Consider the following 57671-nt stretch of genomic DNA (forward strand, 5'->3'; position numbering starts at 1 on the left):
CAGTTTTCAAAGAACTTGTCCGCCGCTTCAGAAGCGACTTCATCATATTAACATCTTCATTTTTCGATGTCAACTATGTTTTAAAATTTCTTTTTCGTCGTTTTCTGCATTTCCGCATCAGCGACGTTTATTAATATACCATCATGGTTTTTAAATAACAAGTGTTTTTTATAAAAAATCACAAAAAAATATCTATCCTACTTTCTTCTATATAGATACACCTCATCCCCTCTATAGAAAACAGCTATTTAAATTGTATACCAATACACTCTACTTAACCAAACCGCATTTCATAACCCCTCCCTAGATTTTCATTCTCTTCTATAGTAACGCTCATAATCATTTACTTCTCTATAGACTAACAATAAAAAGGAAATAAATTTACCTCTTCCCCCTCCAATCAGTATTTTCACTTCCTAATAAAGCGAACATGCTGATTTTTGGCTTTGTTCCTCCACACAAATTATTAGTTGAACGAATCGGGTGTTTACAGGCAACTCGACTCCAACCGAATTTTGAGGTGAGAGTCTTATCGTCCGGCGAATAGCGAGATAAATAACGAAATTCCTACAAAACATTAACTTAAGATTATTGTTAGAATTTTTTTACATTTAATTAATGAAAAATATCCATTTTTTGTTATATAGTTAAGAAAGGACGTACTCAACTATAAATAAACCAATGGAGGAATTACTTTATGGATAGGTTAACAAAGTTTTCATTAAAAAATCGCGCCGCTGTTATCATCATGGTTTTTCTCGTTTCCATACTCGGCGTTTATTCCGGCTCTAAATTACCTATGGAATTTTTACCAAGCATCGATAATCCAGCAGTCACTGTCACCACCTTATCTCAAGGACTCGACGCTGAAGCGATGACGAAAGAAGTAACTGATCCTCTCGAAAAACAATTTCGCAATTTAGAACATATCGATAGCATCACCTCTTCTACGCACGAGGGATTATCACGCATCGATATCGCGTATACATCCAAAGCAAATATGAAAGACGCAGCACGCGAAGTCGAAAAGGCCATTAATACAATTAAATTACCTAAAGATGCAACGAAACCCGTAGTTAGCCAATTAAATACTTCTATGATTCCACTCGCCCAAATTGCTATCCAGAAGCAAAACGGATTTTCAAAAGCAGATGAAAAACAAATCGAAAAAGAAATCGTACCGCAACTCGAAAGCATTGATGGTGTTGCCAACGTTATGTTTTTCGGAAAATCAGCTTCTGAATTATCTATCGTACTAGACTCAAACCAATTAAAAGATAAAAACGTAACAACAGAGCAAGTATTAAAAGTTTTACAAGGAAAAGAAACTTCCACTCCAGCTGGAGCAATTACCGTTAATAAAGAAGAATATAACCTTCGCGTCATTGGGGATATAAAAAATGTAGATGACATTAAAAACATCACCGTTGCACCTCAAGTAAAGTTGCAAGATGTTGCTCAAATCGAGCTTAAACAACACTACGATACAATCTCGCATATAAATGGAGAAGAAGGAACCGGATTAATCATTATGAAAGAGCCAAGTAAAAATGCGGTTGCAATCGGAAAAGAAATCGATAAAAAAATTAAAGATATAAGTAAACAATATAAAGATCAGTTTTCTATTAAACTTTTAGCCTCAACTCATGAGCAAGTTGAAAATGCTGTTACTAGTATGGGAAAAGAAGTAATACTTGGGGCAATTGCTGCAACTCTAATTATCTTAATCTTTTTGCGTAACTTCCGAACAACACTCATCGCTGTTGTCAGTATCCCATTATCTATTTTATTAACTCTCTTTTTACTCCACCAATCTAACATCACACTTAACACCCTAACGCTTGGTGGTTTAGCTGTTGCAGTTGGACGTCTCGTCGATGATAGCATCGTTGTCATTGAGAATATTTTCCGTCGTTTACAAAAAGAATCTTTCTCTAAAGATATTATTCTCGATGCAACGAAAGAGGTCGCCGTCGCAATTACTTCTTCTACTTTAACAACAGTCGCTGTTTTCTTACCTATCGGCCTCGTATCAGGAGTAATTGGAAAATTAATGTTACCTATGGTATTAGCAGTTGTATATTCCATACTATCATCCTTAATCGTCGCACTAACAGTTGTTCCACTTATGGCTTTTTTACTACTCAAAAAGACAAAACATCGAAAGCCAAATTCTTCACCACGATATGTCGCTACATTAAAGTGGGCTCTTTCGCATAAATTCATTATTCTACTTACTTCTTTTTTATTATTTGCAGGATCGATTGCAGCCTATATATTACTACCGAAAGCGAACATAAAATCTGAAGACGACACAATGTTATCTATTAACATGACATTCCCAGCTGATTACGCTCCTGAAACGCAAAAACAAAAAGCATTCGATTTCGAAAAGAAATTACTTTCTAATTCAGATGTAACGGATGTTATTTTACGAATGGGATCTAGCGCAGAAGATGCACAATGGGGACAAACGACAAAAAATAATCTTGCCAGTATATTTGTAGTCTTCAAGAAAGGCTCTGATATTGATCAATATATTAAAGATTTAAAAAAAGAACATAAAGCTTTTGAGCCCGCTGAACTTGATTACATAAAAACGAGTTATTCAAGCTCTGGTGGCGGCAACAATTTGCAATTTAACGTAACAGCCACTAACGAAACGAATTTAAAAAAGGCTGCTACTATCGTCGAAACAAAACTAAAAGATATGCCTGCTCTCTCTAAAGTAAAAACGAATTTAGAAGACTCTAAGAAAGAATGGCAAATCCATGTTGATCAGACAAAGGCCGAACAACTGGGATTAACACCAGAATTAGCAGCACAACAAGTAGCATTCCTTATGAAGAAATCACCTATTGGTGAAGTTTCAATCAATAATGAAAAAACAACTATTATAATAGAACACAAAAAAGAAAACATTACTAAACAAGAAGACATTTTAAACACTAACATACTATCACCTATCAATGGACCAATTCCTTTAAAAGACATTGCAACCATTTCAGAAAAGCAACTTCAAACAGAAGTCTTCCATAAAGACGGTAAAGAAACGATTCAAATTAATGCCGAGGCCTCAAGTGAAGATTTAAGTAAAGTAAGCACAGAAGTAAACAAAGCGATAACTGATTTAGATTTACCTAGCGGCGCAAAAGTAACTATTGCAGGCGCCACTGAATCTATGCAAGAAAACTTCACGGACCTATTCAAAATTATGGGGATTGCAATCGGGATTGTATATTTAATTATGGTTATCACCTTCGGGCAAGCACGCGCTCCTTTTGCAATTTTGTTCTCCTTGCCATTAGCTGCCGTTGGCGGTATTTTAGGATTAATCATTTCAGGAACACCTGTTGATGTAAATTCCTTGATCGGCGCATTAATGTTAATCGGGATTGTCGTTACAAACGCTATCGTATTAATAGAAAGAGTACAACAAAATCGGGAACACGGAATGGAAACAAGAGAAGCCTTACTAGAAGCTGGATCCACTAGATTACGTCCAATTATTATGACAGCTATAACGACAATCGTCGCTATGCTGCCACTCCTATTTGGCCAATCCCAAGCAGGAAGTATGGTATCAAAAAGTTTGGCAGTCGTTGTCATCGGTGGTTTAGCAGTCTCAACCGTTCTTACATTAGTAGTCGTTCCAGTTATGTATGAACTATTAGATAAAATTGGGAGAAAAAGACGCTCGCGCAGAAAAATAAGCACTTCTACAGAAACACCTGATATTTAAAAAAAAGCGTTATCTTCACGAATGAAGATAACGCTTTTTTCTCTACCTACTCATATAATCCATCATTTTTTCCGCATATTGCTCTAGAGGTTTACTAGAATCCACAATAAGATATTCACTATTTAAAGGTCTTTTACTACCATCTAACCACTTTTTAAAGGCTACTTCCGAATCCACTCTTCCAATCTGACTGACCATACGCTTACGTGTTTGTAGCCTATTATTAATCTCTTCCATATCATTAAGATAACATTCAATATATTTATATTTTACACCGTGTTTATTAGACCGTTTCATTCCTTTTTCAACCATCCCTTCATATAGACATGGACTATCCAATATAACACTATGCTCTTGTTCTAAATAAGAATCAATCAATGACCATTCAACATCGTATGATACTCCGCCAACAATTGTCGATTCAACCCCTTTCATTTCTAATGATTGTAACAATGCCGATTTCAAAACGTCGTGATCTACAATTACAGCACCTGTTAACTTCGCTATATACTTAGAAACTGTCGATTTTCCCGATCCAGGAAAACCTGACATTTGCAGAAAAAACAAATTAACTTCCCCTCTCATCCGTACCTATTCATCTATATAATCAATTACAAATTCAACAATCATTACATCCATTCCTTCTATATTAAAATACAAAAAGAACTCCCTACTTATAAGTAGAGAGTTCCTCTTTATAATTTATGCCGCTTTTACTTTCTTCGTCGTTTTACTTTTTCTTTTCGTTCCTGTAAAACGTTTGTGCAAGATAGATGCTACCAAGCGTGAAATAACGTTGAATAGTAATACCATAATAATTAATACAGCTGCAGATTTTGTCGCAATCAACTTTGCATCCGGAATAACTCCTTCAGAATTTAACTTCCAAATGTGAACCGCTAACGTTTCAGCTGGTCTAAATGGATTTAAAGGATGCGCAGGACTTGAGAAGTCCGCTGCTGAATTTAAAATCGGGGATGTTAAACCCGCTGTATAAATTAACGCTGCCGCTTCACCAAATATACGACCCGCCGCTAAAATAATACCTGTAATAATTTGCGGTAATGACGACGGAATAATAATACGAGCGATTGTTTGCCATTTCGTTGCACCTAATCCAAGACTCGCCTCTTTTACATTATGAGGCACTTCTGAAATCGCATTTTCACAAACACGTGTTAAACCTGGTAAGTTTAAAATCGTTAAAGCAAGGGCACCACCCATTACTGTATATCCCCAACCTGTCATAGTAACGAACACTAGCAAACCGAATAGACCAACAACAATAGATGGTAAAGACGCCATTGTCTCGATACATAAACGAACAAAGTTTAAGAAACGTCCTTGTTTTGCATACTCTGCTAAATATATCCCAGCACCTAATCCAAGAGGAATAGATATAACAAGCGTTATAACAAGCATGTAGAAGGAATTGAATAACTGCGGACCAATCCCACCACCAGCTCTTGTATTACTTGGTTCTCCAAACAAGAAATTAGGATCCCAAAATCCCCATCCCTTTTGCAGAATTTCAAACACTAAGAATACTAGAAGAGCTACAACTAAAGCTGCAACTGCATAAAAGATACCTGTCCAAACTTTATTTACCGTTCTTGCGTTCATTATTATCGCTCACCTCTTTGCCCAATCGCTCGAATTACTAAAATAAACAGGAATGAAATAACAAGTAAAATCATCGCTAAACTCCATAGCGCATTGTTCCAAGCAGTTCCGTTTAATGTATTTGTCATGTCCATTGTCAAAATACCAGTTAACGTTGCTGTCGGACTATATATTCCTTCTGGTAATTTAATTGTGTTTCCAATTACCATTTGAACCGCTAACGCTTCACCAAAAGCACGTGCTAAACCTAAAACAACACCTGTTAAAATCCCTTTTTTCGCAGCAGGAACAATCACTCGGCTAATCGCTTGCCATTTCGTTGATCCTAGACCATAAGAAGCTTCTAAATAATCAAATGGAACAGAGCGTATTGCATCAGAAGCGATACTAGCAATAGTAGGCAAAATCATAATACTTAATACAACGATACCTGCAATTAAACTAAAGCCCACTCCCCCAAACGAATCACGTAATAGCGGCACTAAAATCGTAACCCCTAATAATCCGTATACAACCGAAGGAATACCAACTAATAATTCTAAAACAGGCTTCAATACTTTATTCCCAAACTTCGGCGAAATTAAATTCATGAATATAGCAAGAGCTATAGCAATTGGCGCACTAATAATAACCGCACCTAACGAAACCACTGTTGAACCTACAATGAAAATCAAAGCCCCAAAGGTTCCTTCGTCAGCATTTGGATTCCATTTTGTCGATGTTAACATCTCAGTAAATGAGATACCGCTTTGTGTAAAAGATTGAATACCTTTACCGCAAATAAACGCAATAATAGCTAATGTAATTAAAACAATAAAAATACCACAAAACGTAACAAGCGATCTTCCTATATATTCACTTTTTACGTAATTAATTTGTTTTTTCCCCTTCATCACAGGTCAGACCCCACTTCATAGATTGAAATGAACAGGACTGGCCTTGCAGCCAGCCCCATAAAACTTTCTTATTTATTTAATTTAGACATAGGAATGTAACCCATATCTTCTACTTGCTTTTCAAAATCCTTACCTTTTACATAGTCAATGTAAGCTTTCGTTGCTTCTTTTGCCTCACCTTTTGTTACCATGTACTCGTAAGACCAGAATGGATATTTACCCGACGAAATGTTTTCAACTTTTGGTTCAGCACCATCAATTTTCACTGTTTGTAGCGCACCTTTTTTATCGCCAACCATGTAAGACATCGCTAAATAACTTACTGAACCTGGAGTAGAGTTAATCGCTTGCTCTACTGCACCGTTAGAATCTTGTGTTGTACCAGTTCCATCATTAATTTTCGCTTCTTTCATAACTGTCTTTTCAAACGTAGCACGTGTACCAGATGAAGCCGGACGGTTAATTACGTTGATTTTTTCATCTTTCCCGCCTACCTCTTTCCAGTTTGTTACTTTTCCAGTGAAGATATCTTGTACTTGTTTTACTGTTAAGTTATCAACTTTTACATCTTTATTTACGACAAGTGCGAATGCAATACCCGCTACCTTGTTATCTACTAATTCTTTCGCTTTTTCAGCATCTTTTATTTTATCTCCAGACGGAACATCTGAATTACCAATTTGTACTGCACCCGATGCTACTTGGTTAATCCCAGTTCCACTACCGCCACCTTGAACTTGAATAGAAACTTTCGAATTTTTTTCCATGAATTTCTTTCCAGCTTCCTCCGCAAGAGGTAGAAGAGCCGTAGAACCAGCTGCTGCAATCGTGCCTGATAATTCTTGTTTTGTATTATCGCTTCCTTTAGCACTTTCTTTACTAGCTGTATCTTCCGCTTTCCCACATCCAACCAACGCTCCTGCTACCACTAAAGCCGCTAAAGAAAATTTAATACCTTTTTTCATAACCATGTCTTGTACCCCCATTTGGATTATCACTTTTCGAATTCATTTTCTTTCGAACACAAATTCATTGTAGGACAGCAATATTATGTGAGTGTTAAGCAATCTTTAATTTTAAGTAAATAACGATAATAACCCTTAAAAGCTAGGAATCCCAAGATTTATAGTTAAAGAACCCAACAAAATCCACACTAATTAAGCTGTAATGTAAATTTATTCTTAACAATGTAAACTCAATGTAAATGTTTTTCGCTCTTTTCCCCTTTTAGTTAAAAATACATTTACAAATCCTTTGTATTTTTTAACTTTTACACTCTTACTTCATTTACATTAAATAAAATTTCAGTAATATTTTTTAGTACAACTAAATAAATTGGAACAATTCTAAAAATAAATGAATATTTTTAAAGTACCAATTGACAGCATCATCCAATGTAGTCTACTATATTACTAACAAAAAGTTTACCTAAGGAAACTTTTTAAACTTAAACTAACAATATAGAGATGAGGTAACTTTTATGGTATCGGCTAATACAAAACCACTTTCCGAATTTAAGACAGGAGAGTTTGTACAAATTGAGAAGATACAATTAGAAGGAACTATGAAACGACGTTTATTAGATTTAGGATTTATCCCTGGGGCAACGATTAAAGTATTACAACGCAGTCCACTTGGAGATCCTGTCGCTTATCAAGTAAGCAACACCACTATTGCACTACGCAAGGAAGAAAGTTCCCTTATTTTCGGGGTATTAATAGGAGATGATTTCAGATGAGCAAACATCGCATTGCTTTAGCTGGCAACCCGAATACCGGGAAAAGTACATTATTTAATACTTTAACAGGCTTAAAACAGCATACTGGAAACTGGACGGGAAAAACTGTTTTAAAAGCTGAAGGGGAATATGAACATAACGGAAGTAAATATACATTAATTGATTTACCTGGAACTTACTCACTATATTCAAATTCTGCGGACGAAGAAGTAGCGAGGGATTATATTATATTTGAAAAACCAGAAGTAACTGTAGTTGTTATAGACGCAACTGCTATGGAGAGAAATTTAAATTTAGCACTCCAAGTGATGGAAATGACGAGCAACGTAGTCATTTGTATTAACTTAATTGATGAAGCTGAGAAAAAAGGCATCGTTATTGATGAAAAAAAATTAGCCAAATCACTCGGTGTACCTGTAGTTAAGATTTCTGCTCGTAACCGAGTAGGCATTGGACATTTGCTAAATGTGATCGCTAAAGTAGCAAATAAAAAACTAATTCCAACACCAATTAAAATTTCTTACAGCGAAAAAATCGAAAGCATGATTCAGGAATTAGAACCGCAAATTTATAAAGTGTTCGGTGATGCGTATCCAGCACGTTGGATTGCGTTACGTATATTAGATGGAGATAAAAATTTCTTAACTACACTTCAAAAACACCATAATGAACCACTTGTAAGGGAGGTCGTAATGAATGGAATCTCACTCAGCCAGTAAAGCTCTTCCATTGGACTATATTATTCAACATGCACAAGCACTATCAAAAGACGATATACGAGATGATATTGTCGGAGATATTTATCGAACATCTGCAAGCATATGTAAAGAATCTGTTCAATATACAAATACTGATAAATTGTATCGTTCTGAAAAACTAGATAAAATTTTCACATCTCCAATTTGGGGATTTCCAATTATGCTCGGTATTTTATCTATCATTTTTTATCTTACAATTGCAGGTGCTAACATACCCTCTGATATGATTGCTGAGTTCTTCGGATGGGCCGAAGGGTATTTAACATCTTGGTTCCAGGCAGCACATGCACCCGAATGGTTACATGGCATTTTAATACTCGGCTTATTCCGTGGTATCGGTGCTGTTATTAGCGTTATGTTACCACCTATGGCTATCTTTTTCCCTATGTTCGCACTATTAGAAAACTACGGATACTTACCACGTGTCGCTTTTAATATGGACCGCTTATTCAAACGCTCCGGTGCACACGGCAAACAATCTTTAACAATGGCAATGGGGTTTGGTTGTAATGCAGCCGCTATTATGTCAACACGTATTATTGAATCACCACGTGAACGAATGCTTGCAATTTTAACAAACAACTTCGTTCCTTGTAACGGTCGCTGGCCTATGTTAATTTTAATGGCTTCATTATTTATGGCTGCTGGTTATACAGGTAGTATGCAAACATTAGTTACTGCAGGTGTCGTAGTTGGAATGGTTGTAATTGGTGTTATTATGACATTAACTGTTTCTTGGGTACTATCAAAAACAGCTTTAAAAGGCGTGCCAACTCACTACACTCTTGAGTTACCACCGTACCGTAAGCCAAAGGTTTGGAATACAATTGTGCGTGCAACACTCGATAAATCAGTCTATGTTTTAAAACGAGCTGTTGTTGTAGCTGCACCTGCGGCTGCATTAACTTGGTTACTTGCTAATATTTTCATCGGTGACACGAGCTTACTTATGTATTTTGTAAACTTCCTAGATCCGTTCGCTAAAATGTTAGGACTTGATGGATTTATTTTAGCTGCATTCATTCTTGGACTACCAGCGAATGAAATTGTTATCCCGATTTTATTAATGTCTTACTTATCAACCGGAGCTTTAACTGAAATAGATGATTTTAACCAAATTAAAAATCTATTCTTAGAAAATGGTTGGACTTGGTTAACAGCGTTAAACACAATGTTGTTCTCACTTCTTCATTTCCCATGTGGAACAACACTGGTTAACATATATAAAGAAACAAAAAGTGCAAAATGGACATTCTTATCGTTTGCAATCCCTACCGTTATCGCCATTGTTGTGACATTCCTCTCTACACAATTGGTACATTGGTTAGGGCTTGTATAAAAGCAAAGCATACATAGAAGGTATCCCCCTTCATTTGCTTTGCACGAAAGAAACCTGAATTTATTCAGGTTTCTTTTTTTGTATATCAGTATTCCAAGGTTGTGCTCCATACGTTGTGATTTTTTTATGTATGTAGTATATGGACCCCGGAAGAATTGCCATTAATATTGTGCAACTAATTCCTAATCCAGTAAACACCTTCCATCACCTTACTTTACTCTTTTTGGTAAAGCTGAACCTGAATGCTCAATTGTCGGATGAACATGAACAGTAATCTCAGCATTACTAAAGTAATTTTCACCTTGATCCCAATTCTTATCTATCTTCTTCCATTCTTTATAATTATGCCGCTTATATACTTCCCCTAACTCTAATACATCTACCTTATATTTTTTTTGAACAAGCTTAATCGATTTTTGAATGCGCTTCTCCATTTCCTCCGTGATGTTTTTCTTTAATCGCTTTTCGTTCATAATTTGTTTATGATCACTAAAATGCAACTCAGCCAATGTTCCTTCCAAAAACAAGTGAATATCGAACTTCGGTTTTGTAGCATTTTCTGTAGATACTTTAATCTTTCGACGCATTTTATGAATTTCATATGTAATAAGCTGGTCTTTTTTACGAATGGTAAAGAATCCTCCAATTTTCTTACCTATTATATAATTTATTCCAAATGTTTCTTCTCCATTCAAACTACCTACACACTTATTATCCTTCCCGCGAAACAACGCTGCCCCGTTCATTTGTACCCCTTGCTTTGTTAATTCAAGAATAGGTAATACGAAGCTTCGGTTGGAAATCATCTTTTCCTGAACTTCACCAATTCTTGCAGCCTCAATCATTTGAGCATTTTTCGGAGGATGTTCAGCTAACATATCAATATACTGCGCCGGTAAATTTTCAGGTTTAGCGCTCTGCTTCAAAATAGCTTCTGCATTTTTCTTAGAAACGAACAAACGTATATTTCTTCTCATCTCATGATCACGAATATATACATCTAACGTATTTTGTAAAACATATGGATTCGACAATAAATCTTTAGAGAAAATTATCACTTGTATGTGCGGAAAGAATAGTGAGCGACTAATTTTTTTGGCAATAATTCGTATTTGCTCAAAGACACTATCTGCCTTCGCACTCACATTAATATAATTTTCGCTATCTCCACCACCTTGTCCACCTTGTTGCGACAATTTACTGGGGAGTACCATCTGATACGTCCCTTTCATAATTGGATTCGCTTTCTTTTTTTTCACAATATCATAGGCTGCACCTACTACAAATCCTCTTTCTTCTATTTCTTCTAACTCAGAGCACCCACTTATAGATCCAACTAAAACTATAAGCATTATGATTTTAAGAAGGTGTTTCATTTCTACCATTCCTTCTTTTTATTTTATATACAATAAAAACTAACAAAGGTGCTAACACGACAAAGCCCATATCTATCCAAGCTAAATAAGTTCCGTAATTTGACAAGTCCTTCAAACTACTAGGTATCATATTCAGCATAAAAATAATCGGGGCACTTACGAAAATAAAAATATGTTTCTTCACTTTCGGAAACATAGCACAAAACAATAAAGATGCGACGTCATAATACATTGCTGTCGTGTTATAAATAGTAATAATCCAAGTAGTGAAAAAAATTGCATCAAATCTTTCTAAAAACCCTCCTCCAATTTCAATTTCTTTCCCTAATTCAATTGTTGGATACGTCAATCCACGGGTTGTCATATAAGTAAAAACACTAATACAAGTTACATAAATTAAAATGTATGACAACACGTTTACCATCACCGCTTTTGCAACTGCCATCGGTGCCTTTTTCACTGACTTATCGTTCAACATCACAGCATAAAACAGAGCTACCTCAAATCCGATAAATGTGAAAATAGAGTTTTTAACTCCTACAGCATATTGACTGACGTCCGTTTGAAAAGCTGGTAGTAAATTATTTATCTCCATTAAATTTATATTCAATAAAGAAAGCAGCACTATCGCAATTAAAACTATAGGTAAAAACAAAACGTTTAGCCTTACTAAAGCCGCTCTCGATCCTGCTATTCCATAAATAACAACTAATAGGAAAAAGAAAGACAATAGTTGCACTGGTGTATCACTAAACAAATACGTTTGTGAAATAATTGCAATCATTCGCGATTCATATGCTGTCAAAGCAGCAAACGTTAATACTAAAATGCTACTAATTGTGTATGCAACAGGCTTCGTCAAATGTGCACTCGTATATTGAACAAAGTTTTGTTTTGGGAATAAAATAGCCACCCTCGTTACAAACCACCCTAAAACCGCACAGACTAATCCACCCAAAAGCAAAATAATCCAACCGTCCGAAAATAAAGTTTGCGTAGCAATATCTCGCGGCATAGATAATGCACCTATACCGATAATTGTTGACGATACCGCAAAACCAAGTTCCCGAGATCCAATTTCTTCATCCCCATATTCAAATGGTTTCAATTACTCTCGCTCCTTTGGACGTATTGTAGAATCTTTCGTTTGTAAGTACTCTGGTCTTTCTTTCAACATTGATTTTGGCAAGCGGATCATTTCTTCTTCCCAATCTTTATAAAATGCAGGAGCAATAGGCGTTGTATATGGCACCCCAACACTCTTTAAATTCGTAATATGAATCGCAAGTGCAATAAGAGCTAAAATGATTCCGTACAACCCAAAAGCAGTCGCTGCTAATACAAAGACAAAAAGTAAAATTCGAAACGTAATTGTTATGCTATATACAGGAAGTGAAAATGTAGCAATTGCAGTAACTGCAATAATAATTACTAAAAACGGATTTACAATCCCTGCGTTCACCGCAGCTTCTCCAATTACAAGACCACCTACAATCCCAATTGTTTGCCCCATCGGTTTTGGCAACCTAATTCCCGCTTCTCGTATTAACTCCATCGTTAATGCCATCATTAACGTTTCTATATATGCCGGAAACGGTACCCCTTCTCTCGCTCCCGCAATAGAATAAGCTAGTTTAGATGGAATAAGCCCTTGGTGGTATGAAACTAGCGCTACATACGTCGCTGGTAATAAAACCGCCATAATACCAGAGACCATTCGCAAAATCCTCAATAACGTCCCAATCACCCAGCGCTCGTAATGATCCTCTACAGATTGAAAAATATCAACAAATACTAGCGGAGCTATAAGGGCAAACGGTGATCCGTCCACCAAAATAGCTGCCTTTCCTTTCGCTAACGAGGCCACAATATTATCAGGCCTTTCTGTATTCAAAAACTGCGGAAACGGTGACAAATTATTATCTTGAATTAATTGCTCAATCGTACCCGTCTCAAAAACGACATCTGTCTCTATTGATTGAAGACGCCGATCTAGCTCTTTCACAATATAAGGGTTAATAATATCTTCTATATATACTAAGGTTACTTCTTTCTGCGATCGCTTCCCCATAATATAAGATTGGAACCTCAACTTTGGATCGCGCAAACCACGTCGGATTAACATTTTATTCACATTAATATCTTCATTTAATCCAATCCTCGGTCCACGTATTAAGTCTTCTGTTACTGGCGGTTCTAAACTTCTTTTTTCCCAAGCTCTACTGTTAATCACGATAGCGGTTTGAATATTATCAATTAATATAACTGTATCTCCTGCTAAAATCGCATTTATAATATCCGGAAACGTCGTCTTCTTACCAACTTCTGCAATAGAAATAAAACGATCCAATAACGTTTGAACAACAGCCTCTTCTTTTTGTACTTCTTCATATTGAAGTGTATGAACTACATATTTATAAACATTATCCTTATCTGTTAACCCACATAAAAAAATAACAGCACAGCGTGTAAAACTACCAGCGAGGGCAACTTCCCTAATTGTTAAATCATTAGGCGAACCTAACTCATCCCTAATTTCTTTCATAACTTCAAATAAGTTACCTTTTAACTCTAACAAGTCCCCCACCTAACTTCCTTTTCAACAAGTTTTTAGTTAGATTTCGCTAATAGAAGAAAATATATACAAAAAAAGAGCTATCTCTTTTTAAAGATAGCTCTAGCACACGGATTACTTTTCTACTATTATATTGTCTGCTTTTATAGACACATTTTTCGTAAATCCACTAACGATAAACATCACAATCATATTCATTAACAATGCGACTATTCCTACATTTAAATCTTTTATATATTGAGGGAAATCAGGAAACATCGTAGCTATAGTTGAACCAGACAAAGTAATATATGCGACCACTAACAACCCGATCCCCATTCCTGCAATTGCACCTTGCTTCGTAATAACTTGACGTGGAAACAAACTACATACAAGTGCAGGGAAAAGTTGTGTCACTATACTGTATCCCATTAAAAGAAGAGCTCCTATTGTTTCTCCTCCTTTAAATGTAAACAATACTGCAACAAGTGTTACTACAGGCACAAATAATTTTGCTGCTTTAGCAACTTGTCTATCTGAAGCAGACGGGACCATTGTTCGGTAAATATTTTTCGCTAACAACGTAGATGCCGCCATAACAAGCATGGAACCTGGAACTAATGCTGTTAATACTCCCGCACTACCAATAATACCAATAAACCAAGGATCAAAAGTTTGAAGAGCCAGACGGAATAACGAAAGGTCTACATCCCCTCCCTTTAATCCAGGAACTTGCAGTATAGCTGCAAACCCTGCAAAGAACACGAAAAGTAAAACTAAAGAATACAGTGGCATAATGGCCGCATTTTTACGAAATACTTTTTCATTTTTTGCCGAGAAAGCAGAAGCGAATGTATGGGGCCACATATAGAAACCGAGAGCTGTTAATACAATAGTAGAAACAAACCAAGAAATGCTCATTCCTTCATCAGGTAAAGATAAAAATCCTGGTTTTGCTGCTTCTACAGCTTCAAACATCGGCTGAAATCCTCCGTAATAATGGTACGGTAAATATATACCCAAAAACATAACGATAAACAGTATCATAATATCCTTCAAAGCGGCCGTCCAAGCAGAACCGTGTATACCTGAAACCATTACATATATCGTTATAACAATTGCGCCAATCCACACTGCGATAACTGGTGACACCCTTCCGTACGACGCTTCCGAAACAATAATCCCTAATCCTTTTAACTGTAAAACGAGGTAGGGGATAATCGAAATAACTCCAATGATAGAAACGATAATGCCAAGTGTCTGACTCCTATATTTCTTCACAAAAAAATCTGGCTGCGAAACAAGATTATGCTCTTTCGCATACTTCCAAATTGGCGGCAATAAAAAGTAAGATAAAATATAAGCTAATGCACCATAACCTAAAATATAGAAAGTAGGTGCTCCTTTACTATACGCCCATCCACTTCCACCTAAAAATGTAAACGTCGTATAAATTTCACCTGCCATAAGAAGAAAAACAAAAATAGTGCCAAATCCTCTTCCTCCAACTGACCATTGCTCTAAATTCATATCTTTTCCATGTTGTGCTCGAATTCCTAAAAATAGTGCGAGAAACAAAAATAAAATAATGATAAGTAATGCGGTCATTTTACATCCCCCTTATTAGCAGGATCAAATACGTACACAATCCCCATACAAAGAGACGTAATGAGCACTGATAATAATACCCAAAATAATAAAAATGGCATCCCTAATATGTAAGGAGTAACTGAATTAGCAAATACGGGTCCAACAACTAAACAAAAAACTGGAATAAGCGCTAATACGTGTATTTTCTTCATCTCATTCTCCTTTACTTATGAAATTCATAATCGATGATACAAAGACTTCCACGCCAATCGGTAATGCATCTTCATCAATCGTAAAACGAGGGTGATGGTGAGGATATATAATTCCTTTCTCTTTATTTCCTGCTCCGATAAAAAAGAATGTCCCTGGCGCCTTTTGTAAAAACGCTGAAAAATCTTCTCCAGCCATCGTCGGCTGTAAACGAGTAACTCGTTCCCTTCCATAAAGCTGTAATGCTGTTTGCTCAATAATCTCTGTAACTTCATAATCATTTACTACTGGACGATATCCATATTCATAAGAAAACGTATATTTCGCTCCGTAAGCTTCTGTCACGTGCTTTACAATCTGTTCAATCCTTTTCACTGTTTCTTCTCGCAACTCATGTCTTAAACTCCGCACTGTCCCTTCAATCTCCGCTTGTTCTGGAATCACATTATGGGTTGTCCCAGCATGAAATTGCGTAACAGATACTACAAGGGAGTCCAACGGATTCGTGAGGCGAGATACAATTTGCTGCATTTGTGCAACAACTTGTGTGCCGATTGCAATACTATCAACCGTTTCATGAGGGATTCCAGCATGTCCACCTTTTCCTTCTATCGTAATTTTAAAAACATCTGGGGCAGCCATTGCAGGACCATAAATTACACCTACTTTCCCAACCTCTAACGACGCCCAAAGGTGAGCACCAATAATATAATCCACACCTTCCATTACACCTGCTGCGACCATTTCCTCTGCACCACCAGGAAAGTTTTCTTCAGCATGTTGGAATAGAAAACGAATCTCCCCTTTAATCTTTTCTCTTTCTTCTACTAACTTATGTACAACCCCAAGTAATATCGCTATATGTCCATCATGACCACATGCATGCATCACACCTGGGTATGTAGAAATAAAATCAAACTCATTTTCTTCATGAATAGGAAGAGCATCCATATCAGCTCGAACCGCAACTATTTTACCAGGTTGCTTACCAATCAACCTTGCCATTACACTATATTTAGTAGGTCTTGATACTTCTAAACATGGGATTTTCCGAAGTATATCGAATACAAACTGTGATGTTTTTTCTTCTTGAAAAGATAACTCTGGATATTTATGAAAATGCCTTCTCCACTCAATTAATTGATTTTTCGATAAAACCAGTTCCTTCGCAACATCCATTTCTCTTCTCCCCTTCTTCACCAAGTTAAATGTTATTATAACGTGAATTGTTAACTTTTAAAAGAATCTTCTGAATTTTCCGTTATAATAACTTAAAAATAAAAAGCCATCAAAAAGATGGCTTTTTCATTATTATAAAATAGTAATCGCTTGTTTCCCCATTTGCTCCCACGCCTTCTCAAACTCTGCTCGTGGAACAGCGAAACGTGGATTATTTTTTAGAGGATCATTTACATATACAAAGTTTTGATCGTATCCAACCACTACTACACTATGCTCAAAATATGTAATTTTCACTTCACCAGAACTTGTATTCCATGTTTCAAAACTACTTTCAGCTAGCGGCTTAAACGTTGTATTAATAATAACCCATACTGGAGAACCAGAACTAATTACCTTATATAGATCTTTCACGTCTCTATCTGTTAAATTAATTACTTTTTCAGGAACATATTTTTCTGCTAAATTAAAGATTGGTTTATTGTATACACCATATCCTGGTTCAGCTTTCGTATAAATATTTCCAACGAATCCCTCATAAGGATTTCCACGCAAACCATTTTGTTCAAATGGAACACGATGAATTTCACTAGCAAGTTGCATTTTATCTACTTGCACACCTTTATATTGTAACAACATAGCTAAGCTTGTCACTTCACATCCACGAGGTAATTCTGGTAACTGATTTATAAACGGAACATTTTCAATCATAGCCGCTTCTTTCATTTCAGATAGAAAGTCTAAGCGTAGCACTTGTGCCTTTTGTATAATCTTATCTTTCCCTATAAAAAACGCGGCAGCAAATATAATTCCAAAAACAAAAAGATATTTTAACTTTTTCATTTTAAACAAAACTCCATTAATTATTATTTTACAGACATACCTCCTATCATTGTACCTTTCTTCTTACTAGTTTGCTAGAAAGATTCTGTGAATTATTGTTCACACTTTTATCGTTTTAAAATTCTAATTATTTTTAATAAAAAGAAAAAACAATATACTTTTCTGAATTATTTTGCTAAAATCAAAATAATTAACATGGTGAAGATATTACCTTGTTAATAAACATTCTTAGAGTATTTAGTCATAGTTCGTATTTTTACATACTCCATTCGTTTCATAATAAATAAGCCGAGTATGTGTCACATCCCCCACTAATGATTAAAAACTCGGAATGAAAAGCTGTCTATACATACAAGAAAATAACGGGGTGAGGGCATATGAATCAACAAGTAGAACAAACAGATTTAAAACGAACAATGAAAAGTAGACACCTATTTATGATTGCACTTGGTGGTGTTATCGGAACCGGCCTATTTATGGGCTCTGGTCAAATCGTCCATAACGCTGGTCCTGGTGGTGCTATTCTTGCATTTTTAGTCGGTGGATTTGTTATGTATTTAACGATGTTATGTCTTGGTGAATTATCTGTTGCTATGCCAGAAGCAGGTTCATTCCAAAGCTATGCAAGCAAATTTATTTCACCTGGTTTTGGGTTTGTTGTCGGTTGGATGTATTGGTTAAATTGGGCGGTTACAGTTGGAGTAGAGTTAACAACTGTAAGTATTTTAATGAAACGCTGGTTTCCAGACGTTTCTTCGTGGATTTGGTGTGTTACATTTGCAGCAGCACTCTTCCTTGTAAACGCTTTATCAGCAAAAGCATATGCAGAAGCAGAATTTTGGTTCGCAAGTGTAAAAGTCGCAACTATTGTTGTTTTCATCGTACTCGGTGGTGCAGTTATGTTCGGTCTACTAGACTTTAACGGAAAACCAGCTCCAATGCTTCACAATTTCACTGAAAATGGCGGATTATTTCCAAATGGTGCATTAGCTGTTCTTCTTACGATGATTACAGTAAATTACTCCTTCCAAGGAACAGAATTAATCGGAATTGCTTCGGGAGAAAGTGAAAATCCCGAAAAAACAATCCCTAAAGCAATCAAAAATACCATTTGGCGAACTCTCTTCTTCTTCGTCCTAGCAATATCAGTTGTTGTAGGTTTACTCCCGTGGCAAGAAGCTAATCTAGTCGAAAGTCCATTTGTACTTGTATTTGATGTGGCTGGTGTTCCATATGCAGCAGACATTATGAACTTTGTTATTATTACAGCGGTATTATCCGTAGCCAACTCTGGCCTATATGCAAATTCTCGTATGCTTTGGGCGATGGCAAAACAAGGAATGGCAAGTCCAGCTTTTACGAAGTTAACTAAAAAAGGTGTGCCACTAAACGCATTAATTTTCAGTCTGATCTTTGCAAGTTTGTCTCTATTAACAAGTATATTTGCGGCAGATACTGTCTTTTTAGTTTTAACATCTATTGCAGCTATGGCCGCTGTCGTAGTTTGGATGTCAATCGCAGCTTCGCAGTTTTTCTTCCGTAGAAACTTCTTAAAAAACGGCGGGGACATTAATGATTTAAAATATCGCACACCACTTTATCCAATAGTTCCAATCGTAGCATTCTCACTCAATTTCATTACATTTGTTAGTTTAGCTTTCATTCCAGATCAGAGAATCGCTCTTTATTGCGGTATTCCATTTATGATCATTTGTTACATTTTATATCAAGTTAAATATAAAAAAATTGTCACACTTGAACAACAAATAAATATAAAACAAGAAATAAACTAAATATACAAAATATTCAGCTATCTTCCTTATAATAAGATAGCTTTTTTCTATTTATTGGATATCTTGGTATAACTTTATTTATCTTAAAATTTTCACAATCACGTTTTTCATTGGAAAATAGTTTACAATGTTATCAAGTTACAAATGATATTCACCTTAAAAAGTGTGCATTTGTGTCTATTTTTTAACAATATCGCAAAAACTATTGCCATCTATAAATTAATAGGTTTATATTGTTTTATTGGCATAGTTTCAATCCAAGGAGAAAGGAGATTTTCAATCGTGCAACTAAAGAAAACGTTTTGGAAGCTGGCTTCGCTTCTTCCGTTATCATTACTTCTGTTCCTAGGCGGCTGTGATAAGAAACTCGCAGTATTAAATCCGCAAGGACCTGTTGCAAAAGCACAGTATGATTTAATTGTTTGGTCATTCTTGCTTATGTCATTAATTATCGCAATTGTATTCATCTTGTTTACAGTCATCTTGATTCGTTATCGTGAAAAACCAGAGAATATGGACTACGAGCCACCTGAACAACACGGTAACACATTATTAGAAATTATTTGGACGCTTGTTCCTGTTATTATCGTTATCGCATTATCGATCCCAACAGTAAAAGCAACTTATGCTTCGGAAGAGGTTCCGAAAGAGTCCAAACATATTAAACCAGTTGAAATTTATGTTACATCTGCAAACTGGAAATGGTTATTCAGTTACCCAGAGGAAAAAATTGAAACCGTTAACTATTTAAACATCCCAGCTGGTGTACCAATTCAATTCAAACTGACTTCTGTCGGCCCAATGAATGCTTTCTGGGTACCAGAACTTGGTGGTATGAAGTACACAATGGATGGCATGATTATGGATCTTTATTTACAAGCTGATAAGCCAGGTTCTTACCTAGGCCGTAGCGCGAACTTCTCTGGTGAAGGATTCACTCACATGGAGTTCGAAGTTGAAGCAAAAACTAAAGAGAAATATGACAAGTGGGTTAAAGAAGTACAACAAACTGCTCCTAAACTAACAGAAGATAAGTACAACGAAATTGTTAAACCTGGTGTAGTTGGTCGTATGACATTCTCTAGTCACCACTTAAGTTATGTAGATCCAAAATCACTTGAATATTGTGATTACAACTACTACAAAAACAAAAAAAAATAATAGCTATAATTCCAACAGATTGGAGTGAACACAGTGAAGCTTGATGAATTCTTTGTCACAGGTGACCCGATTATTTACGGTGCAGACGCTTCTATCGTTCTTGTGACATTAGCAATCATTTTCGTACTAACAAAGTATAAAAAATGGAAATGGCTTTGGGACGAATGGTTAACAACTGTTGACCATAAAAAAATCGGCGCCATGTATATTATTTCTGCGGTTATCATGTTATTCCGTGGTGGTATGGATGGTTTAATGATCCGTGCACAGTTAACATTCCCAGAAACAACTTATTTAAACGCTGAACACTATAACGGAATCTTCACAACACATGGTACAGTAATGATTCTTTTCATGGCAATGCCATTCGTTATGGGATTAATGAACCTTGTAGTACCATTACAAATTGGTGCTCGTGACGTTGCATATCCGTTCTTAAATGCTTTAAGTTTCTGGTTATTCTTTGTCGGAGCAATGTTATTCAACATCGCTTTCGTAATCGGTGGTTCTCCAGACGCTGGGTGGACTTCTTACTTCCCAATGGCAGGTACAGAGTTTACTTCTGGTGTAGGAAATAACTACTACGCAATTGCATTACAGATTTCAGGTCTCGGTACGCTAATGACCGGTATTAACTTCCTTGTTACTATCTTAAAAATGCGTACACCTGGTATGACTTTAATGAGAATGCCAATGTTTACTTGGTCAATCTTAATTACAACAGTTATCATTATTTTCGCTTTCCCAGTATTAACAGTTGCTCTTGCATTAATGACATTTGACCGTCTATTCGATGCTCACTTCTTTACGATGGCGAGCGGCGGTATGCCGATGTTATGGGCCAACCTGTTCTGGGTATGGGGTCACCCTGAAGTATATATCGTTATTTTACCGGCATTCGGTATTTTCTCTGAAATCATTAGTACATTCTCACGTAAACGTTTATTCGGTTACAGTGCGATGGTATACTCAATGGTTGCAATTTCTTTACTGAGTTTCGTCGTATGGCTTCACCACTTCTTCACGATGGGTGCAGGTCCAGCGGTTAACTCATTCTTCTCGATTTCGACAATGGCGATTTCGATTCCAACCGGGGTTAAGATCTTTAACTGGTTGTTTACACTGTATAAAGGACGTATTCGTTTTACAGTTCCAATGCTTTGGTCATTGGCATTTATTCCAAACTTCGTAGTCGGTGGGGTTACAGGGGTTATGCTTGGAATGGCAGCAGCTGATTATCAATACCATAACAGCTACTTCCTAATCGCTCACTTCCACTACGTATTAATTGCAGGTACAGTATTCGCTATGCTTGCTGGATTCACATTCTGGTATCCAAAAATGACTGGTCATATGTTAAATGAACGCCTAGGTAAATGGACATTCTGGATCTTTATGAGCGGATTCAACATCTGTTTCTTCCCAATGTACTTCTTAGGTTTAGACGGTATGACTCGTCGTATGTACACTTACTCTGAAAGTCTTGGATGGGGATGGCTAAACCAAATCGCATCTGTTGGTGCGGTAATGATGGGTATTGGCTTCCTACTTCTTTGCTACAACGTAATTTGGAGTGCACGTCACGGTGAACGTGACACAACTGGAGATCCATGGGATGGCCGTACACTTGAATGGGCAACTCAATCTCCTGTACAACATTACAACTTCGCGAAGCTTCCTGAAATTAAAGAAGCTGATGCTTTCTGGTACATGAAAAAACGCGGAGAAACAGTTACACCAGCAGCAGAAGATTTAAAACCAATTCACATGCCAAGTAACTCTGGTGTGCCTATTATTGCGTCTTTATTCTTCGGTCTTGCAGGTTTCGCATTAGTATTTAGCTGGTTCTGGCTTGCAGCAATCGGCGGCGTTGGTATTTTAGCTTGCTTAATCTATCGTTCATTCGATTATGACGATGGTTACTACGTAAGTGTTGATGAAATTAAAGAAACAGAACATATAGCATGAGAGGTGAAATGACATGGCGGCTTTAGATAAAAGCTTACCTTTGGAATATCAATCCGAACAAAGCAGATTGAATATCCTAGGATTCTGGATTTTTCTTGGGGCTGAAATTATGCTGTTCGCAACACTTTTCGCCTCTTATCTAGTCCTTGCTGGTCGTACGGCAGATGGCCCAACTCCAGCGCAACTGTTTGAACTTAAAACGCTTTTAATTCAAACATTACTACTTTTAACAAGTAGTTTCACATGTGGTATCGTAATTCACGAAATGCGTAAGCACAACCAAAAAGCAATGCTTGGATGGTTCATCCTTACATTACTTTTAGGTGCAGGTTTCCTATTCTTTGAAATCGAAGAGTTCATTATGTACATCGGTGAAGGCGCAACAATTCAAACAAGTGCTTTCCTATCTGCATTCTTCGTTCTTCTTGGAACGCACGGAGCCCACGTAACAGGCGGTATCATTTGGGCAACTTGTGTTATTATCCAAATTTTAAAACGAGGTTTAACACCAGTTACAGCTCGTAAAGTATTCATTATCAGCTTATACTGGCATTTCCTTGATCTTGTTTGGGTCTTTATTTACACACTAGTTTACTTGAACGGGATGGTGGCGTAAATGGGTCAAAATAACAACCAAGCAAACGGGCATGCGCATAGCGGATTCCCTTGGTCACACGTTTTCGGATTTATTTTATCGCTTGCACTAACGTTCCTAGCGCTATACGTGGCACTTTACACAAGCCTGCCACTTTCAACGATCTTAACAACTATTATCGTAATGGCTGTTGCGCAAGCGTTGTTACAATTAATCATGTTCATGCACTTAAAAGAAGGAGAAGGAAGAGTTCAAATTCTTACAATGATATACAGTTTCTTCGTTGCAACTGCAACAGTTGGTTTAACTGTATGGATCTTCTTCTCAATGTAATGTACATGAAAAGACTGCTGAGATTCCTCAGCAGTCTTTTTTTATCCCCATTAACGAGCAGTAAGACCCCCACGGATTAAAGTTTCACTTTATCCCCTCCCCTATTACATCCACATTACGGAATTAACAACAGAATCATGAAAAATATACTTATTATGACAAATGTTAAGAAAACTCTTTCTTTATGAAATCGAATCCATATGCGTTGCTTTTCTACCTATTATATGGCTAAATAGTTACTATATTTATTTGAAGGGAGAGAACGCAATGGAACATCACACTTCTGTTCTATCACTTATGGTTGTCGTTGCAATCGCGTTTTTCGTTCCCCTTTTGTTACAACGCTTTAAATTAAAAGCACTTCCTGTCGTTGTTGCAGAAATCATCGCAGGAATCTTTGTAGGTAAAAGTGGATTTAACATCATTGAGCCAGATATGTGGCTTCAAGTCTTATCAACACTAGGATTTATCTTCCTAATGTTCTTAAGTGGTCTAGAAATTGACTTTTCGATCTTTAAACAAAAAGGGAAAAAGAATACGACAAACGAACCAAACACATTCCAAGCAGCAAGCATTATCTTCTTATTTATTTTCATCTTATCTTATGCTCTATCATTACTATTCGTATGGCTAGGATTCGTAGATAATGCAATGTTTATGACTTTAATTATTTCAACTATTTCTTTAGGTGTTGTTGTACCAACATTAAAAGAGAATAACTTAGGAAAAACGGCAATCGGACAAATCATTTTATTAGTTGCTGTTATTGCAGATTTAGTTACAATGATTTTACTCGCTGTATTCGTCGGATTAAATTCCGAAAGCGGCCAAAGCATGTGGCTCCTTCTTCTTCTATTCGGTGCTGGTATTGTTATTTACTTCGTTGCAAAACGCTTTAAAAACATTCCATACTTAGATAGCTTAAAAGCTGGTAGTGTACAAATTGATACACGAGCTGTTTTTGCACTCATCTTAATATTAGTCGGGTTATCTGAATCTGTTGGAGCTGAAAATATTTTAGGTGCCTTCTTAGCGGGTGTACTTGTATCGTTATTATCACCAAATGAAGATATGGTTGAAAAACTGGATTCCATCGGCTACGGTTTCTTCATCCCTATTTTCTTCGTAATGGTTGGTGTAAATTTAGAGGTTTGGTCTATTTTCAAAGAACCTTCTAGTATGCTCATGATCCCAATTTTAATTGTGGGACTCTTTATTTCAAAACTGTTACCATCACTCGTCTTACGAAAATGGTATCCACGTAATATCGTACTGGGAAGTGCCATCTTATTAACATCGACACTCTCTTTAGTTATTGCAGCTGCACAAATTGGTGAAAAACTAGGAATCATCAGTCCAAGTTTATCTGCTTCCCTTATTTTAAGCGCAGTTATTACTTGTATTTTCGCACCTATATTATTTAAAAAGATGTTCCCGAAAGTAGAAACACCAAAACCAAAAGTTTCTATTATTGGTGCGAGCAGAATTACACTTCCATTATCACTTGATTTAAAACGAGAAGATTATGACGTGACACTATATATGATGCGTCAAAATAAAATAAATGATGAGGAAGCGAAATCGCATGACTTCCCTATCGTGAAATTAGATGACATCACAATTGCATCATTAACTGAACAAACAGCGTTTCATGCAGACCGCGTTGTTGTTGCAACAAGCGATGATGAACAAAACTTATTATTAGCAGAACATGCAAAGGAGCTAGGTGTTGAACATGTTATTGCAAGTGTAGAAGATCCACTTCTACAAGAAAAAGCAACGCAAGAACATATCGCCGTATTCTCAACAATTAACTCTACACGTATTCTATTACGTGCACTAATTGATAAACCGAGTCTCGTTCGCTTAATTACAACAGCAAACGAAACAGTCCGTGAAGTGGAACTACGGAGTAATAAATATAACGGCGTTGCACTTCGTCGCCTTCCATTTTTAGGCGATGTACTCGTCATTCAAATTTATCGTGGGAATAAAGCATTAATCCCACATGGTGATACAAGCCTACAGCACGGCGATACATTACTTGTAACTGGCTCAAAAGAACACATCGATACACTTAAAAGCATATTAGAATAGAAAAATGCCCCTCACATAATTGAGGGGCATTTTTTTCCATTTTATATGGTAAAATGTTACTATCATATATTATGAGGATGGATCACATTATGTCTATTGTAACTTTAGCTCTCTTATTATTAGCGGAAGTACTCGTTGCCATTATTCTCATCGGTGTTAGCATTGAAATTTGTAGTTACGGATGGAAAAAATCAAATGGAATAAAATACTCTTGCCTCCTACTTTCACTCCTTCTCGGAACTGCTAGCATACTCGGACTTTTCGCCGCACCTGCCTATTTCTTTATACAACTAACAGAAAAAGCCTTATAGGAAAGGATGTTAATATGATTACTGTGAAAAATATTGATGGATCTGAAACTTACGTATTACGTCAAAAAATTTTACGCCCGAGTCAAACGTTAACAGATTGTAAATACTCTTCCGACTATGAAACAGATACCTTTCACTTAGGCGCATTTATAAACGATGAACTTATTAGTATCGCTTCCTTCTCAAAAGAAATATACCCTGACTTACCAGCAGGTATGCATTATCGTCTACGAGGAATGGCAACATTACCTGAGTTTCGCAATAACCGTGCTGGAAGCTCATTAATTCAGAAGGCGGAACAAATCTTGCAAGAACGTCAAGCAAATATTTTATGGTGTAATGGCCGAGTTACTGTAGCTGACTATTACAAGCGCTTAGGCTTTCAGGAACATGGTGAGATATTTGAAATTGAACCGATTGGCCTTCATAAAGTACTGTATAAAAAGATATAAGAAAAGCTTTCCGCAGTATGGGAAAGCTTTTCTTATATTTCAATCTTCACTTTTTATTTTTTTCATATATATGTATATAAACAAACTAGGAACTAAAAAACAAGCAAACATAATAAGCCCTGTCATACTAATTTCCTTTATCGAAATATCTGGTGTTACAATAATACAAATAGCTAAAATCCCAATAACAATACCTACTGGAATGAATAATAACTTCATAAAATAACTGCGCGATACTCCCCCTGTATGCTCATACACTTCCACTGAATTTTTCAGATTTAAAAAGTTTATAACTATTATCCCGCCCATAAATACCATTAATAAATCCGAAACACTTTCATATCCTGCACCTTGCAAAACGTAGCGATAAAAAACAATACCTAGTATGATAATATTTTGTAAGATAAAAACTAATCTAATATGTTTTAGCCCCTCAATCATTAAACGTTCATCTTTCACGATTTTCATCCCCTCACTCCTTGTCCTCCCAAAACAAATCATTCAATGTTTTATCTACCGCATAACAAATTTTCAAACATAAATCTAAAGACGGGTTGTATTTCCCCTTCTCAATTAAACTAATCGTTTGCCTTGTAACGCCTACTTTTTCTGCTAATTGTTGCTGTGTTAAATCTAACTGAACACGCGCGACTTTTATTTTACTTACAGCCATTCATGTTCCTCCTCTACTCTTAGTGTAACATATATATTCCATTAAGTAATTTATAATTTACGTAATTGATTTAAGTTTCACTTTATTATACACAAAAAAGGAGCCTCTCATAAGAAGCCCCCTCTCCTATATCTATATTATAAGAATAAATGACATCCAAATAAAATTGTAAATAAGTATAGTAACGGATGTACTTCCATCCCTTTCCCTTTCACAATTTTTAAGACTGGATACACTAAAAACCCAATCGCAATTCCATTCGCAATACTAGACGTTAACGGAATACCAACGAAAATTAAAAATGCTGGTAATGCATCTTCAAATTCATTCCAATTAATATCACGAAGACTTTGTGCCATTAAACTACCTACAATAATTAATGAAGGAGCTGTAATAGCGGCTACACTTGATAGAGAAGCAATTACAGGGCTGAAGAATGCCGTTATAATCGTTAGACCGACAACTACAATACCTGTTAATCCTGTTTTACCACCCGCGGCAATACCAGCTGACGATTCAATCGTCGCTGCTGTTGGGCTTGTTCCAAAGATAGAGCCTGTAGTCCCGCCGATTGCATCTGCAATAAACGCTTTACCAAAACGTTTCTCTGTATTATCTGTAATTAAACCTGCTTGTTTAATTAAACCGAGTAATGCACCTGTTGTATCAAATAACAGTACAAGTAAAAATGAGAATACAACGCCATATAATCCGTATTCAATTACATCTGAAAAGGCGTTGATTGGATTTGAAACGATAATACCCTCTGGTAAATGAGGCATCGCAACAATTTTATCCGTGAACTTCAGTTGCCCTGTAAAGAAGGCGATAACTCCTGTCACAATCATACTAATAAATAATGCACCGCTCACACGCAATGCCATTAATACCGCCGCTAATATTAAACCAATTAGAGTTAAAATAACAGCTGGAGAATGGAAGTCACCAATCGTAACTAAGTTAGATGGATGATCAACGATAATTCCAGATAGACGTAATCCAATAAAAGCAATAAATAACCCAATTCCACCTGCAATCGCATGTTTTAAACTGTCAGGAATTGCGACAATTAGCTTTTGCCTAAATGAAGTGAAAGATAATAAAAGAAAAATAATACCTGTTACAAATACTGCTGAAAACGCAATGACATATGTAATCCCCTCTGCCTGTTGAACAACAGAATAAGCAAAATACGCATTCATTCCCATAGCTGGAGCAATAACAATTGGATAGTTAGCTAAAAACGCCATACATAGCGTCCCTACAACCGTCGCAATAATAGTTGCCGTAAAAGCTTGATCAAATGGTACACCTGCATCAGATAATATTTTCGGATTGATGACAAGAATATACGCAAATGTAAAAAAAGTTGTGATGCCAGCTAAAAGCTCTTGCTTCACAGAAGTGTTATATTTTTGTAATTGAAACATGGTTATGTACCCTTCCTACATCTGAATTATTATCACACATTCTTTTCTTACTAGTATGTGAGAAAATATAATACTTAATCTTAACAATCAATAAAAAGAGGAGTCAATATATTCACTAATAGTTCGAATTTTAAGTTTAAGTCTGACAAGTACAGATGTAGTACAGCTCGTCACGATTATTTTTGTAGCATAACAGATAAAAATGTTTTATAATTTGAAATAGTTAAATATTTAGGTAGCTCATTCTACAAGGGGGATTCTTCTTATGCAGCACACAAACAAATCTGGAACTTTAAACCGTGGTTTAAAAGAACGACACATTACTTTAATGTCACTCGGTTCAGCTATTGGCGTTGGACTCTTTTTAGGATCTGCTTCTGCTATTAAGCTAGCTGGCCCTTCTATTCTACTAGGTTATATGATCGCTGGACTCGTTATTTTTTTCATTATGCGAGCACTCGGAGAAATGGCAATTGAACAACCTGTTGCCGGTTCTTTTAGTAAATATGCTTATGATTACCTTGGACCACTAGCTGGCTATATTACCGGTTGGAACTACTGGTTCCTATGGGTTGTTACTTGCATGGCTGAAATTACGGCAGCTGGCATTTACATGCAGTACTGGTTCCCAGATATCCCACGCTGGACTTGGGCTTTACTCGCTCTATTATTAATGAGTGCTTTTAACTTCTTATCCGTAAAAGTATTTGGGGAACTTGAATTTTGGTTCGCTCTCATCAAAATTGTCACAATTATCTGTATGATAATTGTTGGAGCTGGTATTATTTTATTCGGATTCGGAAACGGCGGTATCGCTACCGGCATTTCAAACCTTTGGTCACATGGTGGCTGGTTCCCAAATGGTTTTTCTGGGTTACTGCTCTCTTTACAAATGGTGTTATTCGCTTATTTAGGCGTTGAATTAATCGGTGTTACAGCGGGTGAAGCTCAAAATCCGAAAAAAACACTCGCAAAAGCAATCGATAACGTATTTTGGAGAATATTACTGTTCTACGTTGGGGCTCTATTCGTTATGATGGCAATTTATCCATGGAACGAACTTGGTGAGAAAGGAAGTCCATTTGTATTAACATTCCAGCAAATCGGTATCGCAAAAGCAGCAGGTATTATTAACTTTGTCGTATTAACAGCAGCTCTTTCTTCTTGTAATGGCGGTCTATTTAGTACAGGCCGTATGCTATTTACATTGGCACAGCAAAAGAAAGCACCTGAAAGATTCGGTCGTTTAAATAAAAACGGTATTCCGAGTCAAGGAATTGTAGCAACTGCTATCGTTTTACTCATTGGCGTTATATTAAACTATCTCGTACCTGCAAAGGTATTTACATGGCTTACTAGTATTTCAACTTTCGGGGCAATTTGGACTTGGGGCATCATATTAGTCGCTCAAATTAAATTCCGTAAAGGATTGCAAACTGATAAAAAGGACAAGCTAACATATAAAATGCCTTTACATCCATTAAGTTCATATTTCTCACTCGCTTTCCTTGCACTAGTATTAGGTATAATGGCGTATTCAGAAGATACAAGAATCGCATTGATTGTCGGCCCAATTTGGCTTATTGGTTTAGCTATCGTGTATTACATGAAGGGATTTCATAAAATTGATGAAACACCTAATTCAAAAATTAGTTAAGTCCAAAATCTCTTCCTATTTACTAGGAAGAGATTTTTTCATTATTCTAACAAATATTTTTCAATTAAATTAACGCTATCTTTACACTATTTAATATTTTCTATCTTTCTTTCCACCCAAAAATAGATTACATTATTAAAGCAAATATTTTTATTAGGGGGATTCTTCTATGAAGAATAAAAAATGGATTACATTTTCTTTAGCAACAGCAATTACACTAAGTATAGGAGCCTCGTTCATTCCGTCTACTTATGCCGAAAGCTCAGTAGACCCAGCTCCTGAAATTGCTGCAAAAGTTGTAAATCAAAATAACGGGAAGAAAGTATTATTCGATAATACACACGGTCAAACTGCCGGGACAGCTGACTGGGTTATCGATGGCGGCTTTTCTGACTTCGGAAACGGTATTGCCCAAAACGGATATCATGTAAAAGAACTTCGTAAATCAACACCTATTACGTACGAAGATTTAAAAGACTACAATGTTTTTATCGTTCCAGAAGCTAATATTCCTTACAAGAAATCTGAACAAGATGCAATGTTACAATATGTGAAAAGTGGCGGAAGTATTTTCTTTATTGCCGACCATTATAATGCAGATCGTAATAAAAATCGTTGGGACTCTTCTGAAGTATTTAATGGATATAGACGTGGTGCTTGGGATAATCCAGCAAAAGGAATGTCTAACGAGGAAACAAATTCACAAGCTATGCAAGGAGTAGAAAGCTCTGATTGGCTATCTGACAACTTCGGTATTCGCTTCCGCTATAATGCTATTGGTGATGTTTCAGCTAAAAACATTGTATCACCGGCACAATCATTCGGAATTACAGAAGGGGTTTCATCTGTAGCAATGCATGCTGGTTCTACTCTAGCAATTACAAACCCAAAACTAGCAAAAGGCCTTGTGTATCTTCCAGAAAACCCATCAAAATGGAATAACGCTGTTGATAGCGGTGTTTATAACAGCGGTGGTGTTGCAGAGGGTCCTTATGCCGCTATCTCAAAAGTAGGTCTTGGAAAAGCTGCTTTTATTGGGGACTCTTCTCCTGTTGAAGATGCTACGCCAAAATACGTCCGTGAAGACTCTGGTCAAACAAAGAAAACTTACGATGGCTACAAGGAAGAAAACGATGCTATCTTACTAGAGAATATCGTAAATTGGTTATCGAAAAAAGAGACATTTACAAGTTTAGATCAAGTTAATGGTTTACAACTTGATCTACCTACTGCTTTACAAACATTCGAACAACCAAGCTTATCAACAGAACCACAACCTGAACCTTGGAGCGCGCCAAATGCAGGTTATCAATGGTTTAATACAAATACTTTCAAACCAGGTTCATATGGTTATAACGGTGCGGTAACAGCAAGCGACTACGTAGTTACACACCCTAGCACTCTACCAAACAATGAAGTGTTCCAAATAAAAATTCAAGTAAATAACTTATTACCAAACACAACATACAATAATTACTCTTTAGGTATATTTACTACTGGCGGTACACAAGTAGCAAAGGTTCAAAATACAAATGGTACTTGGCCATCTACTTTTGGATATAGTAGTGCATTCTCTTTCACAACAAACAGCTTAGGTACTGCTGAGAAAATTGTGAACGTACAAATCGATTCAAATACAGCTGGACAAGCAACGCTTCGTCTACGCCAAAATACGACAGCGAAATACAATGAAGCTGTAATAATTAATAAGAAATAATGAAAAAGGCAATCCGGATATGGATTGCCTTCTTTTTACTTCTCTTCTTTTGAGAAAAACATTCTTGAAATAACGATACCTATACTACCTACTATTAAGAATAACACTGCCCTGATCATCATTGAAACTTCTGGTAAGTCTAGAAGGAATAGCTTTCCTATCGTTACGACTAACACGACTAAGCCGGCATACAATATTTCATTCATATTTTTATTCCGTCCAAGCCAAACGGAAAATAATGCATATACCATCCATAATAATGATACCGATACGCTTATTATACTTCCATCTGTAGAAAGCACTTCACCGACTCTAGTAATTACAATAAATACAATAACCATAAACCAATAGAGCGTTATAGAATAAACATATTTTCCAAAACTCATTAACACATCTTTCGCTTGCTTCATGCAGTAATAAAATGTACCTATTAAAATAATATGAGCAACGAACCCAGCTGAAATGAAATGATCAAACGGACTAAAAATAGTTTGTATCATTCCAATCCCGTAAACCGTCGCACTAACATACAATTTTATCTGTTGTTTTACTTTAATAGCAGTCACCATAACGAGGAAACCTTGTAATAATAATACAATCGCTGCATTCACTAGACTATACTCATATAAAATCGCTAAACTAAATGCACCCATTGCGAAACCAAATAAAAGATTTGTAAATGTAGAATGTCTATTCTTCCTATATTCAAGCACGAACATAGTAGCGTGCACGAGTGCACTAATCATTAATCCCCATGTTGTGAATTCAGGTATTTTTGAAATGGCTAATATAAAGAGAACTGCATTCGCACTAAATATCGCCAAGCGTGGCTCTACTATAAAACTTCTCTCCGTAAACATATGCCAAAATAATAGTAAGTGAATTAAACCATAAGCAACTGTTAACTGTATTTGCAAATCCTCTACTAACATTGACATAATAGCAAAGAAGACAAAAAGGACAATAGCAGCAACAGCATAAGAAATCATATATAAATACTGATAACGATTTTTCAACGCATACCATAATAAGCTAAGTGTCAGTATCGTCTCATATCCAAAGAAAATATACGGATTAGGAGTCGTACTATTTAATAAGAAGGGTACGAAGAAAGCTCCTACCGCTACGAAGATAGTAAGATATTCCGATTGATACCTCTTTGCTACATAAATACCTAAAATGACCCATGCAATATTACATACAAACGCGACACTTGCTGGAATAAATCCATATAAATAATGTGCCGCAAATGTCGTTAAAACTATACCTGTAATACTGCCTCCCGCTAATACTAACCCTAACGCTTGCCGCTCTCGTTTAATTTGAATATCCCCTATATAATAAAAACCGATTGATAGGACAATACCAAACACAATTCGTATTGCTGGTGTTAATAATCCAGCATCTACCCCTGCTTTAAATAACCAGATTACTCCAAGTAACATAATGCCGACAAATATGCGCGGTAACCAAGTTTGGCAAAACTTAATAATATTAAATGGTTCTGGTTTAAAAGCAGATATATCCACTTGTTTTACCTCACGTTCTTGCACAGGCTCTTTTATTGTAACTACTTCTTCTTTTTGTTTTTCCTCCATTACCGTTTCAATATATTCTGTCTTTTCCTTACTAACATGTTGCTGAGCATTTTCTACTTCTATTTCTCTTTGTTTTGCTTTCAATTCAAAAAGCGCTTCTTGAATCGTTTCAATTGCCGTTTCAAGCGCTTCTATTTTCTTATTTAAATCCTCCTTCATACGCTCCCCCCTCATCACCTATTCAAAACCTATATATTACCAATTATCTTTATCATACTCTTAGTCTATTCATTTTCAATACTATTTTTCCAAAAAAAGAAAGGTGTTTTCCGAAATAGGAAAACACCTTTTACTTATTTATTCTTATTTAAAACTACACTAATGATAACGCCAATACAAGCACCTATAATAGCTGGAACAATCCACCCAACACCTTCTGTATAAAACGGAATATATTTCAATACTGGCGTCCACTGATTCAAGATTACATTTTTATTGAAAATATCAACTGCACTAAACAACGCTACAATCCCAACAGTTACTGCATATACGTATGCATACTTTCCAATATATTTATGGAATAACCCTAAAATAATTAGTGTTAATGCAACTGGATAAATAAATCCAAGAATCGGTACTGATACTTTTAAAATTTGCGTTAATCCTAAATTAGCTAAAATCATACTAACAAAACTTAATATAAATGCCCAAACTTTATACGCTACTTTCGGAAATGCACTTGCGAAAAATTGGCTACAAGATGTAACAAGTCCGATTGAAACACATAAACATGCGATCGTAAAAATAAGACCTAATAAAACGACTCCGCCTTGTCCAAATAATGTAGTCATCACTTGTGCTAACACGTTCGCCCCATTATCAAATGTCCCTAATGAGCCACTCATTGAACCAACATATCCAAGTATGACATAAATAATAGATAGTAATAGTCCTGCCCCAATTCCAGCAATACTCATATATTTCGCTAAACCTTTATCATCTTCAATGCCTTTTGCACGTAAAGCATTTGCAATAACAATCCCAAAAATTAAAGCTGCTAATGCATCCATCGTTAAATACCCATCTAAAAACCCTTGGAACATAGGAGCTTGTCCATAGCTTCCAGTAGCCTCTTTTACACTACCTACTGATGTAAACATGCTCTTTATAAAAATAAGGGCAATCATCCCTAATAATAACGGTGTTAAAACCTTTCCGAACAACCCCATTAATTTAGACGGTGATAAGCTTAACCAGTACACAATACTAAAGAAAATAACCGTGTAACATAATACAACTACACTTCCCGCTTCTGGGAACAACTGACCTGGCCCCATTTCAAAAGCTAAACTTCCTGCACGTGGTATACCAAGACCTGGTCCAATAAATAAATACACGATACACGGAAAAATAATGGCGAATGAAGAATGAACCCGACCCGCTAGCGTTTGAAAACTTCCTGCTTTCGCAATAGCAATAACTCCCAATATAGGAAGACCTGTTGCTGATATAATAAACCCTACTAATGAAATCCACACATGTTCTCCCGCTTCATACCCAAGGAAAGGTGGGAATATAAGATTCCCCGCTCCAAAGAACATCGAGAATAACATAAGGCTAATCAGTAAAATTTCTTTTTTCTGTAACAATTTCATTTGTTTCTCCTTCTTTAATTTCATCTTTTATGAAATCAATTTCACATATAAAAAAATTGCAATAATCCGCTTCCTAACAAAGAAAACATAGTCCATAGTCTATCACAAAAGAAACACCCATTCTATAGCTATCTCTCTTTTCCAATTTCTTCTGAAAAATCAACCTTTATTGACTTATAATAGTTAATAAGGTAAAATATTAAATGTACAAAATTATTAACTTTGTTTTTGTTTGTGTCAGGAGGAAAATAACATGGAATCAACGATACAACTAGAAAGAGAACAACAAAGAAAAAAGAAACATCCTCCAGGTTTATACTTACTCTTCTTTACAGAAATGTGGGAAAGATTTAGTTACTATGGATTACGAGGATTATTAACATTATATTTAACGACAGCTTTAGTAAGCGGTGGTCTTGGGTTTAGTCCCGCATGGGCACTCTCTATTTACGGATTTTATACTGGAGCCTGTTATTTCACACCAATGATTGGTGGATACTTAACAGACCGTTTTCTAGGTAGACGAAAAGCAATCACAATTGGTGGTATAACAATGGCAATCGGTAACCTTACACTATTTGCCTTGCAAAACCAATTAGGCCTATACCTCGGATTAGCGCTTATTATTATTGGTAATGGATTCTTCAAACCGAACATCTCTACACTGGTTGGAGAATTATACGAAGAGAATGATCCAAAACGTGATAGTGCATTTACCATTTTCTATATGGGTATTAACGTCGGGTCATTTTTAGCTCCACTCGTTTGCGGATTTTTATCAGAAAATTTATTCAAAACAACAGTTGATGGCGTTGTACATTACGGATTCCGTTACGGTTTCTTAGCCGCTTCAATCGGAATGATCATTGGACAAATTTTATTTACAACACTATCAAATCGCTTCCTTGGTGATATTGGTAAAAAACCAACTCGCGATTTGCAAACAGCTGCTGGACAACCATCAGTAGGAGATACACCGTTAACCAAAAAAGAAAAACAACGTACCGCAGTTATCGTCATTTTAACATGCTTCGTTGTCTTCTTCTGGGCTGGCTTTGAACAAGCTGGTAGCTCATTAACATTATATACAAACAAATTTGTAGACCGCTCTGTGTTCGGATGGGAAGTTCCAACATCTTGGTTCCAATCGGTCAATCCATTATTTATTATTTTACTTGCCCCAGTCATTTCAGCATTATGGGCAAAACTTGCAACTCGTAAGCGCGGGGATTTAAAAATCCCAACTAAAATGGGACTTGGTATGATCCTACTCGGTATCGGTTATATCATTCTTGTTATCGCTACATTAAAAACAGGTAGTGATGAACATAACATTACAGAAAAAGCAAACTTACTATTTATCGTCTTTACGTATCTTTTCCATACGTTAGGTGAGCTATTCTTATCACCTGTTGGACTATCAATGGTTAGTTCGCTCGCTCCAGTAAAACTAGCATCTTTACTAATGGGCGTATGGTTAGCAAGTTCAGGTATCGCCAACATTTTAGGTGGACAACTTGCAAGCTTCACAACTTCACTTGGATATGCTGAAGTATTTACAGTTATTGGCGCTGTAGCAATCGTTTTAGGTTGTGTTTTATTACTAATTTCCAAAAAGTTAGTGAAGTGGATGGATTAAAAAAAGATGAGGGATTTCCCTCATCTTTTTTTATGCATTCTTACCTTTTTCTATCGCTTGTTCGTACAGCTCTTTATGTTCTTTATATTCACTTGGAACAAAATTCTTATAGAAGAATGCAAGCCAACTGTCTCCTTTTTTATATCCTTCTTCTCGAATGTCAGCCGCTTTTTTATTCGATTTGAATCCTTCAACAAACCATTTTTTTAACGATTCATTCTTTTCATATTTAGCAGGTACCTTTAAATCATAGTTTTCAAACGCATACTTATAGCCAACCTTTTCTACTGCCTTTTTTGTAGATTTATACCCTTTTTCATAGGCTGTTTCATATGCCTTCACGTATACTTCTTTCTCTCTATTTCCAGGATTCTTTTCAGCTAGTTCTTTCCCGGTCTTTTCCCCTAATTCAGCTTGCTCTTTTTCAATTTTTTCTGTTCTTTCTTTATTCCCTACTTTGAACCCGTCTGCAAAGTTTACCTTAAACTCTGGAGCAACTTGACTATCGTCCATCGTCTCTTGTGCTAAACCTTGTTCTTTTCCTTTTTCAAAATACGTTTTTTTCTGCTCTGCTAAAGACCATGCGGCTGCATAAGTCGCTTTAAACGCTTGTTTATATGCATCAGATTTTCCAGCTACATGCACTTCTGCATCATTTTTTCCTGCTTTAAAATCAGTTTCTCCATTCTTTTGACCTTCAAGTTGACCTTTTTCCATATCAGCTTGGCGCTGCGCTTCCTCTTGCTTACGTGCCTCTTCAGCTTTTCTCTGTTCCTCGGCTACACGTTGTCTCTCTTCTTCAGCTTTACGCTGTGCTTCTGCAGTACGTTGTTTTTCAGCCTCAGCGTTGCGCTGGGCTTCTGCAGCACGTTGTTTTTCAGCCTCAGTATTGCGCTGGGCTTCTGCTTGTCTCTCAGCTTCTACAGTACTATTATTATTCTGGCTAGGAGCTGGGCTCGTTGCACCACTACTAGAAGCTGGTTTATTGTGATAATGATATTCCCCGTACTGTAATCCCCATTTCTCACAATTTGTACGACACGTATGTCCGCCATTAGCATCTGTACGCCCTGGATGCGCATAAGCTGAAATTGGAGCTACCAATAACGCTATACTCGTTGTTAAAAGAAGTTTCTTCACCTGTTGTCTCACTCTTGTTCCTCCCAAAATCTTGAATTATAACTTCATTATACATAAATAGAAAAATACTTGAATACCAACTAAAATATTCTATTATTTCTCAACATTAGTAAAAAAGAAGGTCAACTCTTTAAAGAGTTGACCTTCTTTTTTACTTCTTCGCCTTTGTTCCTACTAAATCACCAGCAACAACATAACGTTTAGAATTATCTTTCACTGATACACATGTAATAAGCGTTATCTCATCTTTCCCATGATCCTCTACAACTTCCCATTTATCAGGAGTTACTTCAGATACACCAGTAACCGCATACTCATATTCATTTTCATTGTCATACAAATAAATTTTATCGCCTTTTTTTAGAGACGCTATGTCACTAAATAAAACACCTTTTTTAGACATGTTATGTCCTGCTAATGCATAGTTCCCTTTTCCCATTACTTGATTTTCTTTTACTGTTGCTGCACCTGATAATAAGTTTTTCTCAGTAGAAGATTTTAAAACAGGAATTTCTAATGAAACACTCGGGATCGAAATACGACCAATTACTTGTTTCTTATCTAATGATGCATTCGCTACTTCTGCCAAGTCTGGCTGATTAATTTTCGAAGCATCTACAAATTCCGTCTCATGTTTTTCATAATCCATCTTTTGAACAGCCTGTACATTTTCAGTCTGTTTCTTTTCAGCCTGATATCCATCATAAAATGGCTTTCCGATTAACACGCCACCTACAACAAATAGCAGAATTGCTACTATACTATAAATTCTTTGCTTATTCATATACAATTCCTTTCCCCTACAAAATCTTACTCTATATAAAATGATAAGATAATATTGCTATATGTACAAGTATTAGCTGAAAAGAAACCTTCTTGCCGGGGCAAGAAGGTTTCTTTTTAAGCTAATTTATTTCTGTATAGTGATACGTGGAATACTGTCACTTGAGTCAAATAAATCAAATATACAACATATAAAGGATACGCTGGAATATACAAATTTGCTACAGGTGTAAATATTAATAATCCTAGTGCACAAGGTAATACAAACCACAATGATACAAATGTTGTTCGACATGCTCTATCTGTAATATCCTTCTCACGTTCATCCTCTTGGGGAAATAATAAAGGATACAATCGCAATGATGATTTTTTATATTTCTTCTTATGCAATCTTTTAAAAAACGCTAATATGATAGCTACAATAAATAGTAATACAACAGGTGTCAAACTCATTGTTATTTTAGATGACAAATTCTCATTTTCAATAATATCAGCAAACTGTATATAAAAATCATAAAACTCTACAAATGCCCAGCATGCCAATACACTGTAAAATAAATTTATGATATATGAAGCAATAATTCTATTCATCCTCTTCCCCCTCCTTATTTAAAACAAACACATCTTCCATCTTTAACTGAAACACATCACAAATCGTAAGTGCTAATAACAACGAAGGAACGTAATCCCCTTTTTCAATTGCTGCAATTGTTTGTCTCGTCACTCCAACCTTTTCTGCTAATACACTTTGCGAAAAATTGAAGCGAGCCCTTAATTCTTTCACTCTATTTAAAATGGTCAATTTTACCACCTCTCAATTTTATTGTATGTTATCCTTAACAAAATGTAAACTCAACTTAACATTATTTTTACAAAAAAATCCAACTTTACATATTGTAAAGTTGGATTACGTTTTAGTTTAAAATTGTAACTTTAACATTTTTTCTGCCCCAATTACTAGATGAAGCTTTATCAGGCATTAAAACATCGATTTTGTGACCTTTAATTGCGCCACCAGTGTCGGCTGCAATTGCTTGTCCATAACCTTCAACATATACAGTAGAACCTAATGGGATAACACTTGGATCTACAGCAATTAATTTCATTCCTGGGTTTGCAGTTAGATTATAGCCTCCCCATGCAGAATAAACTTGTTGTCCTGACGCATAGCCATTTTCAGCTGGATCTGCTGTATAAGCTGTTGCATGTACATAGATTTCTCTTCCACCAGCAGTTGGCTTCGAAGGTTGTGCAGGTTCTACCTTCGAATTATTATTAGCAGCAGGTTCAGCTGGTTTATTAGCTTTCTCTTGCTTTTGTTTTTCAGCAATTTCTGCTTGTGCTTTCACTAAAGCTTCTCGCTCAGCCTTTGCAGCCGCTTCTGCTTTCGCACGCTCTTCTGCTGCAATTCTTGCTGCTTCTTGCTCACGAGCAATCGTTTCTTGTACTGCCTTCATATTTGACTCAATTTTAGCTTTTTCTTCTGCTGCTAAATTAAGTTGGCTTGCAATCTGATTATATTTAGCTTGAACTGTTTGTAAGTTATCTTGACGCTTTTTCAAGTTATCTTGCAACTCAGCTTGTGCTTTTGCTAATTTTTGTTTGTCTACTACTAAAGATGCTTCTTTTTCATCAATTGTTTTCTTATCCTCTTCAATTTGACGAAGATCTTGTTCTTGTAGACGTAAAATTTCTTTATCAGCTTCTAGAATAGTAGAAACTGCGTTCATACGTTGTAAGAAATCTGCAAAGTTTTTTGACTCTACTACAACTTCCACTACTAAACTTGTATTTGAACTGTTTTGAACAGAAACCATACGTTTTCTCATAATATCCTTACGAGCAAGGACTTTATCCTCTAAAACGACAATTTCATTCTTTTTTTGCTCAATCTGCTTATGTGTTTCATCAATTTTACGTTGAATAGCAGCTTGATCCTCTTTATTTTTTGCAATTGTATTATTTAAATTATGTAGTTCGTTTTCGATACCTTGAATTTCTTTACTAACAGCTTGCTTCTCTTGCTCTTTCTTCTGCATATCTGCATCGTTTTGCTGCAATTGCTGTTGCATGTTGTTAAGTTTCTCGTCGTTTGACTCTGCTTTTACAGCGACTGTACTAGAAAGACTGATAATTCCTGCTAATACTAGACTACTGATTCGCTTAAAATAGTTCATAATCCGACTCCCTTCTTATACAGTTATACATGATTTATTTTACAGTTTGTTTACAATACCATTAAATACAGTTTATTTTTCATGACGAAAAAAAGGGAATTATGCATAAAATGTAATAGATTCTTAAATATTTAACAATTCCTATATTTAAAAATTATAAAAGATGCTAAAATCCAAATATAGAGAAAATATAACTTCTAAAGGCGGTTGAAATAAATATATGTTTACTCAAAAGAAATCACTCCAACATAAAATTGATCAATTAGAAAATCGTATACAGGAACTAGAAGCAGAATTAAAACAAAAAGATATTGAAAAACAAGAGATTATTTCTTCTATTCACGACCGTGTGCAAAGCGTCATTCAAGAGCATCAACTTGTAAATAATCAACACCATACACTTCAAAATTTAGTTCAACAATTAAACTCATGTTTCGAAAATGTTTCAACGCGTACTACACATTCCAATGAATTGAATAACGAAATGTTACAAAAAGAACAAAGCTTAATTCAATCTATTGAAGAAATTATTGACTGTTCTAATGAAGGAAAAGAATCTGTTCACCGTCTACTTATTGTAATTAACAAATTAGGTGAACAATCTCAGCGTACGTCTAACAGTATGAATCATTTAAGCGAACGCTCAAAAGAAATCGAGCAAATTGTAGAAGTCATTCAAAACATTGCAGCACAAACAAATTTACTAGCTTTAAATGCAAGTATTGAAGCAGCACGTGCTGGAGAACACGGTAAAGGATTCGCTGTCGTTGCCAATGAAGTAAGAAAACTAGCAGAAAGCACAGCAGAAAGTACAAAAAACATTGGCAACTTAACGAAAAAAATTCAAGAAGAAATTGAAAAAGCATATGATAACACAAAAGATAATTTGCATTTAGTCGATGAAGGTGTAGAAATGAGTGCCGATACAAACGCTAGAATTGAAAATATTTTAATTATGATTCAAACGTTACAAAATGGTGCTACCAATGTTATTAAAGCTATCGAAAATCAAAAATCTTGTAATGATGATATATTACGAGAATTCGCTAATACACAACAAATGTTCCAAAAATTAAATACTACTATTATGAACCATATTCATGATGCTGAAAAAGTCGATGTTCAATTGACTAAAGGTCTTCAAGAAACAGCGGTTTCTCATTAATAATAAAAACCCCTTATAACGCCATAAGGGGTTTTTATTATATTTCGAATTTTTATTTCTTCTCAATATTCATCCATATCTTTGTTATAATGGAAAAGTTGTTTCTTTCGACTAATAAACAAGGAGGATGTTATGGAACAATTTCACTTCATTTTAAAATATTTAATTCTTGGTCTGTTCCAAGGACTAACAGAACCAATTCCAATTTCTTCAAGCGGTCACCTCGTTTTAGCACAACATTTGCTAGGACTAGAAATAGAAGGGTTTAGCTTCGAACTACTTGTTAATTCAGCTTCATTATTAGCTGTATTACTTATTTATAGAAATGATTTAATTCGTCTAACGAAGAATGGTCTATCTTATATATTCACAAGAGCAGAAGACGCAAAATCAGATTTCTTCTTTATTATTTATCTTGTTATTGCGACCATTCCAGCAGGTGTTATTGGTGTTTTATTTAAAGATTACATCGATCAGTACTTAAAAGGTGTGAAGATGGTTGGGATTTCCCTCCTTATTACTGCTGTTGGCCTTTGGATTATTAGAAACTTGCGTGGGCGTAAAAATGATGGCGACCTTTCTATGAAAGATGCAATCATCGTCGGATTAGCACAAGCTTGCGCACTAATCCCTGGAATTAGCCGATCAGGTGCAACAATCGTAGCAGCGATGTTACTTGGTATGAAGCAAGAAACAGCCCTTCGTTTCTCATTCTTACTATATATCCCTGTTAGCTTAGGTGGTTTATTACTAAGTATTACAGACATTGCAAAAGATCCAAATCTAGACACATTATTCGTACCATATGTCGTTGCATTTATCGCAACATTTATTATGACGTATATTTCGTTAAAATGGTTTATGAACATTATGGCAAAGGGAAATTTAAAATATTTCTCTTTCTATTGCATTATCGTAGGTGTACTTACTCTTATTTTCTTATAAAGTGAAACTTACAAAGCGAAAAGCGAGTCATTCTATTAAACTAGGATGACTCGCTTTTTTATATCTTTGCCCCTCTTACCTTTCTATACAGTAAGAGGGGCCCTTTTATGCGTATACTTTCTTTTCTTGACAATACAAACGAATAACATGTTTATCTTGTTGAAATACATCATGCGTTAGGCGGATAATAATAAAATTTCGTTTTGTTTGATCATCATGAACAAAAATCTGTTCTCCCTCTAGAAAACGCCACGCACTTTCAAAAGTTGTAATATGATCCCCACTTACAGAAAAAAGCTCATATCGCATATCTTGTACCCTCTCTCAACTTATAATAATCATAATATCCTTATATTAAATTTAGTATAACTTAATTCCATTGAGATTTGTAATTTTTTCTATTTCGAAATATTTTAATTTTGTTTTCAGGCTCTTTTAACGTTATAATGATAAACGAATTTTCATTGAAAGGAGCTTCATTTTGACTGCATATTTATTTCCAGTAAAAACTGCATTTATTTTATTTCCTATTTTAGCAATGTTTCTCTTAATACCTTTTTTAATATTTAACTACCGAAAGTATGGTTATTTAAATAAATGGCGTTCATTTATTTTATACTCACTATTACTTTACTTATTAAATGCCTATTTTCTTGTGATTTTGCCGTTACCACAAACATATGATACTTGTAGCCTACAACCGGCTAATACGCAGCACATGCAACTATCACCATTTTATTTCATACAAGAAATTAGTAATCACACCTCGGCAATTTTAACGAAACCAGCTACTTATTTCTACCTATTAAAAGAATCTGCGTTTTTACAAGTAGCATTTAACGTTCTATTAACCGTTCCATTTGGTATTTACTTACGTTATTATTTCCGACGTAGTTTCTTACAAACAATTTGTATTTCTTTTTGTCTTTCACTCTTTTTCGAGCTAACACAAGTGACTGGACTATACGGTATATATAATTGTGCCTACCGCTTATTTGATATAGACGATCTGTTTTTAAATACATTAGGCGGCGTAATTGGCTTTATCATTGCACCAATATTTACGTACTTCCTTCCGAAAGCAAACGAATTAGATAGTCATATTGATTTGGAAACGAAACCAGTCGGATTCGTTCGTCGCTTTATCGCGATGCAAATTGATTGGATTTTCTTATCTATCGTTGTACCTGTCATTAAAAACAAAGGAAATTCCTTCTTTGTTTCTAATATTCAATCTTACACGAACATATACGAACTCATTTTCATAACGTGTTCAATCTTTATTTACTTTATTATCATTCCATACTTTACGAACGGAAAGACAATTGGTAAAGCATTGCTTCGTATTTACGTGAAAGGAAAATCAGATCGTATTACGTTGAAGGAACTATTCATCCGTTATGGTATATTCTATTTCGTTTTAGGTGGAATCAATTATATTCTTTCTAGTAGCTCTATCTTAAATCTTAAAGAGCCTTTAGTATTAGTAGTTATATTATTATTCCAACTCGTAATTAACGGTCTATTTATTATTCATGTTTTATTACATGTATTTAGTCGTGATAAGTTACTATTTTACGAGCGAATTAGTCAAACAAGAAATGCGATCATACTAAAAAAAGCTGACAAGTAATACTTTGTCAGCTTTTTTTCATAATCGTAAATAAATTTTCTGTGTAAGGGTTTGAAAACATTTCTGCTTCATCTAATAACTTCCTGACCTTTAGAAACGAATGCAATTCTGGATATATATTTTGTAATTTTTCGTACGTTAACGTATGCATTTTCCCCCAATGCGGGCGTCCCTCATACTTTAGAAAAATTTTCTCCACCTCACCAAAATAAGCAGCATACTTCATACCTTTATACATATGAACAGCAATATACGCTGAATCCCTTCCATACGCTGGACTGAGCCATATATCATCCCTTTTCACATAACGGCATTCAATTGGGAAGTGCACTTTATACTTTTTCTTTTCAATAAGGTTTGAAATTTCTTCTACAACGGTCCGCATATACTTTGAAGGAACGCTATACTCCATTTCATAAAATGGAACCGCACGCGATGTAGCAAATACTTCATAACTCGGGCCGATTATTTTTGTATTCGGTACAGCTTTAGCCGATAATCGACTTACTCCTTTACTTATAGAAGGAAACCATTTACACCCTTTAGATAACAAAGAAAACATCTTATTTTCAAGCAACTCTACCTTTAGTTTATGCCATTTCAAATCACTTTTTTTACCCGTTGTTTCGTTTGTAAATTTCACTTGTACTTCATCTGAATAAGGAAAAACAAAAAACTCAAAATGGCGATTCTTCTTATATTCTTCTAATTTGTTCATTACAGTAGATAGTGACTGTTTTTCACTTTCATACACAAGTGAATACGCCCCGATAACTTTCAATTTTATCTTTACAATGATACCAAGCATCCCAAGCGACAACTGAAAGGCTCTCCAATATTCCACATTCACAGTTTCCGAACAAACTATACTCTCACCTGTAGATAAAACTGCGGTAATCTCTATAACTTGTGTTGATAAACTCCCAAAGGTAACACCCGTCCCATGAGTTCCCGTACTAATCGCTCCTGCAATAGATTGCGAATCAATATCCCCTAAATTTTCTTGTGCATAACCTTTTTCTTCAAGTAACTTCCCTAGGTCATATAGCTTTGTTCCTGCCCACACTTCAACGGTCATCTTCTCCGCATCAATATTCACAATGCCCTTCAATTCATCTAAAGAAACTAAAATTTCTTCCGTTTGCACAAGAGGTGTAAACGAGTGCCCTGAACCAACAACACGAATTTTCTTCCCCTTTTTTCGCGCAAGTCCTACAACTTCTACTACATCTTGTATACTTTCTGGATACATCGTATAATGCGGCGTTCCTTCTACATTACCTGTCCAATTTCTCCATTTTTGTCCCTTTATAGAAAGCATTGGCCATCCCCCCGATATGTTGAATACTTCCCAACAATCTCTCCTTCTTTCACACGATATAAAAAAGGAAACCGCTCACATAATTCTCCAGCTTTACTATGGCGAAACAAGATAGAATCTCCTATCTCTACTCGTTCCTCGCCGTTATAAAAAATCGGTGTTTGTACCTCGCCAGCACCTTCTAAAGCTAATAGTTTGGCACCATTTGGCATCCAAACCTCAGGTTCTTTATCTTTCCCAGTTGCGCCTGAGGCAATATATCCACCACCTAGACAAGTGTAAATAGTTGGGGCTGGTTTACGCACAACTGGTAAAGCAAATCCGACAGCTGGATGAAATTGCACTGCTTTATAATAATCAAACAGCTTCGGGGCATAAAAAGCAGAGCCTATCGTAATCTCTGAAACTGAATGATCTTGCTCAGTTGTTTTTATACTTCCTGTGCCGCCCCCATTTACAAACCTTAGTTCAATACCTAGATTTTGTATTTCTTTTACGATATGGCCTCTTCTTTCTTTAACTTCTAACACTGATTTCTTCTTTAAATATGAAATCACTTTACTTTTCACTCGTTGATTCGGTATGCGATCTCCTACCCCAGCAATTTGGGCTTCATATCCCATTACACCATCTAGTATTAAAAACGATGATTCTTTCACCCTTTTTACTATTTTCAAAGCACCTTGTACATCTTTTACCGGTGATCTTTTGACCCCAAAATGAAACTTTACAAAACGACTACTCATATCAATATCCAAACAAACACGAAAATACCCTTTAGACTTCTCAGCAATTTTTTCTAAATAAACAATATGATCTTCACAATCCACCATACAAGTTATAATGAGCCCTTGCTTTGTTAACAAACTTATTTCATGTAACGCTCTTTCATCATAAGCAGGATATCCGAGCAATAAATCATTGAATCCTTGTTCAATTAAAAACAAAGCCTCCCTAGGTGAAAAACACATAATACCTTGAAATCGATCATTTGCAGCTAAAATCTTTTGCATAACCGGAACAGAACGTAACGATTTACTCGCTATACGAATCTTCTTATTTCCACTTAATTCTATAATCGATTGAATATTTCTATCTAAAGCTACTTCATCCAAAAATGCACACGGTAATGGAACCTCTTTAAAAATTCCTCGATCCACATTTTTTCTCTCCTCTTTTCTATATGTCTTATACATATTGGAAAGAAAGTTTAAATTTCCTCTTACAAAATAAAAAAGTTTCTTCCTATTAAGAAGAAACTTTTTTAGGACTACTTCATAGAAATAGTCGCCTCTACTGGATAATGATCAGAGTAATCATTATATGTATATTTTTTGAGCCATGATGTAACAGTCCACTGCGGAGATTTCGGTTGTAATACTTTATTCTCTATAAATGATGGATTCGCATGGTCTTTACTTGCAATAATATAATCTAAATACTCAGCAGGGCTATCAGGGAAATTGTATTTCGCAATACTATTTGTCGTCGCATCCCAAGTCGCTGTATGTCCTGTATAAGATGGAATAGAAGCGTGCAATGTTTTGAACATGGATGCGTACTCTGAGTCTCTATTGTTCTCTGCATTTATTTTATTCACGTTCATATCACCACCAAATAGGACGTACTCATCACTTGGTATATTCTTATTTTTAATAAAGTCTTGAATTTCTTTTAACTGGTTTGTACGTACAGATGCAGGTGAAGTTTTTCCGCACATACTATCTTCAGCCTGCAAATGCGTCCCAATCACATGAATGAAACGATCATTTTTCTTGATTTTCGTGTATACAAATCCTTTATTTGATAAATTATCTGGCCCGCATCCGTTTGCAAATACATATTGAATCTTTTCAACGATCGGCCATTTACTTACGATTGCAACGCCCCCATCTTCAGGAGTTGAAGATGAATAGCTACCTAACGTTTTATCCCATTCATTTCCGTTACTACGACCTAATACCGCTGTTTGATTTGGATATTCTTTCTTCAAATTCCCTAACAAACGATCTGAAGCGCTATTATCAAACACCTCATTTAATATAACAACATCTTGATTCTTAATATAATCCGCTGCTCCGATTAAATCCGCACGCTCACTTTGTCCCCAGTTCGGATATAAGTTTGTTGATAGCATGTACACGTTATGTGTCATCACTTTTAAAGTATTATTTTGATTTGTAGACGTTTCTGCTTGAGCTGAAGATCCTCCGTATAAAACTCCTAAACCAATCCCAAAGCTAAGTACACCTTTTAGCAATTTTCCTTTCACTTTTCATACCTCCATGTGTATAGTGATAAAAAGGCCAAATACTCTATTATGAGATTTGACCTTTTTTAAATACTTAACGATCTCCGTACGTATCAAACCAAAGCTGAATGTATCCGGCAGTAACACGTTGTGCATCCATTAAACGCTTACCTGTCATTGGTGTAACTTCAGCGCGCCATTTATCTGCATATTCTTGTGACACAGCTGCTCTTACGAACCAATCTTTCGTATTATCATTTACAATGCCAGCATAATCTTGTTTCGCAACTACTGCCGCTCCATGAATCCAATCTTCTGGATTTGTACCTTTCCAGTTCCAATATCCATTTCCATCTGTTACTTTATAATTATCTTTTATCGTATCTACAAAGTTTTCATATTTAGAATGGAATCCTTGTGGATACGAAAGATTTGTAAAGTTTGCCGCATGCATCGGTTGGTTTACATCTCCTAAATAATGAAGAGATAATCCTAAATAGAAGAATGCTTGTTTCATATCTTTATTTTTGTATGATTCACCAGCTAATTTAAAATATTTAGCTCCAGTTTCCTTCGCCTGCTTTGCATATGGAATATACGTTTTCCCATTATCAGGGTCATAGAAGTGTGAAGCAAATGTGCTATTATCATAATAAGGATTTTCATAGTCAGCAGCATAAATACCATTTTCTAATTCCGTACGCCATTCATTTAATTGTGCAACTCGATCTTGTTTTACAAGTGTTGTATTGCGAGACATAATATCAATCGCACGGTTTACAATCCATAAATGAGAGTTTACGCCTTCTTTATGTTTATCTTCAGCAGACCAGCGGTGAACTATTTTTATTTTACTTCCCCCATCATTTTCATGAGCAAATGCAACACTTTGTAACGGAGCTACTAATGTAATAGCTGCTGCTAAAGCAAGTACTTTCTTTTTCATCTGAAATCCTCCATTTTATAATTGAATTATTGTAAACTTTTTGTTAGGATCCTATGATGCCGTCCGGTTAACCTATGACTAGAATATCCCACCTTTCATGAAATTTCTATCACTAAATTAAAATATGCAAATGTTCATATCATTATAACTTTATACATAGTGAATATAATGAATGCATGCACTTATATTGTAATAAAGTATTGTTAAGCTACTGCAAATGCTTGTCTAATGTAATGTAAAAAAGAGTAAAGCATCCACATGCTTTACTCTTTTTTTCTATTCGATAATATACTTGGCAGCTGTACATTAACTGCCAACTTATGAATAAACCCAAACACTAGTCCAATCCCAATAAATATGTATAAGATTGTAAATACCTTTCCAAAATCAGTTTGCGGACTAAAATTCCCATCACCGACAGTCGTCAACGTGACCACACTAAAATATAAAGCATCAAGAGGACGTAATCCTTCAACTGTACTATAAAAAATCGTACCGGATGTTAATGTTAAAAATGTTAATACGAATAATACTTGAAATTCTTTATCTTTCCACGCTCGTAAACAAGCTTTTAGCATCCGTTTCAATGTCAACATAAATGAAAGCATTAGACTTCCCCTTCCAAACAAAATACCTTTATTTAAAGGAAAGTCTATCACCTTTCTATATAGAAAAAAAGTAGCCCTCTTCTATTTCTAGAAAAGAGCTACTTTTTACTATTCTCTATTATTTAGGTGAAACAAGGATTTTCACTTGTGTTTTATCTTTTACAAGTGCTTCAAATCCTTCTTCAACAACTTGATCCACTGTGATTTTTTTCGTAATTAATTTCTCTGCTTGAATTTGGCCAGAGCTAATTAATTTAATAACAGCTGGGAAGATATGACGGTATCCAAGAATACCGATAACTTCTTTTTCTTTTAGTACAAGGTTGTTTGGCGTAATTGTCGCATCTTTTTCCCACACACTAACAATTACAGTTTGTCCTTCAAAGCTTGTACTTTCAATTGCTTGACGAAGTACTACTTCAACACCTGTTACTTCGAAGCTCACATTTACACCTAAACCATTTGTTAAGTTACGAATTTCTGCTAATACATCTTGAGTAGCTGGATTTAATACGTAATCCGCACCTGCTAATTTCGCTAACTCTTGACGTTCTTTAGAAAGTTCAACTGCAATAACAGGAGTTGCTCCTGCTGCTTTAGCCGCTTGAATGACAAGAAGTCCAATTGGACCACAACCAAATACTGCTACAGCTTCCCCTTCTTTTAATTTACTTTGACGTACTGCATGAACTGCTACAGCTGCTGGTTCTACAAGTGCACCTTGTTCATACGTCATTTCATCTGGAATATGGTGAACCATATCTTCTGGTACTACTGTATATTCAGAGAAACCGCCGCCTTCTCCACCAAGACCGTGGAAAACAAGTTGTTCACAAACATTGTAATGTCCATGTTTACAAGCTTCGCATTTACCACAAGAATAAATTGGTTCTACAACGACGCGGTCTCCCACTTTATGAGATGTAACGCCTTCACCGATTTCAACTACCTCACCACTAAACTCATGACCTAAAATAACCGGTGCTTTTACATGTGTTAATGGGTGCTCTTCTGTTGGAATAAAAATAGGTCCTGCTAAATATTCATGCAAGTCTGTCCCGCAGATACCACACCATTTAACTTTAATCTTAACTGCTCCTGGTCTTACAGTTGGTTCTGGTACTTCTTCTACTCGTACATCACGTTGATTATGCCAAAGTAATGCTTTCATTTTATACATCCCTCTCTACGTATATACTTAACCTGGTGAAGTTTACAAATCTATTATAATACTTTCATCCATATATTTCAAAAAAACAATCTCATTTCCACTAAATTTTAACAAATAACGTTCAATATTTTGTCACTTTGTACTTTTTTCCACATCTGTTAATTCAATTTCATTGCGGTTGAAATTAGCATTATGCCATAATAGCATAGGAGAGGTGAATATCGCTTGAAATATTTTATTTACTTTATTGTTATCGTAGCGTTTCTAGATACATTTTCACAATTACCTATTATGAGTACGTTCGCTCAAAGTCTTGGAGGATCTCCTCTTATTGTTGGGCTAGTTGTCGGTATGTACTCATTCGCTAATATGATCGGTAATATTATTGCTGGCGCTGCCGTCGATAAATTTGGTGCAAAAAAAATACTTTATATAAGCATGGGATTTACGAGTTTCATAGTCTTGTTATACACCGTTGTTCAAAGTGGTGAACAACTATTAGTTGTGCGCTTTATGCACGGCTTTAGTGACGGATTTTTAATTCCTGCTGCCTTTACGTTTTTATCAAAACAAACAAATTCAGCAAGACAAGGTAAGGCAATGGCTCTATCTGGTGCTGCTGTTGGAACAGCGGCAATTGTAGGACCTGCTTTCAGTGGGATTATGAAAGCAACTGCTGGTATAGAGTGGGTGTTCATTACCATTTCTATTTTAATGGTCCTTGGTACAATCGTATCTCTATTCTTCTTACCAAATAACGTATCAAGAAAAGATACTTCAAGAACACAAATGATGAACAAAGAAGATATGATTGAACTATTGAAATCAGAACCGTTATTACAAGCATATATTGGTGCTTTCACACTAATGTTTTCACAAGGGATTGTCACTTATATGTTACCAGTGAAAGTTGAGGCATTAGCACTTAAAGCATCTACAACAGGCATGATGTTAAGTGTATTCGGAATTACCGCTATCCTCTTCTTCTTACTGCCAACAAACCGTATTTACGATCGATTTAATCGTTCAAAACTCATGCTAATTGGGATTGCAGTAATGGCATTCGCGTTATCTTTACTTGGATTATTCGCAACAAAAGGTATGCTCTTTATTGTTATGATGATTTATGGCATTGGATTCGCTATCCTCTTCCCATCGATAAATGCATTACTTGTTGAAAATACGACAGATGATAAGCGCGGAAAAGCATTCGGATTGTTTTATGCTTTCTTCTCATTAGGAGTTGTTGCTGGATCCTTTACAGTTGGAGCAATAGGGGCATCCCCTAGCGTCAGCTTCGTTATTGGAACTGCATTCTTATTAACATTTGCTGGAATGATTTATGTAAGAAGCAAAATAAAACGTAAAATAAAAAGCAAAGTAAAAAAGACAATGATGGGATAACTCCATCATTGTCTTTTTTAAAATGCATACTGATATAACCCGTAATATAATGGCAGAGTTGGGATAATACCAATTAATTTAAATATAAAAGGTAGCGGGTCATCCTTCTCTTCATATAAACGTAAAACAAAAACAGCACTTAAAGTCCAAATAACGCTGAACACGAAAATGCATTTCCAAACGAGTGAGGTTAATATCTCTACATCAAAGACAAAACCAAATAGCCCAATCCACGTAATTATAGTCACTATAAAATCAAACTTTTGAATTGGTGTTTGAAACATACCCCTTACTAACGAAGTAATAGTTAATATCGCTACAATGACTAAATAAACTTTCCACAACATAATGATAAACTCCTATTCAACTTTTAACTTTCAATAAGCCGTATTTAATAAACAATATGGCATTATGTTTTTCATAGAGATAATACAATGGATAACAAAATAAGAAGAAAATAAGTACAGTTGGTACATCGTCTATAATAGAAAAATAATTTACTAGTAATTCCTTAATACTCTCTCCAATTATAATAAACAGTGGGATTATACAAATTGCTGCTAATATTAAGCACGGTGTGATCCTCATTTCTTTTAGCCTCGCTTTACAGTGTGGACACTTGAATGAAAAAGGATGCGGGAGATCCATAATATGTTGCGCAGTAATATTCCCTTCACACTGTGGACATTCGATTATTTCGTTCATTTAGTTCACTCCTTTCTATCCATAAAAAGAGCCCTATCGAATAGAGCTCTTTTATTGCCGAATATATTACTTTTATGTATAGCCAAGTAACAATGTAAATAAATTAAACTGTAAAGGCAATACTATATTGCTTCTTTTACAATGAAAGTGTATAAATACCAACGATACTTCGACAATTTCCTCGGAAATATTTCTTTTCCCCACATAATTTGCTACACTACATATGAACAGACACTTGTATTACATAAGCTAAAATAATAACCTAATGTACAAAATAAAAGGCACATTCTTCATATGAAGAATGTGCCTTTCGTTTATTAACGTCTAATCCAAACAGCGCCTGCTGATTTATCCTCTGCCTGTCCAACAACTTGGAATTTAAGTCCAAGGTTTGGAACTTTTCTTCCCGCGTCTGCAATTTGTTTGTTACTATATACTTTTGAATCATCAAAAGTTGTAACACCTTGTAATCCAGAATAGTTAAACTGTCCACGTGTTAATGAATTTACACTCCATGCTGGTGTTTGATCAAACGAAAATGCAGCGTCCGCAATTTGCATACCTGTATTACCGTACGCTGGTTTCCCATTTAAATTACCAACAAACGCTTCTGGATGAGAGTCTACAACCCCAAGGAAGCCTTCACCTGGATGCACCCCAACCCAGTTATCTTTAAAGCTATCATCTGCATACCAAACGACAAGACCTGTATTATACACTGGACCTTTTCCTGCTTTTAATCCATTATCTGATCCCGCATAGTTTCTCCACTCTAAGTAGTAATAATGAGCTTTTTTCTCTGTCCCATCAGAAACAACGAATCCATTTAACTGCATTTTAGATGTTCCTTCTGCATCATCAGAAAATACTACTTGTCCATCAACAGTTACATTTACATTATCCATCGCGAAACCTTTATATGTTACAGCTGGATCTGTAATATAATCGAATTGCAGTTTCACTTTTTTCCCTTTAAATTGACTTAAATCGTATGATTTATCAATCCATTTTCCGTCTGTTGTATCTTTATCTCCTTGGACTACTTTTTCTCCAAGTCTATCAATTAATGTTTTCGTTCCATCTTCTGTTACTGCATGCACTTCGACAAAATCGCACTCTGCTTCTAACTCATAATTTGCTTTATAATCGAATTTTGCATTTGTTCCTTTTGTTAAATCCAAGAACGGTGTTTCTAATGTTGTATGCATATCATCGCCTCTTGTACTATAATATGCATGCTTTCCAAACTCTGGTTTAATCGTTTCAACACTTTTACCTGGTAAGTTAACACGTACAACGCCTGGACGATTGGATTTCGTAACACTTTGATCAATATATGTAGGAACTCCTACACCACGCTTAATTTTATCGTAATCTACTTCTAAAATATTTGCCCAGTTGCCACCCATATTCTTTTGTAAGAAATCTTTATTTTGTGGTGAGAAACTAGTTGGCTCTGTTCCTGCAATTTTCCCTGTCCAACTACCTCCGCTCATTAATGACCAAGCTTCGACTGGTGAACCAGTTCCAGTATATTTCGTGTCATATTCATCCGGTAAGCCAAGGTCATGTCCAAATTCATGCGCAAATACACCTACTGCTCCATCCTCTGGTTCAATTGTGTAATCATGCGCTGCTACTTTTCCACCAAAGTAATCTACATTTGATTTTGTACCTTCAATCGCTACTGGATCTATCGCTAGTTTTGAACGATGTGACCAAATTGCATCATCACCTAATTTACCGCCACCAGCTTCTTGACCAACACCAGCATGGATTACCATTAAATGATCAATTACACCGTCAGATTCATTTTGATTTCCATCCCCATTTGTATCATATCTATCAAATTGATCAAATTGAGATAAATCTAGCCCTTTCTCAGCAGCTGCATGTAAAGCTTCTTTCACTAAATCACGTGCGCCTTTTGGTCCTTTATTATCGTGACCACTACTACCATCAGCACCGTAGTCAGACGCTTTCCCTGGGACAGTTAGCCATTCCGTTACATATCCATCAGTCGTATAACTACCGCCAGACTGCTCTTCGTAATATTGTTTAAACGTTTTTACTTTCGAACCATCAAATAACGTGTATGGTTCATTACCAAATAACATCTTTTGATAATGCTCTCTACTAAAGTCATTCGAATACATATACCCTGGCGTTTGATCAATATTATTATGTTTATAATCACTAAATTCAACGAGTAATACTAATACTTTATCATTTCGAACAGATCCCTTATATGGTGCTTGCTTCGCTTTAGAAGTTGGGACTTGTCCATTCAATTGCTTTTTATTTGGTTCTGGCTTTTGCTCAGGGCTAACATTTTTTTCAGGTTTTTTTACCTTTTCCTTTTCTTCCATCTTTTTCTCTTTTACTTTTTTCACGAAATCAGATGCCTCTTTAGCAGTATCCGCTGGAAGAATTTCTTTATTTGCCTGATCGCCTTGTTTCTTTTCAATATACTTTTCTACAGCTTTTTTCGTTTCTTCTTTAGAAGATGCTGGATTAATTGTTCCTCTTTCTTTCAACGCTTCCGCTAAACGGTCTTCTTGAATTAAATTGTAATCAATTGGTGTTGTAGATGCATTGTCTTTCTCTTTTGCTGGCGTTTCTGCGTATGCTAATGGAGCACTCATTACAGATGTACATCCAATAATTGCCGCAATTGCTAATGACGATAACACTTTAAATGGCGCTTTTCTTCTCATTCTATTTCTCCCCTTTTATAAAACTTAAAATTCAGATAAATAAGTGCATTTAAATCGAAATCCCTATTTTCTGCCCTCCCTATATAAAAAGGCATAATTCTATAAACGTTAAGCTTTCTGTTATAGAATCATGCCCCTCCAGTTTTCTGGTCAGAACTTCTACCTTTTTATGTCGAAATATGAAAAATAAAAAGTGATTTGATATATATTAAATAGCTTATATAACAAATTTAAAAGACAATATGCAAAATTGCATGAAAATTCTTTTAAATAAAAAAAGAACCCTAGTCAATTAAACTAGGATTCTCGATTTTCTATTATTTCTCTTGTGTTTTTTCCCAATCAGCTAAGAACTTCTCAATTCCTTGATCTGTTAATGGGTGCTTCACTAATGAAGCAATTACGTTTGCTGGAATTGTTGCAATATGTGAACCGTTTAATGCTGCTTCTGTTACGTGAACACTGTGACGTACAGATGCTGCAATGATTTCTGTTTCAATACCGTGAATTGCAAAGATTTCTGCGATTTGGCGGATTAGGTCCATACCGTTATGACCGATATCGTCTAAGCGACCTAAGAATGGTGAAACGTATGTTGCACCAGCACGAGCTGCAAGTAATGCTTGAACTGCTGAGAATACTAATGTAACGTTTGTACGAATTCCTAAATCAGAGAATGCTTTTACTGCTTTTAAACCTTCCGTTGTCATTGGTACTTTTACAACAACGTTTGGAGCAATCTTCGCTAATTCTTTTCCTTCTTCAATCATTTTATCAGCTTCTAAGCTAATTACTTCTGCGCTTACAGGTCCTTCTATAAAGCTGCAAATTTCACGAATACGCTCATGGAAATCTACGCCTTCTTTTGCTACAAGTGATGGGTTTGTCGTTACTCCAGCTACTACGCCTAATGCATTTGCCTCTTTAATTTCATTAATGTTTGCTGTATCAATAAAGAATTTCATTTGTTATTCTTCCTTCCTAATTTTCAATTTATATTTATTTGTTTTTCTTAATAAGCTCTAATTCAATCGGAATAGATTTGTCCACTTTTTTACCTTGCGTGATTTCTTTTGCTGTTTGCATCGCCTTCTCCCCGATTAATTCCGGTTTTTGAGCAACTGTTGCAGCCATACGCCCATCTTTAACCGCTTTTACAGCATCTTCTGTTGCATCAAACCCAACAACGACTACATCCGTTTTTCCAGCAGACTTCAATGCTTCAAGTGCACCTAATGCCATCTCGTCGTTATGCGCAAACACGGCTTTAATATCACCATTTGCTTGTAAAATGTTTTCCATAACAGATAATCCTTTAGCTCTGTCAAAATCAGCCGCTTGTTTGGCAACTACTTTTAAAGACTTATCAGCTACGTTATGGAATCCTTTCCCACGTTCACGAGCAGCAGAAGATCCAGGGATTCCTTCTAACTCAGCAACATTTGCTCCCCCGCCAACTAATTCACGAATGTAATCACTAGCCATTTGACCACCTTCGATATTATTAGATGCAATGTGAGAAACAACCTTACCTGAATTCGCAACGCGGTCTACTGTAATAACGGGAACATTTGCTGCATTTGCCGCACTTACTGCTGAAGCAACAGCATCTGAATCGGTCGGATTAATAACAACTACATCGACACCTTTTTGAATTAAATCCTCAACATCGTTCGTTTGCTTTGCTGCATCATTTTGTGCATCAACAGCAATCAATTCAATGCCGCTTTCTTTCGCTTGCTTTTCTGCTCCTTTTTTCAAAGTCACAAAAAATGGATTGTTTAAAGTTGAAACAGAGAATCCAACTTTAATAGTTTTATTTCGACCTTTATCGCTAG

The 57671-nt window shown here is 35.8% G+C and carries 52 protein-coding genes (1 of these 52 running past the window's edge); 19 read left to right on the forward strand and 33 right to left on the reverse strand.

Features of this window, described 5'->3' with window-relative positions:
* The first annotated feature begins 697 nt into the window (after positions 1 to 697).
* Positions 698 to 3742, forward strand: coding sequence for an efflux RND transporter permease subunit (locus ACXY7N_RS13105; protein ID WP_353811486.1), 3045 nt, complete (start codon positions 698 to 700; stop codon positions 3740 to 3742).
* A gap of 42 nt (positions 3743 to 3784) precedes the next feature.
* Here the strand turns inward: ACXY7N_RS13105 and ACXY7N_RS13110 are convergent, their stop codons facing one another.
* From ACXY7N_RS13110 to ACXY7N_RS13125, 4 genes are all read right to left on the reverse strand, one after another.
* Complete coding sequence (locus tag ACXY7N_RS13110; protein WP_353811487.1) at positions 3785 to 4309, reverse strand: P-loop nucleotide/nucleoside kinase family protein; 525 nt, start codon at positions 4307 to 4309, stop codon at positions 3785 to 3787.
* 135 nt (positions 4310 to 4444) lie between these two features.
* Positions 4445 to 5365 (reverse strand): phosphate ABC transporter permease PstA, encoded by a 921-nt coding sequence (gene pstA, locus ACXY7N_RS13115; protein WP_000994145.1) that lies wholly within the window; start codon positions 5363 to 5365, stop codon positions 4445 to 4447.
* A 2-nt stretch (positions 5366 to 5367) separates the two neighbouring features.
* Complete coding sequence (pstC, locus tag ACXY7N_RS13120; protein ID WP_000676673.1) at positions 5368 to 6258, reverse strand: phosphate ABC transporter permease subunit PstC; 891 nt, start codon at positions 6256 to 6258, stop codon at positions 5368 to 5370.
* 71 nt (positions 6259 to 6329) lie between these two features.
* A complete protein-coding gene (locus tag ACXY7N_RS13125) occupies positions 6330 to 7232 on the reverse strand; it encodes a phosphate ABC transporter substrate-binding protein PstS family protein (protein WP_000245104.1) in 903 nt (300 codons plus the stop codon).
* A gap of 509 nt (positions 7233 to 7741) precedes the next feature.
* On the opposite strand from ACXY7N_RS13125, the gene ACXY7N_RS13130 reads away from it, so the two are divergent.
* From ACXY7N_RS13130 to ACXY7N_RS13140, 3 genes are read left to right on the forward strand one after another with little or no spacing between them, the layout of a single operon-like run.
* Complete coding sequence (locus ACXY7N_RS13130; RefSeq protein WP_000252989.1) at positions 7742 to 7999, forward strand: FeoA family protein; 258 nt, start codon at positions 7742 to 7744, stop codon at positions 7997 to 7999.
* The gene (locus ACXY7N_RS13135) at positions 7996 to 8718 is read left to right on the forward strand and encodes a FeoB small GTPase domain-containing protein (RefSeq protein ID WP_016133640.1); all 723 of its coding nucleotides are present in this window, start codon (positions 7996 to 7998) and stop codon (positions 8716 to 8718) included. Before ACXY7N_RS13130 ends, ACXY7N_RS13135 begins: the two co-directional genes overlap by 4 nt.
* Complete coding sequence (locus tag ACXY7N_RS13140; protein WP_353811488.1) at positions 8696 to 10096, forward strand: nucleoside recognition domain-containing protein; 1401 nt, start codon at positions 8696 to 8698, stop codon at positions 10094 to 10096. Before ACXY7N_RS13135 ends, ACXY7N_RS13140 begins: the two co-directional genes overlap by 23 nt.
* 209 nt (positions 10097 to 10305) lie before the next feature.
* Here ACXY7N_RS13140 and ACXY7N_RS13145 read toward each other — a convergent pair whose 3' ends face one another.
* The 7 genes from ACXY7N_RS13145 to ACXY7N_RS13175 all read right to left on the reverse strand — a co-directional run bounded on the left by ACXY7N_RS13145 (position 10306) and on the right by ACXY7N_RS13175 (position 17848).
* The gene (locus ACXY7N_RS13145; RefSeq protein ID WP_000681621.1) at positions 10306 to 11472 is read right to left on the reverse strand and encodes a Ger(x)C family spore germination protein; all 1167 of its coding nucleotides are present in this window, start codon (positions 11470 to 11472) and stop codon (positions 10306 to 10308) included.
* The gene (gene gerLB, locus ACXY7N_RS13150; RefSeq protein ID WP_000802033.1) at positions 11456 to 12580 is read right to left on the reverse strand and encodes a spore germination protein GerLB; all 1125 of its coding nucleotides are present in this window, start codon (positions 12578 to 12580) and stop codon (positions 11456 to 11458) included. The genes ACXY7N_RS13145 and gerLB overlap by 17 nt, the downstream gene beginning before the upstream one ends.
* Positions 12581 to 14059: a spore germination protein GerLA gene (gene gerLA, locus ACXY7N_RS13155; RefSeq protein ID WP_096001687.1), complete on the reverse strand. Its 1479-nt coding sequence runs from the start codon at positions 14057 to 14059 to the stop codon at positions 12581 to 12583. It lies immediately after the preceding gene.
* Between the two features lie 102 nt (positions 14060 to 14161).
* Positions 14162 to 15634, reverse strand: coding sequence for a sodium:solute symporter family protein (locus tag ACXY7N_RS13160; protein ID WP_000125904.1), 1473 nt, complete (start codon positions 15632 to 15634; stop codon positions 14162 to 14164).
* Positions 15631 to 15828 (reverse strand): DUF3311 domain-containing protein, encoded by a 198-nt coding sequence (locus tag ACXY7N_RS13165; RefSeq protein ID WP_000719859.1) that lies wholly within the window; start codon positions 15826 to 15828, stop codon positions 15631 to 15633. Before ACXY7N_RS13165 ends, ACXY7N_RS13160 begins: the two co-directional genes overlap by 4 nt.
* A 1-nt stretch (position 15829) precedes the next feature.
* Positions 15830 to 17005, reverse strand: a complete 1176-nt coding sequence (locus tag ACXY7N_RS13170; protein WP_000382107.1) for an amidohydrolase — start codon at positions 17003 to 17005, stop codon at positions 15830 to 15832.
* A 132-nt stretch (positions 17006 to 17137) separates the two neighbouring features.
* Positions 17138 to 17848, reverse strand: a complete 711-nt coding sequence (locus tag ACXY7N_RS13175; RefSeq protein ID WP_002108792.1) for a C39 family peptidase — start codon at positions 17846 to 17848, stop codon at positions 17138 to 17140.
* Positions 17849 to 18225: 377 nt separating this feature from the next.
* Here ACXY7N_RS13175 and ACXY7N_RS13180 point away from each other — a divergent pair, with 377 nt between their 5' ends.
* The 8 genes from ACXY7N_RS13180 (at position 18226) to ACXY7N_RS13215 (ending at position 26558) form a co-directional block, all read left to right on the forward strand.
* Positions 18226 to 19641: an amino acid permease gene (locus ACXY7N_RS13180; RefSeq protein WP_001076075.1), complete on the forward strand. Its 1416-nt coding sequence runs from the start codon at positions 18226 to 18228 to the stop codon at positions 19639 to 19641.
* A 282-nt stretch (positions 19642 to 19923) separates the two neighbouring features.
* The gene (locus tag ACXY7N_RS13185) at positions 19924 to 20802 is read left to right on the forward strand and encodes a cytochrome aa3 quinol oxidase subunit II (protein ID WP_001176182.1); all 879 of its coding nucleotides are present in this window, start codon (positions 19924 to 19926) and stop codon (positions 20800 to 20802) included.
* Between the two features lie 33 nt (positions 20803 to 20835).
* Entirely contained in the window at positions 20836 to 22770 is a 1935-nt protein-coding gene (gene qoxB, locus ACXY7N_RS13190) for a cytochrome aa3 quinol oxidase subunit I (protein WP_016089270.1), read from the forward strand.
* 13 nt (positions 22771 to 22783) lie between these two features.
* Positions 22784 to 23386 carry a cytochrome aa3 quinol oxidase subunit III gene (gene qoxC, locus ACXY7N_RS13195; RefSeq protein ID WP_000729314.1) on the forward strand — a complete coding sequence of 201 codons (603 nt, stop codon included), beginning with the start codon at positions 22784 to 22786 and terminating at the stop codon, positions 23384 to 23386.
* Entirely contained in the window at positions 23387 to 23698 is a 312-nt protein-coding gene (gene qoxD / locus ACXY7N_RS13200; RefSeq protein WP_000531383.1) for a cytochrome aa3 quinol oxidase subunit IV, read from the forward strand.
* A gap of 267 nt (positions 23699 to 23965) precedes the next feature.
* Positions 23966 to 25795, forward strand: coding sequence for a monovalent cation:proton antiporter family protein (locus tag ACXY7N_RS13205; RefSeq protein WP_000399985.1), 1830 nt, complete (start codon positions 23966 to 23968; stop codon positions 25793 to 25795).
* Positions 25796 to 25848: 53 nt separating this feature from the next.
* Positions 25849 to 26106, forward strand: a complete 258-nt coding sequence (locus ACXY7N_RS13210) for a DUF4022 family protein (protein ID WP_071743379.1) — start codon at positions 25849 to 25851, stop codon at positions 26104 to 26106.
* 14 nt (positions 26107 to 26120) lie between these two features.
* On the forward strand, positions 26121 to 26558 hold the full coding sequence (locus tag ACXY7N_RS13215) for a GNAT family N-acetyltransferase (protein WP_000633763.1): 438 nt from the start codon (positions 26121 to 26123) through the stop codon (positions 26556 to 26558).
* A gap of 39 nt (positions 26559 to 26597) precedes the next feature.
* On the opposite strand, the gene ACXY7N_RS13220 is transcribed toward ACXY7N_RS13215, so the two are convergent.
* The 3 genes from ACXY7N_RS13220 to ACXY7N_RS13230 all read right to left on the reverse strand — a co-directional run bounded on the left by ACXY7N_RS13220 (position 26598) and on the right by ACXY7N_RS13230 (position 28661).
* On the reverse strand, positions 26598 to 27026 hold the full coding sequence (locus ACXY7N_RS13220; protein ID WP_000706642.1) for a hypothetical protein: 429 nt from the start codon (positions 27024 to 27026) through the stop codon (positions 26598 to 26600).
* Between the two features lie 4 nt (positions 27027 to 27030).
* Positions 27031 to 27231 carry a helix-turn-helix transcriptional regulator gene (locus tag ACXY7N_RS13225; RefSeq protein ID WP_000301180.1) on the reverse strand — a complete coding sequence of 67 codons (201 nt, stop codon included), beginning with the start codon at positions 27229 to 27231 and terminating at the stop codon, positions 27031 to 27033.
* Between the two features lie 137 nt (positions 27232 to 27368).
* A complete protein-coding gene (locus ACXY7N_RS13230; RefSeq protein ID WP_000487208.1) occupies positions 27369 to 28661 on the reverse strand; it encodes an NCS2 family permease in 1293 nt (430 codons plus the stop codon).
* A gap of 265 nt (positions 28662 to 28926) precedes the next feature.
* Here ACXY7N_RS13230 and ACXY7N_RS13235 point away from each other — a divergent pair, with 265 nt between their 5' ends.
* Positions 28927 to 30318 (forward strand): amino acid permease, encoded by a 1392-nt coding sequence (locus ACXY7N_RS13235; RefSeq protein WP_016089272.1) that lies wholly within the window; start codon positions 28927 to 28929, stop codon positions 30316 to 30318.
* Positions 30319 to 30487: 169 nt separating this feature from the next.
* A complete protein-coding gene (locus tag ACXY7N_RS13240) occupies positions 30488 to 32035 on the forward strand; it encodes a hypothetical protein (RefSeq protein ID WP_016089273.1) in 1548 nt (515 codons plus the stop codon).
* 35 nt (positions 32036 to 32070) lie between these two features.
* Here ACXY7N_RS13240 and ACXY7N_RS13245 read toward each other — a convergent pair whose 3' ends face one another.
* On the reverse strand, positions 32071 to 33792 hold the full coding sequence (locus ACXY7N_RS13245; RefSeq protein ID WP_488592427.1) for a DUF2339 domain-containing protein: 1722 nt from the start codon (positions 33790 to 33792) through the stop codon (positions 32071 to 32073).
* Between the two features lie 134 nt (positions 33793 to 33926).
* Complete coding sequence (gene brnQ1, locus ACXY7N_RS13250; RefSeq protein ID WP_016089275.1) at positions 33927 to 35228, reverse strand: branched-chain amino acid transport system II carrier protein BrnQ1; 1302 nt, start codon at positions 35226 to 35228, stop codon at positions 33927 to 33929.
* A 253-nt stretch (positions 35229 to 35481) separates the two neighbouring features.
* On the opposite strand from brnQ1, the gene ACXY7N_RS13255 reads away from it, so the two are divergent.
* Complete coding sequence (locus ACXY7N_RS13255; RefSeq protein ID WP_000446271.1) at positions 35482 to 36867, forward strand: peptide MFS transporter; 1386 nt, start codon at positions 35482 to 35484, stop codon at positions 36865 to 36867.
* Positions 36868 to 36897: 30 nt separating this feature from the next.
* Here ACXY7N_RS13255 and ACXY7N_RS13260 read toward each other — a convergent pair whose 3' ends face one another.
* The 5 genes from ACXY7N_RS13260 to ACXY7N_RS13280 all read right to left on the reverse strand — a co-directional run bounded on the left by ACXY7N_RS13260 (position 36898) and on the right by ACXY7N_RS13280 (position 40967).
* Complete coding sequence (locus ACXY7N_RS13260; protein ID WP_488592428.1) at positions 36898 to 38019, reverse strand: YHYH domain-containing protein; 1122 nt, start codon at positions 38017 to 38019, stop codon at positions 36898 to 36900.
* A 139-nt stretch (positions 38020 to 38158) separates the two neighbouring features.
* Positions 38159 to 38791, reverse strand: coding sequence for a class A sortase (locus ACXY7N_RS13265; RefSeq protein ID WP_002108795.1), 633 nt, complete (start codon positions 38789 to 38791; stop codon positions 38159 to 38161).
* Positions 38792 to 38907: 116 nt separating this feature from the next.
* Positions 38908 to 39381: a hypothetical protein gene (locus ACXY7N_RS13270; RefSeq protein ID WP_001079775.1), complete on the reverse strand. Its 474-nt coding sequence runs from the start codon at positions 39379 to 39381 to the stop codon at positions 38908 to 38910.
* Positions 39374 to 39592, reverse strand: coding sequence for a helix-turn-helix transcriptional regulator (locus tag ACXY7N_RS13275; RefSeq protein WP_000154011.1), 219 nt, complete (start codon positions 39590 to 39592; stop codon positions 39374 to 39376). Before ACXY7N_RS13275 ends, ACXY7N_RS13270 begins: the two co-directional genes overlap by 8 nt.
* Positions 39593 to 39704: 112 nt before the next feature.
* Complete coding sequence (locus ACXY7N_RS13280; RefSeq protein ID WP_016133631.1) at positions 39705 to 40967, reverse strand: 3D domain-containing protein; 1263 nt, start codon at positions 40965 to 40967, stop codon at positions 39705 to 39707.
* 484 nt (positions 40968 to 41451) lie between these two features.
* On the opposite strand from ACXY7N_RS13280, the gene ACXY7N_RS13285 reads away from it, so the two are divergent.
* Both ACXY7N_RS13285 and ACXY7N_RS13290 read left to right on the forward strand, forming a co-directional pair.
* Entirely contained in the window at positions 41452 to 42132 is a 681-nt protein-coding gene (locus tag ACXY7N_RS13285; RefSeq protein ID WP_437435395.1) for a methyl-accepting chemotaxis protein, read from the forward strand.
* A gap of 132 nt (positions 42133 to 42264) precedes the next feature.
* Positions 42265 to 43077 carry an undecaprenyl-diphosphate phosphatase gene (locus ACXY7N_RS13290; protein ID WP_088083233.1) on the forward strand — a complete coding sequence of 271 codons (813 nt, stop codon included), beginning with the start codon at positions 42265 to 42267 and terminating at the stop codon, positions 43075 to 43077.
* Positions 43078 to 43182: 105 nt separating this feature from the next.
* On the opposite strand, the gene ACXY7N_RS13295 is transcribed toward ACXY7N_RS13290, so the two are convergent.
* Positions 43183 to 43386, reverse strand: coding sequence for a hypothetical protein (locus tag ACXY7N_RS13295; RefSeq protein WP_016089280.1), 204 nt, complete (start codon positions 43384 to 43386; stop codon positions 43183 to 43185).
* A 172-nt stretch (positions 43387 to 43558) separates the two neighbouring features.
* Between ACXY7N_RS13295 and ACXY7N_RS13300 the strand changes: the two genes are divergently transcribed.
* On the forward strand, positions 43559 to 44710 hold the full coding sequence (locus tag ACXY7N_RS13300) for a VanZ family protein (protein ID WP_000128049.1): 1152 nt from the start codon (positions 43559 to 43561) through the stop codon (positions 44708 to 44710).
* A 7-nt stretch (positions 44711 to 44717) separates the two neighbouring features.
* Here the strand turns inward: ACXY7N_RS13300 and ACXY7N_RS13305 are convergent, their stop codons facing one another.
* The 6 genes from ACXY7N_RS13305 to bdhA form a co-directional block, all read right to left on the reverse strand.
* The gene (locus ACXY7N_RS13305) at positions 44718 to 46031 is read right to left on the reverse strand and encodes a D-arabinono-1,4-lactone oxidase (RefSeq protein ID WP_016133630.1); all 1314 of its coding nucleotides are present in this window, start codon (positions 46029 to 46031) and stop codon (positions 44718 to 44720) included.
* Positions 46019 to 47191 carry an amino acid deaminase/aldolase gene (locus tag ACXY7N_RS13310; protein ID WP_367888297.1) on the reverse strand — a complete coding sequence of 391 codons (1173 nt, stop codon included), beginning with the start codon at positions 47189 to 47191 and terminating at the stop codon, positions 46019 to 46021. Before ACXY7N_RS13310 ends, ACXY7N_RS13305 begins: the two co-directional genes overlap by 13 nt.
* A gap of 110 nt (positions 47192 to 47301) precedes the next feature.
* Positions 47302 to 48303, reverse strand: coding sequence for a sphingomyelinase C (gene sph / locus ACXY7N_RS13315; RefSeq protein WP_016089283.1), 1002 nt, complete (start codon positions 48301 to 48303; stop codon positions 47302 to 47304).
* Positions 48304 to 48376: 73 nt separating this feature from the next.
* Entirely contained in the window at positions 48377 to 49228 is an 852-nt protein-coding gene (gene cerA / locus ACXY7N_RS13320; protein ID WP_016133628.1) for a phospholipase CerA, read from the reverse strand.
* A 263-nt stretch (positions 49229 to 49491) separates the two neighbouring features.
* Positions 49492 to 49836 carry a potassium channel family protein gene (locus tag ACXY7N_RS13325; RefSeq protein ID WP_000948239.1) on the reverse strand — a complete coding sequence of 115 codons (345 nt, stop codon included), beginning with the start codon at positions 49834 to 49836 and terminating at the stop codon, positions 49492 to 49494.
* Positions 49837 to 49954: 118 nt separating this feature from the next.
* Positions 49955 to 51007, reverse strand: a complete 1053-nt coding sequence (bdhA, locus tag ACXY7N_RS13330) for a (R,R)-butanediol dehydrogenase (protein ID WP_000645834.1) — start codon at positions 51005 to 51007, stop codon at positions 49955 to 49957.
* Positions 51008 to 51232: 225 nt separating this feature from the next.
* On the opposite strand from bdhA, the gene ACXY7N_RS13335 reads away from it, so the two are divergent.
* Positions 51233 to 52411: an MFS transporter gene (locus ACXY7N_RS13335; protein WP_488592429.1), complete on the forward strand. Its 1179-nt coding sequence runs from the start codon at positions 51233 to 51235 to the stop codon at positions 52409 to 52411.
* 17 nt (positions 52412 to 52428) lie between these two features.
* Here the strand turns inward: ACXY7N_RS13335 and ACXY7N_RS13340 are convergent, their stop codons facing one another.
* From ACXY7N_RS13340 to rbsB, 5 genes are all read right to left on the reverse strand, one after another.
* Positions 52429 to 52758 carry a hypothetical protein gene (locus ACXY7N_RS13340; protein WP_488592430.1) on the reverse strand — a complete coding sequence of 110 codons (330 nt, stop codon included), beginning with the start codon at positions 52756 to 52758 and terminating at the stop codon, positions 52429 to 52431.
* 16 nt (positions 52759 to 52774) lie between these two features.
* Entirely contained in the window at positions 52775 to 53116 is a 342-nt protein-coding gene (locus ACXY7N_RS13345; protein WP_016089287.1) for a hypothetical protein, read from the reverse strand.
* 317 nt (positions 53117 to 53433) lie between these two features.
* Complete coding sequence (inhA2, locus tag ACXY7N_RS13350) at positions 53434 to 55833, reverse strand: M6 family metalloprotease immune inhibitor InhA2 (protein ID WP_098485834.1); 2400 nt, start codon at positions 55831 to 55833, stop codon at positions 53434 to 53436.
* 317 nt (positions 55834 to 56150) lie between these two features.
* Complete coding sequence (gene fsa / locus ACXY7N_RS13355; protein ID WP_000667669.1) at positions 56151 to 56798, reverse strand: fructose-6-phosphate aldolase; 648 nt, start codon at positions 56796 to 56798, stop codon at positions 56151 to 56153.
* Between the two features lie 34 nt (positions 56799 to 56832).
* Positions 56833 to 57671, reverse strand: the 3' portion of a protein-coding gene (gene rbsB / locus ACXY7N_RS13360) for a ribose ABC transporter substrate-binding protein RbsB (protein WP_016089289.1). It continues 88 nt past the right edge of the window; the window shows 839 of its 927 coding nt (coding positions 89–927); its start codon lies off the right edge, out of view — the gene reads right to left on this strand; the stop codon is at positions 56833 to 56835.

Source organism: Bacillus sp. 5w2 (assembly GCF_054353775.1).

What these genes read in the sequence shown, in the direction of transcription:
- ACXY7N_RS13285 (WP_437435395.1), top strand. Translation starts at nt 41,452, where the DNA reads ATGTTACAAAAAGAACAAAGCTTAATTCAATCTATTGAAGAAATTATT.
- ACXY7N_RS13165 (WP_000719859.1), bottom strand. Translation starts at nt 15,828, where the DNA reads ATGAAGAAAATACACGTATTAGCGCTTATTCCAGTTTTTTGTTTAGTT.
- ACXY7N_RS13325 (WP_000948239.1), bottom strand. Translation starts at nt 49,836, where the DNA reads ATGCTTTCATTTATGTTGACATTGAAACGGATGCTAAAAGCTTGTTTA.
- ACXY7N_RS13175 (WP_002108792.1), bottom strand. Translation starts at nt 17,848, where the DNA reads ATGAAAAAGTTAAAATATCTTTTTGTTTTTGGAATTATATTTGCTGCC.
- ACXY7N_RS13235 (WP_016089272.1), top strand. Translation starts at nt 28,927, where the DNA reads ATGCAGCACACAAACAAATCTGGAACTTTAAACCGTGGTTTAAAAGAA.
- ACXY7N_RS13105 (WP_353811486.1), top strand. Translation starts at nt 698, where the DNA reads ATGGATAGGTTAACAAAGTTTTCATTAAAAAATCGCGCCGCTGTTATC.
- ACXY7N_RS13140 (WP_353811488.1), top strand. Translation starts at nt 8,696, where the DNA reads ATGGAATCTCACTCAGCCAGTAAAGCTCTTCCATTGGACTATATTATT.
- ACXY7N_RS13160 (WP_000125904.1), bottom strand. Translation starts at nt 15,634, where the DNA reads ATGACCGCATTACTTATCATTATTTTATTTTTGTTTCTCGCACTATTT.
- bdhA (WP_000645834.1), bottom strand. Translation starts at nt 51,007, where the DNA reads ATGAAAGCATTACTTTGGCATAATCAACGTGATGTACGAGTAGAAGAA.
- ACXY7N_RS13305 (WP_016133630.1), bottom strand. Translation starts at nt 46,031, where the DNA reads ATGCTTTCTATAAAGGGACAAAAATGGAGAAATTGGACAGGTAATGTA.
- ACXY7N_RS13230 (WP_000487208.1), bottom strand. Translation starts at nt 28,661, where the DNA reads ATGTTTCAATTACAAAAATATAACACTTCTGTGAAGCAAGAGCTTTTA.
- ACXY7N_RS13265 (WP_002108795.1), bottom strand. Translation starts at nt 38,791, where the DNA reads ATGAATAAGCAAAGAATTTATAGTATAGTAGCAATTCTGCTATTTGTT.
- ACXY7N_RS13340 (WP_488592430.1), bottom strand. Translation starts at nt 52,758, where the DNA reads ATGTTGTGGAAAGTTTATTTAGTCATTGTAGCGATATTAACTATTACT.
- ACXY7N_RS13180 (WP_001076075.1), top strand. Translation starts at nt 18,226, where the DNA reads ATGAATCAACAAGTAGAACAAACAGATTTAAAACGAACAATGAAAAGT.
- ACXY7N_RS13145 (WP_000681621.1), bottom strand. Translation starts at nt 11,472, where the DNA reads ATGAAACACCTTCTTAAAATCATAATGCTTATAGTTTTAGTTGGATCT.
- ACXY7N_RS13130 (WP_000252989.1), top strand. Translation starts at nt 7,742, where the DNA reads ATGGTATCGGCTAATACAAAACCACTTTCCGAATTTAAGACAGGAGAG.
- qoxD (WP_000531383.1), top strand. Translation starts at nt 23,387, where the DNA reads ATGGGTCAAAATAACAACCAAGCAAACGGGCATGCGCATAGCGGATTC.
- ACXY7N_RS13220 (WP_000706642.1), bottom strand. Translation starts at nt 27,026, where the DNA reads ATGAAAATCGTGAAAGATGAACGTTTAATGATTGAGGGGCTAAAACAT.
- inhA2 (WP_098485834.1), bottom strand. Translation starts at nt 55,833, where the DNA reads ATGAGAAGAAAAGCGCCATTTAAAGTGTTATCGTCATTAGCAATTGCG.
- ACXY7N_RS13135 (WP_016133640.1), top strand. Translation starts at nt 7,996, where the DNA reads ATGAGCAAACATCGCATTGCTTTAGCTGGCAACCCGAATACCGGGAAA.
- ACXY7N_RS13210 (WP_071743379.1), top strand. Translation starts at nt 25,849, where the DNA reads ATGTTACTATCATATATTATGAGGATGGATCACATTATGTCTATTGTA.
- ACXY7N_RS13215 (WP_000633763.1), top strand. Translation starts at nt 26,121, where the DNA reads ATGATTACTGTGAAAAATATTGATGGATCTGAAACTTACGTATTACGT.
- ACXY7N_RS13295 (WP_016089280.1), bottom strand. Translation starts at nt 43,386, where the DNA reads ATGCGATATGAGCTTTTTTCTGTAAGTGGGGATCATATTACAACTTTT.
- ACXY7N_RS13245 (WP_488592427.1), bottom strand. Translation starts at nt 33,792, where the DNA reads ATGAAGGAGGATTTAAATAAGAAAATAGAAGCGCTTGAAACGGCAATT.
- pstC (WP_000676673.1), bottom strand. Translation starts at nt 6,258, where the DNA reads ATGAAGGGGAAAAAACAAATTAATTACGTAAAAAGTGAATATATAGGA.
- ACXY7N_RS13345 (WP_016089287.1), bottom strand. Translation starts at nt 53,116, where the DNA reads ATGAACGAAATAATCGAATGTCCACAGTGTGAAGGGAATATTACTGCG.
- ACXY7N_RS13170 (WP_000382107.1), bottom strand. Translation starts at nt 17,005, where the DNA reads ATGGATGTTGCGAAGGAACTGGTTTTATCGAAAAATCAATTAATTGAG.
- qoxC (WP_000729314.1), top strand. Translation starts at nt 22,784, where the DNA reads ATGGCGGCTTTAGATAAAAGCTTACCTTTGGAATATCAATCCGAACAA.
- ACXY7N_RS13205 (WP_000399985.1), top strand. Translation starts at nt 23,966, where the DNA reads ATGGAACATCACACTTCTGTTCTATCACTTATGGTTGTCGTTGCAATC.
- pstA (WP_000994145.1), bottom strand. Translation starts at nt 5,365, where the DNA reads ATGAACGCAAGAACGGTAAATAAAGTTTGGACAGGTATCTTTTATGCA.
- ACXY7N_RS13290 (WP_088083233.1), top strand. Translation starts at nt 42,265, where the DNA reads ATGGAACAATTTCACTTCATTTTAAAATATTTAATTCTTGGTCTGTTC.
- ACXY7N_RS13280 (WP_016133631.1), bottom strand. Translation starts at nt 40,967, where the DNA reads ATGAACTATTTTAAGCGAATCAGTAGTCTAGTATTAGCAGGAATTATC.
- cerA (WP_016133628.1), bottom strand. Translation starts at nt 49,228, where the DNA reads ATGAAAAAGAAAGTACTTGCTTTAGCAGCAGCTATTACATTAGTAGCT.
- ACXY7N_RS13125 (WP_000245104.1), bottom strand. Translation starts at nt 7,232, where the DNA reads ATGGTTATGAAAAAAGGTATTAAATTTTCTTTAGCGGCTTTAGTGGTA.
- ACXY7N_RS13255 (WP_000446271.1), top strand. Translation starts at nt 35,482, where the DNA reads ATGGAATCAACGATACAACTAGAAAGAGAACAACAAAGAAAAAAGAAA.
- brnQ1 (WP_016089275.1), bottom strand. Translation starts at nt 35,228, where the DNA reads ATGAAATTGTTACAGAAAAAAGAAATTTTACTGATTAGCCTTATGTTA.
- ACXY7N_RS13225 (WP_000301180.1), bottom strand. Translation starts at nt 27,231, where the DNA reads ATGGCTGTAAGTAAAATAAAAGTCGCGCGTGTTCAGTTAGATTTAACA.
- ACXY7N_RS13270 (WP_001079775.1), bottom strand. Translation starts at nt 39,381, where the DNA reads ATGAATAGAATTATTGCTTCATATATCATAAATTTATTTTACAGTGTA.
- ACXY7N_RS13240 (WP_016089273.1), top strand. Translation starts at nt 30,488, where the DNA reads ATGAAGAATAAAAAATGGATTACATTTTCTTTAGCAACAGCAATTACA.
- fsa (WP_000667669.1), bottom strand. Translation starts at nt 56,798, where the DNA reads ATGAAATTCTTTATTGATACAGCAAACATTAATGAAATTAAAGAGGCA.